Here is a 57,671-nt window from a genome sequence, read left to right as displayed (position 1 = left end):
GTTATGAATGCCACGCGATCCGGAACAGGCCCAACGTCCGCTTCCGGCCCGGATCCTGAAGAAGTATCGTTCGCCGGCATTCAAAAGGCTGCCAAACTGATCCGGGGCGCAGTCCTGGAGACGCCTTGTCTGCCTGCCCCGGCACTGTCGGCGCTCACCGGCGCGGAGGTTTTCGTAAAATACGAAAACATGCAGGTGACCGGCGCCTTCAAGGAGCGCGGCGCCATCGTCAAGCTGGCAAGCCTGACCCCGGAAGAGCGCAGCCGCGGGGTGATCGCCATGTCGGCCGGCAACCATGCCCAAGGGGTCGCCTGCCATGCCCGGCGCCTCGGGATTCCAGCAACCATCATCATGCCGGAATCGACCCCTTTCGTGAAGATCGCTGCGACGAAAAGCTACGGCGCGGACGTGGTGCTCGCCGGAGAAACGGTCCATGAAGCCTCGGAAGAAGCCGACCGGATTGCATCGGAACGCGGCCTTGTCTGGGTGCACCCTTACGACGATCCCCGCGTTATCGAAGGTCAGGGCACGATCGCCCTGGAAATGCTGGAGACCTATCCGGACCTGGACACGCTGGTGATCCCGATCGGCGGCGGCGGGCTGATTGCGGGCAACGGCACGGCCGCCAAGGCGATCCGACCGGACATCGAGGTGATCGGCGTGGAGACCGTGCTTTATCCCGGCATGTGGGGCGACTTCTACGGCAAGGAGGTGCGCTGCGAAGGCGCGACCATCGCCGAAGGCATTGCCGTGCGCGATGTGGGCAAACTGACCCGACAGATCGTCAGGAAGGTCGTCGACGACATCATCCTGGCCAAGGAAAGCACCATCGAACGGGCGATCAACGCCTATCTGACCCGTCTGCGCACGATTGCAGAGGGCGCAGGCGCTGCGGGCCTTGCCGCGCTGATGAGCGAACCGGAGCGGTTTGCCGGCAAGAAGGTCGGCCTGATCCTGTGCGGCGGCAACATCGACCCCCGCCTCCTGTCGTCCATCGTGATCCGGGAACTGGCGCGGGACGGCCGCCTCGTCTCCATCCGCATCGACACGCCCGATCGCCCGGGCGTTCTGGGCGAAATCGCCACGGTCATCGGCAATTTGAAAGGCAATGTGGTCGATGTCGCCCATCACCACCTGTTCCTGAATGTCCCGGCCAAAGGCGCCACGCTTGACGTCACCTTCGAGGCCTTCGACGGCCAACACGGCGAGGAGATCGTCGCCGCCCTGCGCGAACGCGGCTACCTCGTCCGCCACATGGAAGTGGCGGAAACGTTTGAGTGAAATCCACCGGTTTCCGCCGCCGACAGTTTGCGAAACCGCATAATCGTCCCCACATCGGAGGGAGCGGATAAGGAGACCATTCCATGGCTGCAGACATTGAATCCACCGGTCCCCGGCAGGACGCCTACGACCCGGTTGCCATGCCGGACCTGTTCGAGGGCGTCAGGACGAAACGCATCTTCGCCTTTTGTATCGATGCCATCGCCGTTGCCATCCTCACCTGCGTGGCTGCGGTCCTTGTCTTCATCCTCGGGATCTTCACCCTTGGCCTGGCCTGGTTCTTCTACGCCTTCCTGGCACAGGGGGTTGCGATCCTTTACACCGCCTTCACCCTTGGCGGCCCGAATGCGGCCACGCCCGGCATGCGCGCCATGGGCCTGGAAATGCGCCTCTGGTACGGAGGCAGGCCCTATCCGCTGCTGGCGATCATGCACCTGCTCCTGTTCTGGTTCTCCGTCGCCCTGCTGACGCCGTTCGTGTTGCTTGTGTCGCTCTTCACCGACCGCAAGCGCCTGCTGCACGACCTGATCCTTGGAACCGTGGTTATGAATTCGGCCGCCCTGCAGGCACGCGATGGACTTTCGGCCTGACGGCAGAAATCTTTTTCCCTGAAACCGGTTTGCGACGCATGCCGCTTTTCCCTCGAGCTGCTCTTCCTGCAGTCGGGGGACTTCCTATTCCCCCTGCGCGTGTTCTAGACTGGTGACATTCGGCTTCGGCCAGGCGGCGGCAGGCAGGTGAATGGAATCAATTGACGTAGCCATGGCGCTGACCTTCGTGGTGATCGCGTCAACGGTGGTACTCTATGCTCTGGAGCGCTATTCCATCGAGATAATTGCGCTCGGGTCCGTCGTTTCTCTCGCAGCAATATTCACGCTCTTTCCGGTCACGACAGAGCGCGGTCCGGTCACCACCGCCGATTTCCTCGTGGGCTTTGCCAATCCCGCGCTGGTCACCATCATCTGCCTTCTGATTATCGGCCAGGGCCTGTTCCAGACCAATGCGCTGGAAGGTCCGGCCCAGGCCATCGTCCACTGGGTCCGTGGCCGATCCCATCTGGCGACCATTCCGGTTCTCGTCGCTGTCGCGGCCCTGAGTGCCTTTCTCAACAACACCCCCGTCGTGGTGATGTTCCTGCCGATCCTGACCGCGGTGGCGGCGACCATGGGCCAGTCTTCGTCACGGGTTCTGATGCCGCTGTCCTTCATGGCGATCCTCGGCGGCATGACCACGCTGATCGGCTCTTCGACGAACCTGCTGGTCGTCAACTACGCCGCACAGCATTCCGATCTGCGTCTGGGGTTCTTCAGCTTCACCCCCATCGGCCTCCTGCTGGCCGGTGCCGGGTCGATCTACGTGCTGTTTTTCATGCCGCGCCTCCTCAAGACGCGCAAAACCATGGCCGACGAACTCACCGGCGCCTCCGGCAAGCAGTTCATCGCCCAGATCGAAATCACCTACGGCCATCCGCTGGTGGACGTGACATCCGTCGCCGGTATGTTCCCCGCCCTGAAGGACATGACCGTCCGACTGGTGCAAAGAGGCGAACAGCCGATCCTGCCACCGTTCGAAAACGTCACCCTGTCGCCCGGAGATACGGTCATTGTCGCGGCAACCCGCACGGCGCTTGCCAACGCCCTGTCCCGCCGCCAGCCGCTGATGGATCCGGAAAACACCGGTCAGACCGCAGAGAACGGAGACCAGACGTCAACGGCACCGGGCTCCATGACCCTGGCCGAGGTCGTGGTGGCACCAGCCTCGCGGATGATGGGACGCACCCTGCTGCAATCGGGTTTTCACGCGGAAACCGGCTGCGTCGTCATGGGCATCCAGAGGCGCAGCCGCATGCCGCGCATGGCCATGAACAACATCCGCCTGGAGGCCGGCGACGTGCTGCTCGTCGGCGGCAGCGCGGAACAGATCGCGCGGTTGCGCGGCAGCCGCGACGTTCTCCTGCTCGACTGGTCGACGGCGGAAGTGCCGCGCCGGCGCTACGCGCCCCGCGCCCTTGCCATCTTCGCCATCGTCGTCGGCCTGTCCGCCAGCGGTCTGATCCCGATCGTGACCGCGGCGATCGCCGGCACCTTCGCCATGGTCGCTTCCGGATGCCTGAACGTGCGCCAGGCCATGCGCGCCATCGACAGCCGGATCTTCATGCTGGTCGGCGCATCCCTTGCCGGCGCCGTGGCGCTGGAATCATCAGGCGGCGCAACCGCGATTGCTTCCACACTCGTCACCCTGCTCAAAGGCCAGTCCCCGACGGTCATACTGTCGGCGCTCTATCTGATTGTCATGGTGTTGACCAATTTCCTGTCCAACAATGCCGCTGCGGTCCTGTTCACACCGATTGCGATCAACATGTCGGACCAGCTCGGGCAGTCTGCCGAAGCCTTCGTTGTCTGCCTGTTGCTGGCGGCCAACAGTTCCTTTGCGACACCGGTGGGGTACCAGACCAATCTGATTGTCATGGGACCGGGGCACTACAGATTTTCCGATTTCATACGTGCCGGAACGCCGCTATCGCTTATATTATGGGTGACTTTCTCGTTGGTCGCGCCATGGTATTATGGATTTTGACGGGTAAACAAGAACGCATGAAGTCCTACGGAACCGGAAAGTGACAAGGCATCCCACAGAACATCCGCAGTTCTATCTGACCGCGCCGGCGCCCTGCCCTTATCTTGAAGGCCGGCAGGAGCGGAAGGTGTTTACCCACCTGATCGGCCATCACGCGACAGCGCTGAATGACGTTCTGACACAGGGCGGCTTCCGGCGCAGCCAGAACATCGCCTATCGTCCCGCCTGCGAAAGCTGTCGCGCCTGTATCTCCGTACGGGTCAGGGTCGACGATTTTCAGTGGACGAGGTCTCTGAGACGCCAATGGAAGCAGGGCGCGGACATCATCGGCGCGCGCCTGCCTCCCAGCCCGTCAGCCGAGCAATACGATCTGTTCCAGGCCTATCTGCGTGCCCGTCATGAAAACGGCGGCATGACGGAAATGAGCGTGCTCGACTATGCCATGATGGTCGAGGACACCCATGTGGAAACCATGGTCATCGAGTACCGCCGGCGCGGCCCCGACAGCTTCATCACCGGCGCGGGCGAAGGTCCCCTGCTCGGCGTGGCGCTGACCGACCAACTCGCCGACGGCCTGTCCATGGTCTATTCGTTCTTCGACCCGGACGTCCAGGGCGTCGGGCTTGGAACCTACATGATTCTGGACCACATCGAGCGCGCCCGGCGGCTGCGGCTGCCTTACGTCTATCTGGGCTATTGGGTCGAAGGGTCGGAGAAAATGGCCTACAAGGCCCGTTTCAAGCCTCAGGAGCACCTGGGCCCGGAAGGCTGGACGGAGCCCGATCCCCTGCTTGGATGACAGTCCCCGAATTTACGCTGACGGCGTCTATGCGGCATCCAGGAAACGGCGGATATCGGTAAAGACCGAGCGGAACATATCCGTGGTCAACCGGCCGGTATTGGTGTTGTAGCGCGAGCAGTGATAGCTGTCGAACAGGACAAGCTGCCGCGTCCCCAGATCGTGGCGCGCACCGTGACCGAAGGTGAAATCGGCGCGACGCAGATCCAGGGCACTCAGGAAGGTTTCATGGGCGATCCGTCCGAGCGCCAGCACCGCTCTCAGGCCCGGATTAGCCTCGAGCGTTGCGATCAGGTATGGGCGGCAGGTCTTGATTTCCGGCCCTGTCGGCTTGTTCTGCGGCGGCAGACAGCGCACCGCATTGGTGATGATCGCATCGCGCAGTTCCAGTCCGTCATCGGGACGGGCTTCATAGGCTCCGACAGCAAAGCCGAAATCCAGCATGGTTTCGTAAAGAAGGTCACCGGCATAGTCACCGGTAAATGGCCGACCCGTCCTGTTCGCACCGCGCATGCCGGGAGCAAGACCGACGATCAGCAGCTTCGGATCCGGGGCCCCGAAGGAGGGAACCGGCGCGTTGAACCAGTCGGGAAATTGCTGCCGAAGCTCATGGCGCAGGCCGACGAGCCTCGGGCATGCCAGACAATCCAGCGGTGGATCGGCACTGACCATCGCAGTCGGGTTCCTCGTGTTCTTTACGGGTTCGCCGGCTTAGTAGTCGTCGTCTTCGTCGTCGTCGAAATCAGGCCCGGTCTGCGGGCGGGCGGGACGTTCGGACGGATCCCGGCCGATCTTGCTGGCAAGTGTCGCCAGGTCGATGAAGTGATCGGCCTGCCTGCGCAGATCATCGGCGATCATCGGTGGCTGTGTCTTCAGGGTCGACACGACGCTGACCTTCCGCCCCTTTCTCTGCAGGGCTTCCACCAGTGACCGGAAATCGCCGTCACCGGAGAAAAGAACGATATGGTCGACACAGTCGACGAGCCCCATCGCATCGACGGCAAGTTCGATATCCATATTGCCCTTCACCTTTCGTCTGCCGGACGAATCGACGAACTCTTTGACGGGCTTTGTGATGACTTTATAACCATTGTAATCCAGCCAATCGATCAGCGGCCGGATGGAAGAATATTCCTGGTCTTCAATGAGAGCGGTGTAATAGTAGGCGCGAAGCAGATAAGCTTGCCCCTGAAATTCTTTCAAGAGACGTTTGTAATCGATATCGAAGCCTATGGCCTTGGCAGTCGAGTAAAGATTTGCGCCATCAATAAATAAAGCAACTTTTTCTCTGGCATCAAACATTCGCGTGGGAACCTTTCTTATTGTTTCTACCGCTTCCGGGAGTTGCAACTCCGAAGCCGACGGAATCGAGCCGTCCAACCCACATCATGGTGCGTACTTCCATTGTCATTTCGTGCACATGATCGCTTTTACGATTCTTACTTCTGTCGGTTTTTACCATTTGGTTGGTATTTGTGTATTTTTACATAACCGATACCATTGCCCTACACCATAACTGTCGCCGGTCGCAATGACAAAGCGCGCCAACTTCCGCCCGGATGTTCATTTTCCAGCAAAATCGAATTGAGGCAAACAGGCCCGAAACGGGGTTGCTTTCCCTTAACGTGAATATTATACGCTGTCTTTTCAAGTTCCCTAACCCATGGAGACGTCGTATGGCGCGTGTGACCGTCGAGGACTGCATCGACAAGGTCGAAAATCGTTTTGAGCTGGTCCTGCTGGCCGCTCATCGCGCTCGCATGATCTCAAGCGGCTCACCGCTCACCGTAGAGCGCGATAACGACAAAAATCCGGTCGTGGCCCTGCGCGAGATTGCCGAGCAGACCGTAAGTCCCGAAGACATGAAGGAAGACCTTATCCACTCCCTGCAGAAATTTGTGGAAGTGGACGAGCCGGAAGCGGAAGCCGTGCCGATGGTTCCCTCGGGCCAGCAGCAGACGACCCAGGTCAACGCGGTTGACGATTCGGCCGTGGAATTCGACCGCATGTCGGAAGAGGATCTCCTGCGCGGCCTGGAAGGCCTGGTTCCGCCGGAGCGAAGCGACGACGTCTAGAAATTGTTTCAATGCAAGCCGGGCTGACGGGTTCAAAACGTCGCCAGCCCGGCCGGTTTTTCGACAACCTTCCGTTTCTTCCGGCTGTCATATGGGTCGGTTCCGGCCATGATGCGCCAATACGAGCTCGTTGAACGAGTAACCCGATATAATCCGGATGCGGATGAGGCCCTCCTCAACAAGGCCTATGTCTATGCCATGCAGAAGCATGGCCCCCAGACCCGCGCATCCGGCGATCCCTATTTCTCCCATCCGCTCGAAGTTGCCGCGATCCTGACCGACCTGCGTCTCGATGACGCAACCATCGCCGTCGCCCTGCTGCATGACACGATCGAGGATACGGATGCGACTCGCGCCGAAATCGACTCCATGTTCGGCGAGGAAATCGGCAAGCTGGTCGACGGCCTGACCAAGATCAAGCGTCTCGACCTTGTCTCGCAGAAAGCCAAGCAGGCGGAAAACTTCCGCAAGCTTCTGCTGGCGATCGCCGACGATGTCCGGGTTCTCCTCGTCAAGCTGGCAGACCGGCTCCACAACATGCGCACGCTCCACCACATGCCCGAGCACAAGCGCGGCCGGATCGCCGAAGAAACGATGGAGATCTACGCTCCGCTTGCCGGACGTATGGGCATGCAGGACATGCGCGAGGAATTGGAGGATCTTTCCTTCAGGACCCTCAACCCGGAAGCGCATGACACGATCAGCGAGCGCTTGACCGAACTGCGTGAGACCAACGCGGAACTGATTGCCGAAATCGAAAAGACCCTGACCGAACGCCTCGCCGAACGCGGCATGGCGGCAGAGGTCAAGGGCCGCGAGAAGCGCCCCTATTCGATCTTTCGCAAGATGCAGCAGAAATCGCTCGGCTTCGAACAGCTCTCCGACCTCTACGGCTTCCGGGTCACGGTGGGAACGGTGGAGGCCTGCTACCGGGTCCTGGGCGTCATCCACACGACCTGGCCGACGGTCCCTGGCCGGTTCAAGGATTACATCTCCACTCCGAAGCAGAACGACTACCGCTCGATCCATACCACGATCGTCGGCCCGTCCCGCCAGCGCGTGGAACTGCAGATCCGCACGGCGGCAATGGACCGCGTCGCGGAGTTCGGCATCGCGGCCCATGCCCTTTACAAGGACGGGGAGATGGGCGGCCTGAACATCGCCCGCCACACCGAAGATTGCCGCGCCTACGAGTGGCTGAGACGGACCATCGACCTTCTTTCCGAAGGCGACACCCCGGAAGAGTTCCTGGAAAACACCAAGCTGGAGCTTTTCCACGACCAGGTGTTCTGCTTCACGCCCAAGGGCCGGCTGATTGCCCTGCCCCGCGGCGCGACCCCGATCGACTTCGCCTATGCGGTTCATACCGGTATCGGCAACACCTGCGTCGGCTGCAAGATCAACGGCAAGATCATGCCCCTTGTCACCGAACTCAGAAACGGCGACGAGGTGGAAATCATCCGCTCCAAGGCGCAGACGCCGCCACCGGCCTGGGAATCGATTGCCGTGACCGGTAAGGCGCGGGCGGCGATCCGCCGGGCAACCCGCGAATCTGTCCGCAAACAATATGGCGCACTCGGCGAGCACATCCTCAAGCGCGCCTTTGCCCGGGCGGAAAAGATCTATTCCGAAGATCTGCTGCAGTCAGCTCTGACCGATCACAATCAGCCGAACGTCGCCGAACTCCTGGCCGCCGTCGGCCGCGGCGATGTCAGTGCCCAGTCGGTTCTGAAATCAGCCCATCCCGACTATCAGGACGAACGGGTCGTCCATATCCCGGCCACCTCCGAAGACGGCTGGTTCGACCTGGAAAAAGGCGCGGGATTGAAATTCCGTATTCCCGCCGGCGAATTCGATCCGGATTCCGGGGACGAGGCCCAAGACGGATCCGCATTGCCCATTCGCGGACTGTCCGGCGATATCCCGGTCAGCTTCGCCCCGGACGGCGGGGCCGTTCCCGGCGACCGGATCGTCGGTATACTGACCCCGACCGAAGGTCTGACGATCTATCCGATCCAGTCGCCGGCCCTGAAGGAATTCGACGACCAGAGCGAACGCTGGGTCGACGTGCGTTGGGATATCGATGTCGACAATCCCGAGCGGTTTCCCGCCAGGCTCGCCATCTCCGCGATCAACGAACCCGGTTCGCTGGCCACCATCGCCCAGGTGATCGGCGAAAACAGCGGTAATATCGATAATGTAAAAATGGTCCGCCAGGCGACCGACTTTCACAAGATGGTCATCGATCTGGAAGTCTGGGACCTGAAACACCTGAACCGGATCATCAATCAGTTGCGTTCAAAACCGAATGTCTCCAGTGTGACCCGAGTCAACGGCTGATGCCGGCAAACCGAGGAAAGGACAGTCATCCGCATGACCAGCCCCATGAGCCGTGAGGAAGTGCTTCAACAATTCCGCGACGCCGGCGCGATCCTTGAAGGCCATTTCATCCTGTCCTCGGGCCTGCGAAGCCCGGTGTTCATTCAGAAGGCCCGGGTCTTCATGTACCCGGAGCGGACGGAAGTCCTGTGCAAGGCGCTTGCGGAAAAGATTCGCGCCGCGGGCCTCGGTGACATCGACTACGTCGTCTCTCCGGCTCTGGGCGGCCTGATCCCCGGATATGAAACCGCCCGCCATCTGAAAGTGCCGGCCATGTGGGTGGAGCGCGAGGACGGGGAATTCCGTTTGCGCCGGTTCGAAATGTCTGAGGGCGCGCGCGTCGTGATCGTAGAGGACATCGTGACCACCGGCCTCTCCAGCCGAGAAACGGTGGACGCGTTGAAGTCGATCGGAGCCGACGTGCTGGCGGTCGCCTGCCTGATCGACCGTTCGGCCGGTACGGCCGATACGGGCGTACCGCTGATCGCCCTGGCGGACTACAAGGTCCCGGCCTATGAAGCGGACAAGCTTCCGCCGGAATTGGAAGCTATCCCTGCGGTCAAACCGGGAAGCCGGGGCCTCGCCTAAGGCACCGGAACCGAAACCGACAAAACCGTATGCTTTTCCGCCGCCGCACCAAACCCACGAATATCGAGCGCCTGCGCGTGGCCGTCTGGCCACGCCACAGCTGGTCGCGGTCGACCCGCTACTTCGGGAAACGCGTCCTTCGACTCACAGCGACGCCGCATGCGATCGCAATCGGATTTGCGGCCGGCGCGTTTGCGTCCTTCACGCCACTGGTGGGCTTCCACTTCATTCTCGCGTTTCTTATTGCCTACATCGTCCGCGGCAATCTGATCGCTTCCGCCCTTGGAACCTCCGTCGGCAATCCGCTGACGTTCCCGTTCATCTGGGCCTCCACCTTCAAGATCGGCCAGTGGATCCTGCGCAGCGACGCGGCCCCTGCCGCCCACAATATTCACAAGGAATTCGCAAAGCGGCTGCTGGACAGCTCTCTCGACGTCCTGCTGCCGATGTTCAAGCCGATGCTTGTCGGGGCCGTGCCCCTTGGACTGATCACCGGCGTTATCTGCTACGTACTCGTCTACAAGAGCGTCGAAGTCTACCAGACACGACGGAAGGCTTCGCTTGCCCGAAAACGCGCGCTGTTCCCGGCGCCTCATCCCGTGAGACTGGAAGAAATCGAGAAATAAGGCACTGCCTTTTTGCTGCCGGATTCATCCGTGAAAGACATCCGGCGGTCAGTCCCGTCCCCGCCCGTCTGTCATTGCCACGAAAGCCGCGAGCGGCTAAGAGTCGGCAGCAGATTCTGAACAGTCATTTCGCTCCTGGCGTTTCCGCCGGATCCATCAGCCCGGAATTCACATGTCAAAGGACAAGATGAGCGTGACAGAAGACAAGAAGGCCAAGGACGGCGGGCTCTACGAGACCGTGAAGATCATCGTGCAGGCGCTCCTTCTTGCCCTGATCGTGCGCACCTTTCTGTTCCAGCCTTTCAACATTCCGTCCGGATCGATGAAGGACACGCTGTTGATCGGCGATTACCTGTTCGTCTCCAAGTACAGCTACGGCTATTCCCGCTATTCCTTCCCCTTCGGCCTCGCCCCCTTCTCCGGACGAATCTGGGGCGCCGAGCCGAAACGCGGTGATATCGTCGTCTTCAAGCTGCCGAAGGACAATTCGACCGATTACATCAAACGCGTAGTCGGCCTTCCCGGCGACAGGATCCAGGTGAAGGATGGTGTCGTCTACCTCAACGACGAACCGGTCAAGCGGGAACGCATCGACGACTACATCGAGAACACCGGCTTCGGTATCAAGCGCGTTCCGCGCTACCGCGAAACCCTGCCGAACGGCGTCTCCTATGAAACCCTCGACCTGTCAGACCACGGCGCGTTGGACAACACACGCGTCTACGAAGTGCCCGAAGGGCATTATTTCATGATGGGTGACAACCGCGACAACTCCACAGACAGCCGTGTCCTATCGGCAGTGGGTTATGTTCCTTATGAGAACCTGGTCGGCCGCGCGGAAGTGCTGTTCTTCTCCATCAAAGACGGCACGCCGGCCTGGATGGTCTGGAAATGGCCCTGGGACGTGCGTTGGGACCGCCTGTTCAGGGATCTGCATCCCTGAGGCCGGCCCACCCCGAGCGGAAGCGGCGCAAGGAAACAATATGGCGGCAAGCACACAGGCCATGAACGAACTGGCCCGGCGTATTCAGCATGAGTTCAAGGATCCGGAACTGCTGAACGTGGCGCTGACCCATGCCAGCGCGCTCGCACCGACCGACAGCGTGACGAAGAGCTACCAACGCCTGGAATTCCTCGGCGACCGGGTGCTCGGCCTCGTCGTCGCCGGAATGCTGCACAATCATTTCCCGAATGCGGATGAGGGCGAGCTTGCCCGGCGCTTCAACCACATGGTCAAGCGGGAAACCTGCGCGGAAATTGCCAGCGAGCTGCACCTCGGCGATGCCATGCGCATCGGCCAGAGCGAGGCCCAGACCGGCGGACGCAAGAAGGCGGCTCTTCTGGCCGATATTTGCGAAGCGGTGATCGCGGCCATTTATCTGGATGGCGGATTTGAGGCCGCCGAAAATTTCGTCACGCGCCTTTGGGAGCCGCGTATGTTATCCTGGTCCGGACCCTTGCGGGATGCCAAGACCACCCTGCAGGAGTGGGCTCAGTCGCGCGGGCTGCCGACACCGAAATACGATGTGATCAGCCGCGAAGGCCCGGACCACGCCCCCAGTTTCGTGGTCGGCGTGAATGTGAAGGGGATTGCCACCGGCGAAGGCCAGGGCGGCTCGAAGCGCATCGCCGAACAGGCCGCGGCAGAAGCCGTACTCCGCCGTGAAGGCGTCTGGAAAGAACAGGACAGGACTTGAACTCCGACGACGACGACATGCCGCAGGCAAGCCCGCGGTTCGACATACCTCTTCCGGAAGCAACGGGCCCGATGCCCGAGGGCACGCGCGCGGGCTTCATTGCCCTGATCGGCGCGCCGAATGCCGGCAAGTCCACCCTCATCAACCAACTTGTCGGCACCAAGGTCTCCATCGTGACCCACAAGGTGCAGACGACGCGGGCGATCGTGCGCGGGATTGCCATGCACGACAAGGCCCAGCTCGTCTTCGTAGATACGCCCGGCATCTTCCAGCCCAAGCGACGTCTCGACCGCGCCATGGTCGACACCGCCTGGGGCGGCGCCCGGGACGCGGATGTGATCGCCCTCCTGATCGACGCCCGAAAAGGGGTCGACGAGGAAGCTGAAGCCATCATGGAGAGGCTTGCCAACATCAAGACGCCGAAGGTGCTGATCCTGAACAAGATCGACGTCACCAGGCGCGACAAGCTTCTGGAACTGGCAAAGGCCGCCAACGAGATCATGCCGTTCGACGAGACCTTCATGGTGTCCGCGCTGAACGGCGACGGCGTCGACACGATCCTGGATTATTTCGCATCCAAGGTTCCCGAAGGCCCATGGCTCTATCCCGAAGACCAGCCGTCCGATCTGCCTCTGCGCATCCTGGCTGCCGAAATCACCCGGGAGAAGCTGTTCGAGCGCCTGCACCAGGAGCTGCCTTACATTTCCACGGTGGAAACCGAGCAGTGGCAGGAACGCAAGGACGGCTCAGTCCGCATCGAACAGACCATCTACGTGGAGCGTGACAGCCAGAAGAGCATCGTGCTCGGCAAGAAGGGTCAGACCATCAAGGCCATCTCCAAGACCTCTCGCGAAGAACTCGCCGAGATCATCGACGCGCCCGTGCATCTGTTTTTGTTCGTAAAGGTCCGCGAGAACTGGGCCGACGATCCCGAACGCTACCGGGAAATGGGTCTGGAGTTCCCGAGGTAGGGGGCTTGCGAGAGGTGCGCCACCTCCCCTGCTCCGCTGTCACAAGAAGAAGAACTCCGCCCTTTTTCTTCCCCGGAATCGTATAGACTTCCCCCATGGAGTGGACCGGCGAAGCAATTATTCTGGGAACCCGCAAGCACGGTGAGACGGACATCATCCTTGAGGTGATGACGGCCGAGCGCGGCCGGCATCTGGGGCTGGTACGCGGCGGGCGCTCGCGCCGACGGCAACCGACGCTCCAACCAGGCAACGAGGTGCAGGTAACATGGCGGGCACGGTTGGCGGACCATCTGGGCGTGTTTGCCGTCGACCCGATCCGCTCGCGCGCCGCCGAACTGATGACCTCGTCTTTAGGCCTGCACGGCGTCCAGCATCTGGCCGGCCTCATTCGCCTGCTGCCGGAGCGCGATCCCCATGCAAGGCTCTACGAGGCCTTCAAGGTGGTACTCGATCACCTGGACCGGTTCGATGTCGCCGGCCCGCTGATCATCCGCTTCGAGCTGGAAATGTTGAACGAACTCGGCTTCGGTCTGGACCTGACCAGATGCGCGGCAACCGGAACCCGGGACGACCTGGCGTGGGTGTCGCCGAAGTCGGCCCGTGCCGTCAGCCGGGAGGCCGGAGAACCCTACCGCGACAAACTGCTTCCCCTGCCCCCGTTTCTCGTGGAAGGCCAGCGCCAGCCGGGCAGCGAAATCACTTATCAGGATCTGATTGAAGGGTTTCGGCTGACCGACTTTTTCCTTAACCGCAATGTCTACGAGCCCCGGGGTATCAAGACCGGAGACCTGCGACCAAGCCTGATTGCGGCCTTGGAGAAGAAATACCGGGCGGAATTTCCGTGGAATTTCAACCTGCCCCGATAGACCGGAGAAGGATCCGTACCTTGCCGGCATTCAGGCCCGGCTCAACACCGGTTCTTGCGAAATCCCGCCATCACTGCTTGCCAGATAATCAAGAACCGCATCGCCCGACATCGGTCTGGAATAATAGTAGCCCTGGACCATTTCGCCGCCGAGGCTGCGGATAATGGCCAGTTCCTCCTCGGTCTCCACACCTTCGATGATACAGCCGATATTCATGTCCCGGGACAGGTTGAGCAGCGATTTGACGATTCCGTAACCGGCGGAATTTTCGCCGATATTGGTCACGAACGATCGGTCGATCTTTATCTTGTCGAGTGGGAACCGGTGCAGGTGGCTGAGGCTCGAATATCCGGTTCCGAAGTCGTCCAGCGAAATCCGGACCCCGGTCCTCTTGAGTTCCGCAATCGCTTCCTGGGCCTGGAAGACATCGCGAATGATCGCGGTCTCCGTAATCTCGAAATCGATCCGTTCCGGCGCAATGCCGTAGGTGTGAATTTCGTCGACGAGACCGCGAACGTAGTCGGTCTTGGCAATATTCGCCGCCGACAGATTGAACGACAAGCGTATGTTGTCCGGCCAGGAAGCCGCGCAGGCGAGCGCTTGCCTGAACAGCATCAGCGTGAGCTGGTCGATCAAGCCGCTTCGCTCCGCAGCCGGAATGAAATGGCTCGGCGGCACTGCCCCCAGGGTCGGACTGGTCCAGCGCGCAAGCGCCTCGAATGCCACCACCGCACCGCTGCTCACATCCACGACCGGCTGGAAGGCGACTGCCATTTCGTCGGCGACCGAAACGCTTCGAAGAGCCTTTTCAAGCAGTTTGGTGCGCTGGACCCGGGCTTCATGAGCTTTGCCGAAAAGGACCACATGGGTACTGCCGGCGTCCCGGCTGCGTTTCGCCGAATATAGCGCAAAATCCGCATTCTCGTAGAGTTCGTCGCAGTCGACACCGTCCCGCCACCGGGCAAAGCCGACGCTGGCTGAAATCGAAAGGGTCGCTTCCGCCAGATTGAACGGCGCCTCCAGGACGGCGCACAAATTGTGCCCGATCTGCATCAGGTTCTCGTCAGAGAGTTCCAGGGTCATCAGGATGGCGAATTCATCGCCGCCGAGACGCGACAGGAGAAGATCGCCCTGACAGGCGAACTGCAGGCGCTCGGCCACGGAGACCAGCAGCTTGTCGCCAACCGCATGCCCATACATGTCATTGACCGCCTTGAAGCCGTCCAGGTCGATCAGACCGATAATGAGCGCAGCCTCTCCCGCCACTGCGGCCCCATGTTTTTCCTTGAATTCGGAAAAGAAACAACGCCGGTTGGGAAGATCGGTCAGGCTGTCGAGATTGGCGAGGCGATAGTTTTCGTTCGACAGTTCGAGCGTCTCTTTCTGCTTCTGCACCAGCTCATTCTGCTGCTGCATGAGCTGCCTGCGCGATGCGATCAGGGAAACAAACCTGTCATAGTTGATCGACACGATCACCAGCAGGGCAACTGACACAAAGATGAGATTGGCGGCATTTGCCATGAAGACCGGATTGCCGGACAACCCGAAGAAAACGATGAACGCGACATTGACGATCATCGTCACGTAGAATGCCGCCGACAGCATGTGCATGAGACTGAAAATGCAGCCGACGACCGTGATGCCCATAAAGAACGCGATATGCCCCTGCGCATAGGCATCGCCATGGGGGTAAAGCGCCAGCGACCAGGCGGAAAAGCCGATTGCAATGAGCGGAGCAAGCGTGTTGGTCCGCTTCAGGGATTTCAAGGCAGTCGCCGCATCCGGACCTTCCGAGATGGAGCGCCACCATCTCGCCAGCCGCACGACCGTGAGTACGGACAAGGCCACGGGGATATAAAGCGTGAGGCTGCGAGGCGCCAGATTCCAGAATGTCGCCACCAGCGCCCATGTATTGACCAGCAGCAGCGCATACATCATCGGAAGCTGTCTGGTATTGGCGTCGAATTGCGCCAGGGTGAGCTCGGCATCGTCGCTCGGAACCGCAAACAGGTTTTTCAGCTTTTCAAATTTCACCTGGCTGGCCTCAAATACAGTTCGCCGTTCAGCTCTAAATATTCCCCTGCAGCCGCAACTGTGCCTGCAATATCCTGATAAACTTACCGATAAATCTTAAAGAACCGGTTAGCCTCACGTTACGTCTGGACGATCGCTCTGAAAGGCTAAGCGACCAACCCGGCAAAGAATACGGTCCAGTATGACGGCGGAATGTTTCGCTACATGAACCGCCTTGCGGGCACCCCGCGAACGATCCTTGCGACGGGTGGTTCCGGATTTGCCCGCCCCTTGGCCCAAACCGGGGAAAACCAACGCAAAAACCGCAGAAACCTGCGCAAATCGGTTGCTTCGCCCAATCGATACAGCTACTCGTTTTGACATGGGAAACGAGTTGATTCCGCCGAGCGGACCAAGCGGCATTGAAGGCATCGAACTGCGCGCGGCGCTGGAAGAGCGCTACCTTGCCTATGCGTTGTCGACCATCATGCACCGCGCCCTGCCGGATGTGCGCGACGGGCTGAAGCCGGTGCACCGCCGACTGCTTTACGCCATGCGGCTTTTGAAACTCGATCCCGGCGCCGGCTTCAAGAAATGCGCCCGCGTCGTCGGCGATGTCATCGGTAAATACCACCCCCATGGCGACCAGGCCGTCTATGACGCCCTTGTGCGCCTTGCCCAGGATTTCGCGCAGCGCTACCCGCTGATCGACGGCCAGGGCAACTTCGGCAATGTGGACGGCGACAACGCCGCCGCCATGCGTTACACGGAAGCCCGCCTGACCGACACCGCCAAGCGCCTGCTCGACGGCCTTGACGAGGATGCCGTAGACTTCCGCGAAACTTATGACGGCGAGGACAGGGAACCGATCGTTCTACCGGGCGGCTTCCCGAACCTGCTCGGCAACGGCTCCTCGGGGATTGCCGTCGGCATGGCGACCTCGATCCCGCCGCATAATGCCTATGAGCTCTGCGAAGCCTCGCAGCATCTGATCAAGAACCCGAAGTGCGAGCCGGACGAACTGCTGCAGTTCATCAAGGGTCCGGATTTTCCGACCGGAGGCCTTCTCGTCTCCGACGAAACAGCGATCCGCGAAGCCTACACCACGGGACGAGGCAGCTTCAGGGTCCGCGCCAGATGGGAAGTGGAAGACCTCGGTAGAGGCCAGTGGAACGTGGTGGTCACGGAGATCCCCTACCAGGTGCCGAAGTCCCGGCTGATCGAGAAGATCGCCGAACTGCTGACCGCCCGCAAACTGCCGCTGCTGGAAGATATCCGCGATGAATCGGCGGAAGACATCCGCATCGTTCTGGTGCCGCGCTCGCGCAACGTCGACGCAACGCTCCTTATGGAATCCCTGTTCAAGCTGACGGACCTGGAAAACCGCTTTCCCTTGAACATGAACGTGCTTTCCCATGGCAAGGTGCCCATGGTGATGGGCCTGAAGCAGGTGCTGCGCGAATGGCTGGATCACCGCAAGGAAGTCCTTGTCCGCCGGTCCGAACACCGCCTCGCCCAGATCAATCACCGCCTGGAGGTCCTGGAAGGCTACCTGATCGCCTATCTGAACCTCGACGAGGTGATCCGCATCATCCGCGAGGAGGACGATGCCAAGGGCGAACTGATCCGGACATTCGAACTGACCGATGTCCAGGCCGAAGCCATCCTCAACATGCGCCTGCGGTCCTTGCGCAAGCTGGAAGAGCTGGAAATCCGCAAGGAGCACGAAAAGCTCTCCGAGGAAAAGGACGAACTGACCAAGCTGCTCGGCTCCGATCAACGCCAGTGGACCCGGATCAGCAAGGAAATCTCGGAAGTCTCCAAGGTCTACGGCCCGGAAACCGACATCGGCAAACGGCGCACCGGCCTGGCCGAAGCCCCGGATCACGACCTGGACGATATCCAGCAGGCCATGATCGAGAAGGAACCGATCACGGTCATCGTCTCCGAAAAGGGCTGGATCCGTGCGCTCAAGGGCCATCAGGCCGACCTCGGCAATCTCGCCTTCAAACAGGGCGACAAGCTGAAGCTGTCCTTCCATGCGGAAACGACCGACAAGATCCTGATCTTCTCCACCGGTGGCAAATTCTTCACGCTGGGTGCCGACAAGCTGCCGGGCGGACGCGGCCATGGCGAACCGATCCGTCTGATGGTGGAAATGGACGAGGCCCAGGACGTGATCAGTGCCTTTGTCCACAAACCGGGACGGATCCTGCTGATTTCCAACAACGAGGCCCGCGGCTTCCGCGTCCCGGAAGACGACGTCATCGCCAATACGCGCAAGGGCAAGCAGGTCCTGAACCTGGCGGCCCCGGCCGAAGCCTCGATCTGCGTTGCCGCTGCGGGCGACCATGTGGCCGTCATCGGCGAGAACCGGAAGCTTCTGGTCTTCCCGCTGGAGCAGATCCCGCAAATGGGCCGCGGCCGCGGCGTGCGCCTGCAGCGTTACCGCGACGGCCACATCGCCGACATCCGTGTCTTCAAGGGCGAAGACGGCCTGACCTGGACCGACAGTTCCGGCCGCAGCTTCACCCGCACGTTGGACGAATTGGCCGATTGGCGCGGCGAACGCGGACAGGCCGGACGCCTGCCGCCAACCGGCTTCCCGCGCTCCAACAAATTCGGCCCGCGCGAGCTGTAACCGTTCATTTTCGAAACGGCGTACCGTTTTCGTAAAAATCGATCTGGATGGATGCTCCCTGCCCTTGCATTCCAGCGCGAAAGCATGCCGTATCAGGCGGCAGAATATGCGGGAGGACAGGATGATCGGAGCGTTTACCTTCAACACCAGCCACAGGGTGGTCTTCGAGAACGGCTCAGCCGGAGCGCTTTCCCGTCATGCCGGAAATCTCCTGGGTGAGCGACCTTTCATTATCACCGACAAGGGGATCATCAACTGCGGGCTGATCGACGGCTGCCTGAAAGATCTGAAGGCGGCAGGTTGCCAGACGGCCCTTTATGAGGATGTACTGGCCGACCCGCCCCGCCGGCTGGTTGAAGACGCCACCCAAAAGGCAACGGACCATGGCGCGACCTGCATTATCGGTTTCGGCGGCGGCTCGTCCCTCGACATCGCCAAGCTGGTCGCCCTGCTCGCCTCAAGCGGCGAGGATCTGGACGATGCCTGGGGCATCGGCAATGCCAAGGGCCCTCGCCTGCCCCTGGTGCTGATCCCGACCACTGCCGGAACCGGGTCGGAAGTCACGCCGATCTCGATCATCACGCTGGAGGACGACGAAAAGCGCGGTGTCGTCTCACCGATCCTGCTTCCCGATCTCGCCGTTCTCGATCCATTGCTCACCCTCGGTCTGCCGGCCCACGTGACGGCCGCAACCGGTATCGATGCCATGGTTCATGCCATTGAAGGTTATGCCTCCAAGAGTGCGAACAACAACCCGGTCTCAAGGACACTGGCAGTCGAAGCCCTGAAGCTGCTGGGCACCAATATTGAGACCGCCGTCTTCGAACCCAAGAACGAGGACGCTCGCGGCGCCATGCTTCTCGGCTCCATGCTGGCCGGCATAGCCTTCGCCAACTCGCCGGTCGCCGCCGTGCACGCGCTCGCCTATCCGATCGGCGGCACCTTCCATGTACCTCACGGACTGTCGAATGCGCTCGTCCTGCCTCATGTCCTGCGCTTCAACGCCCCGGACGCTGCCGCCGACTATGCAACGCTCGCGCCTCACGTTTTCCCGGAACTGTCAGTCGTCGACGAGCCGGAAGCCCGCGCTCATGCCTTTGCCGACGAGCTTGGTCACCTTTCGAACCGGCTCGGGCTTCAGTCCACCTTGCGCGAAGTCGGCATCACCGCTGCCGACTTGCCCAAAATGGCCAGCGACGCCATGAAGCAGACCCGCCTTCTCGTCAACAACCCGCGCCCCGTCTCCGAGGCGGATGCACTTGCGATTTACGAGGCAGCCCTTTGAGCGAAGCTGACAAACCGGCCAAACCCGTCCCTCTTACCCGAGCCGGTTTCTCGGTTTTCCGGGATATTCCGACGAGGTGGATGGACGTGGACATCTATGGCCACGTGAACAACGTGCAGTATCTGAGCTTCTTCGATACGGCGGTAAATGGCTGGTATGTGGACGAGGGACTGCTCGAACCGGCCAGGTCGGAAGAGATCTTCCTCGTGGTGGAAACCGGCTGCCAGTATTTTGCCGAACTCGTCTTCCCGGAACGGGTGACCGCCGGCATCGGGATCGAAAGGATCGGTTCGTCTTCGGTGGTTTACACGATCGCGCTGTTCAAGGAAGGGCAGCAGAGCGCCGCCGCACAGGGCCGTTTCGTTCACGTCCTTGTCGACCGGGAAAACCGCCGGCCAACGCCGATCAGGGAGGAAATGCGTACCGCGCTGAGCCGGTTACTTATCCGATAACGGCTCCCTTCGGCAGCTTTCCCTCCGCGGTCAATGCTTTCCGGATTACTTCACGGTCGCTTCGACAACGAGTTCCGTACAGTTTTTTCCCTGGAGGTCTTTGCCGCAGATCCGGACCGAGTAGCTGTCCTTGCCCTTGTAGTTCTTGTGCGGCGTGTAGAGAAACTGGAACCTCGAGGTCTTTTTGAACACACCGTGTTTTGGCTTGCGGACAATAGAAGCGGATGTGAACGTCATGCGTCCGCCTGCGCGAAAATAATACTCGCAACCACTCGAAGACATCCAACTGTAGGCTTTCATCGGCTTCTTATGGTGAAGCATGAAACGCGAGCCTTGCGTCTGACAACCGGCCATCGCAGATGTCACCAGGAACTGACCCGAAATCAGGACCAGCACCGTCCAGAACAGTCGTCTGTTCATTTTCCCCCCAAAAACAACATCTTGAATTCTGTCACTGCAGAGGAGGACGATTCGACCTGAAAGTTCAAGTATCGTTCAATGAAATTGGAGATTGCAGGCCTTTGAAATCTCCGGATTGACCACATCATATCCACAACCTGCGCACAAGTTGTTCAAGGCTTATCCATGGGCCTTCAAAAGCCGTGACTTCTCGCGCTGCCAGTCGCGCTTCTTCTCCGTCTCGCGCTTGTCATGCAGCTTCTTGCCCTTCGCCAGGGCAATCTCCAGCTTCGCTCTGCCCTGCTCGTTGAAATAGAGCTTGAGCGGAACGATGGTCTTGCCTTCCTTCTGCACGGCGCCGGCAAGCTTGTGGATCTCGCGCTTGTGCATGAGCAGTTTGCGCGGCCGGCGCGGCTCGTGGTTGAAGCGGTTGCCTTGCGTATATTCGGGAATATAGACGTTGTAGATCCAGATTTCGCCCTTGTGTTCGGCAGCATAGGATTCGGCGATATTCGCCTTGCCGTTACGCAAGGCCTTCACTTCCGTACCCTTCAGCTCGATGCCGGCCTCGAAGGTTTCCTCGATCTCGAAATTGAAACGGGCCTTCCGGTTGTCGGAGATGATCGTCCGACCCGGAGGACCTCCGCGTTTAGGGGCCATTCTTCCTGTTACCTTTTGTGGACCAAAGCCGGCGCCGCCAGCCTTGGCCAAATCATTTCACCGATCAGTTGATCAGCCCCGCATGGGTCATTGCCTCGCGGATTTTCGTCTCCGTCTCCGGCGAAATCGACACCAACGGCAGGCGGACCTCATTGTCCATCCGACCGAGCAGCGACAGGGCGTATTTCGCTCCCGTCGGATTGGGCTCGATGAACAGGGCCTGATGCAGCGGCGCCAGCTTGTCCTGGATCGACAGGGCTTTTGCGTAGTCATTGGCAAGACATGCCGCCTGGAAATCCGCGCACATGCGAGGCGCTACATTGGCCGTGACCGAAATGCATCCCGAGCCACCGTGGGCGTTGAAGCCAAGTGCGGTGATGTCTTCCCCGGACAACTGGATGAAGTCCGGACCACACAGATGGCGTTGCTCGCTCGCTCTTGCAAGGTTCGCGGTGGCGTCCTTGACGCCCTTGATGTTCTTGCAGGTCTTGAACAACTCCGCCATCGTCGCCGAGGTCATGTCGATGACCGACCGGCCGGGGATGTTGTAGATGAAGATCGGAATCCCGACCACATTGTCGATCGCGCGGTAATGTGCCTTCAAACCCGCCTGGTTCGGCTTGTTGTAATACGGCGTCACAACGAGAAGACCGTCGGCTCCGGCCTTTTCGGCAAACTTCGCCAGATCGATCGCTTCTTCCGTGTTGTTGGAACCCGCACCGGCCATGACGGGCACACGCCCCGAGGCGACTTCCACACACAACTCGACAACCCGCTTGTGTTCGTCGTGAGAAAGCGTCGGGCTCTCACCCGTCGTGCCCACCGGCACCAGTCCGGTGCTTCCCTCTTTGATCTGCCAATCGACAAAATCCTGGAACCGTTTCTCGTCAAGCGCCCCGTCCTTGAACGGTGTCACGAGCGCTGGAATCGATCCTGTAAACATCTTCGGTTTCCTCATGGATTTTTCGTTGGAGATCGGGAAGCCCCGATCGGACCGGCACAATAATCGCCTCATCCCCTCGGGGCAATGGTCTTGAACGACAAGCAGCCTGTTCTTTTTGATTGGTCGCCGCCAGGTCTTGGAAGCCTCAATGGTGTCCCAGGACCTGGTTGATACACATCTGATCCGTCTTCTAAAGTTGAACCGCATCTGCCCGTACTTGGCAAACTCCGGCAAAGCCGTTTACCTTCGCAAAAGCAGAGGCCTGACGGCAGACGCGAGGAGCGCCGAACTTATGAAAAATCCCGGGAACGACAATTTCAAATCCTCCGCAAACACCGAAACGGCGCCTCGAACCTTTACCTGGACCAGCCGTGACGGATTGACCCTTTCGGGCCGTCAGTGGGGCGCTCAAGGAAGCGGGACAAGCCAACATCCAACCATTCTCTGCCTAACCGGACTTTCAAGAAATACTCGTGATTTCAGTGATATTGCCGCGTTTCTTCAGAAGAAGGGTTACCACGTTGTCGCGCTTGACTACCGCGGCCGGGGCGCAAGCGCATGGGATCCGGAATGGCATAATTACGCCCTCCCGGTCGAAGGTCATGACATCGACGACGCGATCGAACACCTCGGCCTGAACCGCTTTGCGATCCTCGGCACATCCCGTGGTGGATTGCATGCGATGGCCATGACACATCGATATGACGCCGATCGCATGGTCGGTGTCATTTTGAACGATGTCGGACCTCATCTGGAAATGAAAGCAATCCACCGGATTGCAGCCTCGATCGGCAAGAAGATGGACTATTCGAGCTTCGAAGCTGTCGCAGAGCATATGGAACACACGCTCGGCAACCAGTTTCCAGCCTTTTCCGGTCAGGACTGGCTGAAACTGAGCCGACAGCTTGCAAGTATCCGCGATGGTAAATGCGTAATCGACTATGATCCGGCTTTAGCCCACACGCTTGTCGGCTGGGACGACTCAAGCCCCACTCCCGATATATGGCCCTTGTTCGAAGGCCTCCGAAAAATCCCTCTCCTCATTATCCATGGAGAATTTTCGGATCTGTTAAGCCGTGCAACCTGCGAGAAGATGCTCGCTGCTCACCCCGATGCCAGATTGGTCACCGTCAGAGGCCAGGGTCATGCACCGGTCCTATGGGATCAGGAAACCCAACAGGAAATAGCCGGCTTTTTGGACCAGCTACCGGCCTAACCCCTTCTGATTTAATATAAATTAGACCGCCTTCCGGTCAATCTGGCTCATTTGACCGAGGCGGTTTTGCTTTCCGGAAAGGCGGTTTGCCCACCGTGGTGCCACTCATTTCAGTGGTGAACCAGCGAAGCCGCAGAGTGAGTGCGCCCGACCGATCCCCGTCTGGCTGCTCTCCACAAGGTCCAGCCTCTTTACTCGGCGAAAGCCGAAGAGCGGAGTTTGGCCTAACACGTCCGATCACTTTACCGCCCAGCCTGTATCCAGACAAAAAGAAAGCCCGGCATTTCTGCCGGGCTTTCCAGTCAATCCTAAGAAAGGAGAGACTTAGAACGTGCGCTGAACGCGGAAGGTAGCGGTCAGATCATCGTTGTCGTTGATGAGCGTACCGGAGTAGTCGCGGTTCAGGTATTCGACTTCAACACCGGTCACGAAACCGGAGATCGGAGCCCAAGCAACCTGACCATGTACGGACCAAGCGTCCATGTCGTAGTTGTTGCCGGTAGCGTCCTGGGAAGCGTAGGTACCCGTCAGAGACGTGGAAACCGTCGGCGTCCAGTTGTGCGTGATACCAGCAGCAACGCCCCAACCGGTAGCGGTGTTGACATTGTTCTGTGCGGTAGCAACGGCATCGACCGTCAGGTGCTCGTTGACGTAGCCCAGGGCACCGTCAGAGTAACCAGCCCGGATACCCAGGGTGTCACCAGCGCCGAGCATCGGCAGGTTCAGAGCGACGTCGGCGTTGATTGCCCAACCAAGCGGAGACTCGGTGAGAGCAACGCCACCGGTGGTGCCGGCCAGAACCTGGGTCAGAACACCAGACAGCTGTGCGGAACCCCAACCCTGGCTAACCAGCAGGTTAGCAACGAAGTTCGGTACGCGGTGACCGCCATAGACGTTGGTGGTCGTGTCAGCACCGAGCGAGTTGGCAAGGGTCAGACGACGGGTCAGACCATCTTCCAGAGCGATCGTTGCGGACAGGCCGTTGCCGAAAGCAGCGGTGTAAGCAAGAACGGTTGCGCGGTCATCAAGACCCTGGCCGATCTGCGAACCCCAGTTTTCACCGGTCCAGTGATCAGAGAAGGAACCGGTACGACCGAAGGTGAAGCCACCGAGCTGGACGTATGCGTCCCAGATTTCAACACCAGTGTTGTTGAAGATCGTGGTGTCGGAGGTGAACCACAGGTCGAAGTAGGTCTTCAGGAGACCGTATTCAGTCTGGGTACGAGCGTCCATGCGGACATAAGCACGAGCACGGAAGTTGGTAGAAACGTCTTCGTTGCTGTCCCAGTTGTTACCACCGGTGGAACCGAAGTCGCGGATGCGGTAGTCGGCACGAACACGGCCGCCAACGCGCAGGCAGGTTTCGGTGCCCGGGATGTAGTAGAAACGTGCGCCGTAAGCGTCACAGATGCGGACGTAGTCAACCGGCTCCGGAGCAACCGGAAGATCGGCAGCCTGAACGCCGGTTGCAGATGCAACTGCAGCAGCGCCGAGCAGAAGGCTCTTAAAGTTCATATCTGACCTCCAATCAGTCATGTTAGCGATGACTTCACTTGGCCTTGGCCGTCGCTGTAAAGTCATTTTCCCCGCGAAAATCTCTGTCTTTGCCCCGACCGGAGGTTGGACTTCCGAAGTGAGCAAAACAGGGCGACCCGAAAGCCGCTCGCAGTTGTGACCATACGCATCCCGGTTTTTCGTTCAACACCGAATACCGGTCTGAAGCCGGTTCCGGGTTCCTTTCAAAACCCGTGTTGCTCGAATGTCACAAAATCCGGGTCAAAAGTAAGGATACGGTAAGAAATAGCACCAATTTCGGGGCCTTAGCACGTGTTTTACACACCGTGACTTTTGCTGAATCGGCCCACGATCTCCTCTTTCCGACTCTGGTTCAGTCCGGGATTCGACAATTGAAATGCGCCCGGCCACAGAGATTCGAGCGATTTCAAGAGCGATTCTCCAGTTTCAAACCTGTGTCAGGCTTGCGTCTTCAGAATCGCAACACGGCTTCTTTAAGACGTGCGTCATTTCAGGGTGAGGTCGACTCGGGCCACCTGTCCCTCGGAGTCGATGACCGCCACCTGGGCAAATCCTTCTTCCGTCGGCGTGAACACCAGTTGCCGCCGGTAGGAGGACACTTCCACCGGCTTGTCGTTCACAAGCCAGGTATAGGGCCGCTTGCCGCCTTCGAGCTTTACGACCAGCGGCTGGGCGCCTGTGCCGGTCTTCAGGCCAAGTTCAACGACCGCACCCTTGGGCGGATACGCGATCCGGAACGGCGTACCCTTTCGAGCGAGCGCATCCCGGCCTGCCACGCGGGCGCGCCGCAAAGCGACCGGCAGTTCGGCGGTTGGCCGGCTCAACACCCCGCCGGGTTCTGCCGGCAGCGGCACCCGATCCTTGCCCAGCCGCTGAAAAGCTTCAAACAGGATTGGAACAGCAGCTTTCGCGCCGGTCATTCCCGGAACCGGACTTGCATCCGCCCGCCCGACCCAAACGGCGACCACATACCGGCCGTCGAATCCCACAGCCCAGCTGTCCCGATAGCCGTAGGCGGTGCCGGTTTTATAGGCGACAAAGGACGTGCCTTTAGATTGGGGCTGCGGCAGTCCGGACAGGATATCGGCAACATGCCAAGCGGCAATCGGCTCCAGAACCCCGGCTGTCCCGGCCGGCTGGCGCGACAAATCCCGGTTCAGCACCAAAGAGGTGGGACGTCCCTGCCGGGCAAGGGCCGCATAAAGTCTGGTCAGGTCGGTCAGCGTCAGCCCCAATCCGCCGAGACCGATGGCCAGGCCCGGCGCCTTGTCGCCGGCAAGGACGGGCTCGGCGCCCGCCCGCTTGAGACGAGAGATCAGCCGGGCCGGGCCGACCGCTTCCAGCAATTGCACCGCCGGCGTGTTCAGGGAAAGCTGCAGCGCCTCGCGAACCGTCACCGTCCCCTGATAGGCCTGGTCGAAATTCGTCGGCCTGTAGCCGCCGATATCGATGGGCCGATCCTCGATGAAGCTTTCCGGATGCGCAACGCCTTCCTCAAAGGCCAATCCGTAGATCAGGGGCTTGAGCGTGGAGCCGGGCGAACGCACGGCCTTGGTCATATCTATGTGCCCTTGCCGGGCTTCCGACAGGAGATCGGGCGAGCCGACAGAGGCCAGGATCTCGCTGGTCTGGTGATCGGCGACGAGAACCGCGGACGAAATGTGCGTGCCCAGCGCCCGCACCCGGTCTCGAACCAGGCTTTCAAGGCTTTCCTGGAGGGGCGCGTCGATCGTCAACCGGTGAATCAGCCGGTCCGGATCTTCCAGAGTTGCATCACGGGCGGCGTGGGCCGCGAGAAACGGCATGGCGCGGCGGCGATCCGGGACCCGGTCCTGCCGCGCGGCCACGGCCTCATCCGTTGTAAGGACGCCCGCCTTGACCGCGCGCTCCAGAACCCGGTCTCGCGCGTCCGTCGCCCGTGCGGCGAACCGGTCCGGCCGGCGGGCTTCCGGCGATTGCGGCAGAGCAACCAGAAGCGCAGCCTCGGCCGGTGTCAGACGCGACGGTTCCTTGCCGAACCAGACCAGACTTGCCGCCCTCACCCCTTCAAGATTGCCGCCGAAAGGCGCGCGCAACATATAAAGAGACAGGATCTGATTCTTGCTCAAGCTGTTTTCGATCTGAACGGCGCGCAGGATCTGTTCGTATTTCGCACCGATCGTCCTGGTGGGATGTTCCTCCAGAAGGCGGGCCACCTGCATGGTCAGCGTCGACCCCCCGGAGACGATCCTGCCCGACATAAGCATCTGCCCGACCGCCCGGACCAGCGCACCGGCGTCCACGCCGTGGTGGTCGTAGAAGCGCTTGTCCTCGTAGGCGACCAGCATTTTCACGTAGAGCGGATCGATATCGGCAAGCGTGACGGGCAGCCGCCATTTCTGATCGTCGCTGGTAAAGGCGCGCAGCAAGCGGTCGTCCCGGTCCAGCACGACCGCGGACAATGGCAAGTCCGAGGTCTTCGGAATTTCGGGGAGGTCCCGGTAATCCACACCGACCTTGACGGCAGTCAGAAACACGACCGCGGCGCCGGCAAGACCCATGGCCTTGAGCCGGCGCCGCATGCGCGATTGTCCTTTTCTCCCGTCCTGCATGGCCATGACCTGTCCGTCCGCTAAAGGATCAGCGGGTCGGACCGAGCACGGTAAAGGTGGACGTGTCCGTGATCGCCCGGCGCGCCGGACGGTACATGTCCTCCACCGATGCAGGCGGATGAGCGTAGCTTCCGGGCGTCACCGCCCGGGCCAGATAGGCAAAGGTGAGTTCGTTACCGTCATGGCGTGTCTGGTCGACCGCGACCTCGAACCGGTCTTCATGGAAGGCCGCGTGCTCGGTCTCGTTGATGGTCGAGAGGAAGTCCAGCCCCCCCAGATCGCCGGAACGGACCAGCCTCGGATTGTCAATGGCAAGGCCCGCCGGGATCCGGTCGACGACCATCAACCGGCCGGGCACATCGCTGAGCGCCCGAACGGTCAGGACGACGGCAACCCTCGTATTCACCGGAACCGCGTTCGGATCGACCGGATTGCCGTCCAGATCGTAGATCTGCCGCTCGATCGCATAATCCTGCCCGCCCGCCGGCTCGGGAACCTGAGGCTGGCCGGTCACGGAAACGAGCAGATCCGTCGCATCGCTTCCCCGGTTTTCAAGCCGCACCGGCGTCTGTCCCACAGCCTCGCCGTCGAACGGCCAGACGAGACGGTTCGGCTCGACCACGCCATTCACGGCAATCTTGTCCGCCGATGCGGACTTGTTGAGTTCCCGTGCCGCCATCAGGAGCCATGCCATATCCTGGGTCGAATAGTGGCTGGTCTGATCCTGGTACCGGCGAAGCAGATCCGTGACCTGCGCCTGCTCTCCGGTATCAACGGCAGAAGCCACGATATAGGTCAGAACCCCTGCCCCGTCGCGCAACCGCGAGCCGTAGTCGGACCGGTAACCGGACAAGCCATCGCTTTGCAGCCCCGCGACTGCCGCCTTGAAACCGGTCGCAGCCCGTTCCTGCTCTCCGTAGAGGGCAAGGCTCGCCGCCACCTGAGCCTTGGCAAGCGGCGTGGTGAAGGAAGCAAGCTTTGCATCCAGGTAATACCGCAGGTCGCCCATGGAAGCGCGCCCGTTGCGCGCCAGAACATAAAGCGCATAGGCGATATCCATGCCGCCGTCGGTGACGTCGGAGGCATAGGCCAGCCGGTTTTCCAGATTGTCCAGTGCGTTATCGAAAGCGATTGCCGGCACCAGATAGCCCTGCTCGCGCGCCCTGGTCAGGAAATCGGTCACATAGGCATCGAGCCAGGTATCGCTGCTGCCGTAGCTGCTCCACAGGCCGAAAGACCCGCTCGAGGACTGGTTGGCCAGAACGCGCCTGATCGCACCGACGACGCGCTGCCGGATTTCGGCGCTCTCGCCGAGCCCCGCCGCATGGGCCACTTCATTCAGATAAAGAAGCGGCAGCGCGCGGCTGGTTGTCTGTTCGGTACAGCCGTAGGGATAACGGTCAAGCGCTTCCAGCAGGCCGGCAATATCGATCTGTGCCGCACCGCCGGAAGACACCTTGATCTTCACGGTTTCCGGTTTCAGCCCTTCGAGACTGTTGGCATCGAGCAGGAGGCTGCCGCCGCCGGACAGTGAGAAGACGGACCGGCGCACCACGTCCGGCTGGGTGTCCTTCACGTCGATGCCGACCCGTTTGATCGTCTCCGATCCGTCCGGCGCGGTCAGCGTGGCAAAGATCTGCGCCTTACCGGTACCGGACGCGGCCCGGATCGGCAGGATCACCTGGGCTTTCGCCTTCTCACCGAGGGACACCTGGCGAAGGGCCGCCTCGCCCGCTTCAAGCGCGAGAGGACCTTCGGCGGACACCAGCAAGTCGTAGTTTCCGGCTGCCCCTTCCACATTGTCGATATTCAAAAGCAGCCGCGAGCTGTCTCCGGGCGCAAGGAAGCCCGGCAGGCTTGCGGTCACGACCACAGGGGAGCGAACCGCAACATCCTGTTCGCCGTGGCCGACACCGTCCTGCGACCAGGCAACCGCCATCAGCCGCAAGGTGCCATTGAATTCCGGCACGTCGAAGGAAACGGTTGCCTCGCCGTTGGCATCCACCTTGACAAGCCCTGAGAAAAGCGCGACCGGCTCCTCGTCCGGCGGCGGGGCCTGCAGACGTGTTGCCATGGCATCGCCTCCGGAGCGCACCTTGCCGCGGGTTCCCGCCATGCGGTCGATCAGCTGCCCGTAAAGGTCGCGGATCTCGGTGCCGAGCTTGCGCTGGCCGAAATACCATGTCTCCGGTTCCGGCGTCTTGAATCCGGTCAGGTTGAGAATCCCCAGATCGACGGCGGCAACCGTCAGATAGGCTTCCGTTCCAGGCTTCAGGCTGGCGAGCTTCACCGGCACGTCCAGACGCGTGCCCGGCCGCATCGTGTCCGGCGCGGAAAGCGTCACGCCCAAGTTCCGGTCGCCCGGCTCCATTTGCAGCCAGCTCAAGCCGATCGCACGCGAGGGCATCCGCTTCTGCGCCACGTCCATGGGTCGGTAGAGGCTTGCCGTCACATAGGCGCCGGCACCCCACTCTTCCGTGACCGGAAGGCTGACTTCCGCCTCACCGGCGGTGACGTTTACCACCTGGCTGGAGAGCAGGCCTCCGGAAACCACATTCACCACCGCAAGACCGTCCGATTGCGGCTTCATGCGCAGGATCGCGGTTTCGCCGGGACGGTAGCTCTTCTTGTCGAGCCCCACGTCCAGATAATCCGGGGTTTCCGAGGTCGCATCGGCCGTATACCAGCCCGCGGAGAATTCCACGCTGGTGACCATTTCACCAGCCCCGACCGAAGCGACTTCCAGCCGGTACTGCCCCCACTTCACCGGAAGCGACAAGTTGGCGGGCCTATCCGTTGTAACATCCAGCTTGCCGTTCGCCACCCGTTCCGTCGTGGTGATCGGTTCATAGGACCAGCTTCCGTCCGAGCGATACCATTGATAACGGCGGTTGATCTTTGAGAGCGTCCAGACGAGCCCTTCGGCATTCTCCTGATTGCCGTCCCGATCGATGGCGATAACGGAGAAATCCGCCGGACCGCCTTCATCGACGCCGCCGTCGAACATCGGCTTGATGCCGATATGGCCACTCTCTGCCCGAACGGGCAGCTCCAGACGCCGTTCCACATAGCGCCCGCCGGCTTCCACCAGTCTGGCAACGAGCTGCCCCTTGTAGAGCGCCGTCGTTTCCGGCAAGGCTGGAAGCGAAACGTCAAAGGTCAGATTGCCGTCGATATCCGTCTTCTGGTCGCTCTTCAGATAATCGCGCTGCGGATAGGTTTCGCTATCGGCAAGGCCGAATTGATATCCGGGATACTTGTCCAGGCTGCGGGTCGGCGACACGATGATATCGCCTTCAAGTCCCTGGTCGCTTGCCGGCGAGCCGTAGAGATAGCGGGCGCTCAACTCGATTTCGGTCGGTTTGGCGGGATCGAAGGCTTCGGCCGTCGTCTTCAGTTCGAAATCCACACGCTCCGGCTGATAATCCTCGACGAGGAAGGTATTGGAGGCAAGCGGCGTTCCCTTCGGATCGACATAGATGCGCCACGACCACACGCCTTGCTGAGCGGTCTGGCTCAGATCGATGTCGAGCAGATGACCGCCGAGGCCACTGTCCTCGACCACATGACGGGACTGTTCCACGCCGTCGGGCCGTTCGATGACGAAGGTCAGCGGCAGGCCGTCCTGCGCCACAGCTTTCGCGGTCCGGATCATCGCCTGGGCGTGAACCGTCTCGCCCGCCTTGTAAATCCCGCGATCGGTCCAGGCGAACACGTCAAGCGGCCCCGGTGCCGGGCGTCCTTCCACACCGCGGTCGGACAGGTCGAAGGCGGGTTTCCTCAGATCCAGGAAGGAATAGTCGCCATCATCTGTTTGCGCGACCAGGAGCCCGGGCGCCTTGCCGCCGGCCCCTCGTGTCAGACCCGCCTCGAACCGGGCAAAGCCCTGGTCGTCGCTGACGGCTTCGCCGAGGATCTCGTTGTTCACGGCAAGAAGCTGCACCTTGATGCCCGAAAGCGCCTCGGCACTGGCCAGCGAGCGGATACTGGCGGTCACGCCGTCATCGCCGGAATAGGCCGTCAGCCCAAGGTCGGAGACGATGAACCATTGGGTCGCAAGATCCCCCCAACGGTTCTGATTGTCGAGCTTGGAGCGCGCCGTCATGACATAGACACCGGGCTTCATGTCCAGGCCGATATCATTGAGCGGAATGGCCGTGGTGATGTCTTCGTTAAGACGGTTTTCCGTCTCGACGATGCCCGACCAGACTGCCTCGCCCTGCTCTTCGGAAATCTGGTCGGTCCGATAGGAATTGAGCTGGCGCAGGAAGCGCTCGTCGCGGACGGCCGAGACAAGGCCCCGGTCACCGATGCGGTAGATTTTGGCTTCCACTTCGGACGTGTTGACCGAAACGATCGGAATGGTCGGGTCGCCGCCGGCGGGAAGCACATAGGCCCGGCCGAGGAAATGGACGGTTGGCGAGCGATCGCGCACGTAGACGGACAGGTTTGCCGGGCGCTCGAGCTTTTCGCCGTCGGCCGCCGGAAGTCCGGAGCGCAGGGTCACCGAGTACCGGCTGCCGTGCTGCACCCCGTCAACGCAGATCTGCGACTGTTCGGTTTCGACGGTTGTGGCGCCGTCACCGATCACCGACACATAAGGTGAGAGATCGGCGTCCTTCGGAAGCTTGTCGGACAGGATCACACAGATGCGCGGCGCGGCGCCATCGGCGTCGACCTGATGATCCACGATCCGGAAGCCGTGCTTTGCAACCATGTCGTCATAACGCCGCCGCAGGTTCGGGTTGTTGTCAAGCGCAAGTGCGGCGCGCAGGGACTTGATCGCCGGCTTCCACATATCCCGGCGGCCAAGGGACGTGCTGAGGAGATTGAGCGCCCATGCCCGTTCGTCCGGCGTCACCGCGCGCAAATAGGAATTGATCGCAGCAGAGGTCGCGTTCTCCTGCTTGGTCCGCCGTTCCTGCCAGTCCTTGGGATTCTGCATCAGGAGGGCAAAGGTAAGACGGCTCCAGGCGGAATAATCATCCGGCAGCAAAGCAATGACCCCGGAAAAATCCTGTTCCGCCTGCACACCGTTCTTGGCATTCAGCGCGGTCTGTCCTGCCTGGCGCAGGTTTTCAGCGGTCTGCCCGCGCGGCTTTGCATCCTGCTCGATGCGTTTGCTGTAGGTGGCCGCGCCCTCGATCAGATCCTTGTCGATGAAGGACAGCTCCGCCTTGCGATCGGCCTCGGCGGTCTGCCGCGGCTGGGCAACCTCGACCACGCGGCCGGCAATCGCGCCGCGGAAACTCTGCAGCTGTCCGAAATCGGACTTGAGGAAACACCAGCCGGCGGAGGTATTGAAGGTGAACGCCCGGCACTGGTTGTCCGCCAGGCAGACCGCCTTGCAGCCATCCAGATCGACATCCTTGACCGTGCGGTAATCCGAGCCGAAGAAATCCGCGTCCTCGATGGTCACGATCCGCCGGTCCTGCGAATATGCCGTGCCTGACAACGCCAGGCCGAGACCAACGACCGCCAGTCCGAAAAGGGATCCCCGCGCCCCTGAAATGCGTTTTGCTCCCCTCAAAAGGACATCAGACAACGCCATCTCCCACTCCTCCGGCTGACAAGCTCGTTTATCGCAATATGAGGCCCCGAAATCCGGCCCCGATAAATATCATTAAAATCACATACCCCAATCGGTTCGGGAACGCGGTTCAAGTTCGCAGGAAAGCCAACGGCTTTCAAGAACTTGTAGCGTGTCGCCCGGACACGTCACACTTGACCGGCGCAACGGACCTCACCAAACGGATCAGATAACCGATCACCAGATCATGTCCATGCCAAGGCGGGTGGGCAATTAATGAAAATACGGAGGGACCGAAAACCAGCCGGCATTCAGAACATCGGTCCTAAAGCCGCTTCAGGAGTTCCTTGATCAGGACGGCAACTTCCTCGGCCGCCGTGCTAGACGGGGTGGTTTCCATCACCGTGTATCCTTGGCCCATGGACGAAGCGTAGCCGGTCCGGTTGCCGAGGCGCGCATCGAGCGCCTGATAACCCGCCGAGGCGATGGCGTCGGTCATTTCCTTTGTCAGCGATGCGCGCGGCGGGACCCGGTTCAGAACAAGAAGTGCCGGTGTATCTTCCCGCGCCGCCATCTGGATTGTCTGAGCAGTCGCCCAGAGATCCATAGGGGTCGGCTGGATCGGAACGATCACATAGTCTGCCGCATCAATAGCGGGTTTGGCATCCACGTCCGTCTTGGGCGGCGTATCGATGATGACGTAATCATGAGAGCGGGCGAGCGAACGGGCCTCGCGCCGGGCGCCCCAGCCGGAGGCCGTACGGAACTCCAGCCCCGTCCCCTCCTCTCCAAGCGCATCTTCCCGGGCCTCGAACCAGGTACCGAGGGAGCCTTGCGGATCGACATCCAGAATGGCGACCCGCCCCTTGCTTCTTTGGGACAGCGCGACGGCCAGATGCGCAGCCAGGGTTGTCTTGCCTGAACCGCCTTTTTGCTGCGCCACCGTGAGAATACGTCCAGTCATAGCCCAACCTCGCCGAGACAACCGCCGCCCCATACTGCGCCGCAACAAAGAGATTGACAACCGCTGATTGGACGTCGACCGGCGGATATCGGCCGAAGAGATCCTCTCCAGGCCGAAGGTTTCTCCACTGCCAGGGAAACGGATTACTTGCCGCCCAGTGCCTGATAAATGTTCCAGGCCGGACGGCCGGTCACCGGCATGCCGTATTTGGCTTCCGCTTTCTTGATCCCTTCACGAGTGGCCGGACCGACCTTTCCATCTGCCTTGCCCACGTTAAAGCCGTTCTTGTTCAAGAGGTTCTGCAATTCCAGCCGCTGGGCCCGAGACAACCCCGGATTGTCCGTCGGCCACGGCGTCTTGATCGGCTCGCCGCCGGACAGGATGTCCGACAGGAGTGCGATCGCAAGACCATAGGAATCCGAGGCATTGTAGGATCGGAGCGCCTCGAAGTTACGCGTGACCAGAAACGCCGGCCCGTTGCGGCCGGCCGGAAGGATCAATCCGGCTTCGATCCCGCCCTTGAGAGGCCGGCCATCTATGCGGGTCAGGCCCCGGTTGCCCCAACTGGTCAGAGACGCCTTCTTCTTCCGCCCCACGTGACCGTTGTAGCCCGATGGCAGGCGAACCTCGTAGCCCCACGGGCGGGCGGGATTCCAACCGGCTTTCTTCAGGAAATTCGCGGTCGAAGCGAGCGCATCGGGAATGGATGTGACCAGATCCTTGCGGCCGTCGCCGTCGAAATCGACCGCCAGCCGTTCGTAGGTCGTCGGCATGAACTGGGTTTGTCCGAAGGCGCCTGCCCAGGAGCCCTCGAAATGCTTGGCCGGGACATCGCCTCTGGAGGCGATCTTCATGGTCGTGATCAGTTCGTTCCTGAAGTACTTCGCCCGCCGCCCGCCGGCACAGACCAGATTGGCAAGGGCGTGCGGGGTATAGAAGTCGCCCCGGAACTGGCCATAGTCGCTTTCGATACCCCAGACGGCAACCACCACATGCTTGTCGACCCCGTATCGTTTCTCGACCGCGGTCAGGGTCCGGGCATGTTTTTTCAGCCTGTCCTTGCCGTCGGAAATCCGCTGGGGATCGACCAGGAATGCCATATAGTCCCAGATCGGGGTTTCATATTCCGGCTGCGACGTGGAGAAACGGATGACCTTTTCGTCATACTTCGCGCCCGCCAGCATCCGTTCGGCAACCTGAGGGCTGACACCCGCCTTGACCGCCTGGTTTTTCAAGGTGGCGACACAGGAGCTGAAGGACGCCCCCTGGGCGGCAAGGCTGCCCGCGCCCAGGAACGCCAGGAAAAATGCTACCGGACCCCGAAACCTCTGCACACCGTCAAACCGCATCGCCTGCTCCGCATTTGCGCCTGAATCGGGTTCAGTGTGCCACGGGTCGGTGCCTGAAATGCGGCAAAAGAAAACGCCGCGGCACGAGTGCCGCAGCGTTCCACAGGTCTTTTCCGCTTGGGAGGAAGAGACGCTGTTAATCGGAGATTCTATTTGCCCTCGATCAGCTTCCGACGCAGCCAGCTCGACATCTGGTCCATAACGATGACCACAAGGATCGTCAGGATGATGATGTAGGAGGTGTTTTCCCAGTCGCGCGAGGTACGCATGGTTTCCACCAGCATCAGGCCGATACCGCCCGCCCCCAATGCGCCGATCACCGTCGCCGAACGGGTGTTGGATTCCAGGTAGTAAAGCACCTGGGAGACGAACACCGGCAGGATCTGCGGGATCACGCCGTACCGATACCGCTGGATCTGGCTGGCACCGGTCGCCCGGACGCCTTCCACCTGCTTGTTGTCGATGTTTTCCAGCGCCTCTGAGAAAAGCTTGCCGAGCGAGCCGGTATCGGTAAAGGCAATGGCGAGCGCTCCGGTCAGCGGCCCGAGACCGAAGGCCCGGATGAAAATCAGCGACCAGATCAGCATGTCGATACCGCGCAGGAAATCGAACAGCCGGCGCACTCCGAACCTCATGACGAAGGAAGGCGTGAAGTTCCGCGCCGCCAGGAAGGCCAACGGCAGACCGAATATGGCCGCGGTCAGCGTGCCGAGCACTGCCATCATGATGGTCTCGAACAAGGCAACGAAGACTTCGCCGTGTTGCCAATCCGAGTTGGACAGAAACTCATGGACGATGAACGACAGGTTCGACCGTTCCGGATCGATACGCTCATCGCTCCGCGCAAGGCTGACCAGTTCGCCGAAGGACTTGCCGTGAAGCGGCGAATTGAAGGTAAACCAGAAATTCTCCCAGCCGCCGAAATAGTTGTGAACCTCGATCTTGGTCTTTGTGACCTGGACCCTGCGATCCAGCGTCGGTCGGGCGTCGAATTTACGGGGATCATCCTTGATCCAGTCCGGAACATCTCCGGGCGGCAGTTCCGTCTCTACGCCTTTCCCGGTCGCCGTCGTCGTGATCACACCGTAACCGGGCACCGTGAAGCGCATGGTCTTGCCGGAGATATCGACGATGTAGCCCTCGCCCAGATCGATAACCGCATCGTCGCCATCGATCTTCACCCAGTCGGGCGCTTCGGCATTGTCATAGGTCGCGGTCCGCTCGCCCTCGATGGCAATTTCCAAGCCGCCGCGGCGGATATCCTTGGTGACATGGACCTTGTAGGCAACGGAATCGGTCGCCAGAATCGCGGCCCGTTCCGGCTGGGCACGCTCCAGGATGCCCGGCACATCAAAGGCAAACCAGGTGTAGGTCAGGTAGGCGAGGATCATCAGCGGAACGACGAGTGTATAGGCGGCGCGCCGGCGGATCTTGCGGAACACCTCCGCCGGATCGAAGCCGTGTTCAAGGGTATCGACTGCCATGAACGTGCTCCTCAATGCGCCCGGCCCGACCCGACAAGCTTCCCGCGGAGATAGGAAGACGTCTGGTCGATGATCATGATGGTCAAGAACAACAGCACGAAGATCGCGGCTGTCTCGTCGCCCGCACCCTGGCCCCAGCCGATGGTGCGGCGGAGTTCGGCGCCGATCCCCCCTGCCCCGACGAAACCGAGAATGGCGGAAGCGCGTACATTGATTTCGAAGCGCAGAAGGAAATAGCTCAGATAGTTCGGCGCCACCTGCGGCATGACGGCGAAGCGGATCCGCTGCAGCCAGCTTGCCCCGCAGGCCGCAAGCCCCTCGATCGCCTTGCGGTCGATGTTCTCGTTGACCTCGGAAAAGAGCTTGCCCAGCGCGCCTGCCGTATGGAACGCCACCGCGATCATGGCCGGCACGGGGCTGGAGCCCAGGACGAAGATCAGAAACAGGGCGATGATGAGTTCGGGAAAAGCCCGCATGATATCCATCATCCGTCGGATGACCGGAATAAGCGGTGCGTAGGAATCGACGTTGCGGGTGGAGGCCATGGCAAGCACCACGGCGAGCGCTCCGCCGATCAGCGTCGCAACCGCTGCGATATTCAGTGTCTCCAGCATAAAGGGCATGAAATGGACGATCAGACCGAAAAAGGCAGGCCCGGCGTCCCAGGCTTCCGTCACGATTTCGCTCGGATAGTCAAAGAACTTGGACAGCCCCTGAACGAAGCTTCCGGAGTTCATGGCATTGGACTTTGAATAGCCGGAGACAAGCACGGCGACGACCAGCAGAACCCCGATCAGGGAGTAAAGCTGGCGCCGTTTGCGCATCGACAGGATTTCCTGCTCAAGGGCGGCAACGGCCATTTCAAGGAGCCTTCAGATTGAGTTCTTTTAACAAGAAGAAGCGCGGACCGGGAGCCCCGGTCCGCGCCTGGAATTGAGCCGGCCGTTAGCCTTTGCTCTTGGCCTTGCGAGCGGCAACGATGCTTTCGTAAGCCTTGTGGGTGATCGGCATGAAACCCTTGGCTTCGCCGGACATCACGCCATAGGCGCATTCCGGATCCATGGACACCAGGCTGGCCATCAGGCCGGTCATCTTCAGCTTGACGTCTTCCGGCAACTTCTTGGACAACACGACCGGACCTTCCGGGATCACCGGCGAACGCCAGATTTCCTTGATCTCGGTCATGTCGACGAGGCCGGCATCGGTCGCCTTGCGCAGGGCGCCGGAGTTGAAGCCGTCTTCCCATTCGCCAAGGCCGTCGGCCCAGGTGACGCCGGCGTCGATGTCACCGTTGAACACGGCAACGATGGTCTGCTCGTGACCGCCGGTGAACTTGACGTCAGAGAAATATTCGCCCGGCTTCATGGAATAGCCGAGTTTCGGGATTTCGATGGACGGGATCAGGTAGCCGGACGTGGAGTTCGGATCGCCGAAGCCGAAAACCTTGCCCTTCATGTCGTCGAGCGAGTTGATTTCGCTGTCAACGCGGGCAAAGCCGATCGAGTAGTAGCCGTAGCCACCGTCGTTGTTGACCTTGACCAGAACCGGATCAACGGCTTCCGGGTCGGTCAGGTAGATCTTTGCGTAGCCGGAAGCACCCAGCCAGGCCATGTCGAGGTTGCCGCCGAGCAGGCCTTCGATCACGCCGTTGTAGTCGGCCGGAGCGAACAGCTTGACCGGAACGCCGAGGAGATCGGCGGCCTTTTCTTCAAGGCAGGTAAAGGCGCGCAGGCGGTCGGAAGCGTTTTCGCCGCCAAGGATGCCGATGCGGAATTCGGTGATGTTGTCGGCGGCATAAGCAGCGGTTGCGTTCAGGGCGATCATGCTGACTGCGGCAAGCGCAGCAACTTTGGAGATTACGTTCATGTGAGACACTCCACGAGCTTTCGAGATGTGATGACTTTGATTGTTTTTCCGGCCTCAACAGGCCGTTACAGCCGCCGGCGTCATCGCACCGGTGGGAACTTGTTCTTCCGGACGCACAGATCGGGCGCCCTCGATGGCAGTCGAGGTCGCTGCCTCGTTGAAGCTTTCGTCTGCGCCGTAGATTTCGCGCGCCACGTCGGTGGTAAGCTCTTCAGGCGAGCCGTCGAAAACCATCTTGCCGTCACGCATCCCGATCACCCGGTCGCAATAGGTCCGGGCCGTATCGAGCGTATGCAGATTGCAAAGCACGATCTTGTTGTCCCGTTCATGGATCTCGCGCAGCGCATCCATGACGATCTTGGCGTTCATCGGATCGAGCGAGGCAATCGGTTCGTCGGCCAGCACCATGTAGGGGTCCTGCATCAGCGCCCGGGCAATAGCGACGCGCTGCTGCTGACCGCCGGAAAGCTCCTCCGCGCGCTTTTGCGCTTCCTGAACGATGCCCAGACGATCGAGTGCGGCGAGTGCCGTGTTCACATCACTGGAGCTGAAGATGTTGAACAGGCTCTTGAACGTGCCGTGACCATTCAGACGACCCAGCATCACATTGGTCACCACGTCGAGCCGGGGAACGAGATTGAACTGCTGGAACACCATGGCGCAGTCGCGCTGCCAGCGGCGCATGGTGGCGCCTTTCAGGCAGAGGATGTCCTCGCCCCTGAAAAGGATCCGCCCCGAACTTGCCGGCGTCAGCCGGTTGATCATGCGCAGGAGGGTCGACTTGCCCGCCCCCGAGCGGCCGATCACGCCGATCATTTGCGGCTTGTCGATCGAGAAACTCACCTTGTCGACGGCGGTTCGCGTCCCGAAGGTCTTGGTCACGTGTTCGAATTGAATCACCCGGCAGCCCTGTCCGTGTTGTTTCGTATTTGAGGGACAAGAGCCACGAGAGTATTACAGACAAATGACAGTCATCACGCCATTGCCGGACAACTCAAACGCAATAATGATGAATTAGAAGGCACTCGGATTTCGGGAATGGGTAAAACTTTGACGGCTCGGCCGATTTTTCCTGCCCAGGCAAGGCACTAAGAAATTTAAACAGCCTCTTCTTCTTGATGAATTCTTGAAAAATTCATCAAACTGTCACCGAACTGTCGTAGTTCGGCGCGTCGAAAGTAAGTAAGGGAAGCCCTGAAATGCCGATCGCGGTCGGCATGCCCCCGCAACAGGAAGTCCCCGTCCATGAAATCGCCCACCGAAAAACCAGCTCTCTCCTCGGACCCGTCCATCCACGAACAGGCTGTCGTGATCGATTGCGAACTCGGCGTGTGGACGGAAGTCGGCGCCTACACGGAAATGCGCCAGAGCTCGATGGACGACTATTCCTATATCGTCCAGAACGGCGATGTGGTGTGGACCACCATCGGCAAGTTCTGCTCCATTGCCCGGAGCGTCCGGCTCAATCCGGGCAATCACCCGACCTGGCGCGCCTCGCAGCACCACTTCACCTACCGGGCAGCCGCCTATGATCTGGGCGAAAACGACGACGCGTTCTTCGAGTGGCGCAAGAAGGACTGGGTGACCATCGGCCATGATGTCTGGATCGGGCACGGGGTGACGGTCCTGGCCGGCGTGACCGTTGGAACCGGCGCGATCCTGGCGGCGGGCGCGGTGGTGTCAAAGGACGTGCCGCCCTACACCATCGTCGGCGGTGTCGCGGCAAAACCGATCAAGCGCCGCTTCACCGAACCCCAAGCCGACGCGCTCCAGGAAATCGCGTGGTGGGATTGGGACCACGCGACGCTGAAGGAGCGCCTTCCCGATTTCCGCACCCTTTCCATCGATGCGTTTATCGAGAAGTACCGTTAGGCCGGCTCCCGTTCTCACCCCCGTTGAACGGGTACCGGCTGAAGAGCGGCTTTCGCGATCATTTCCTCTTCCGGCACGATCTTTTCTTCAGGCGTCTTTTTCGGCTGAACTTCGATCAGCCGGTCGGTCACCACTGCCGAGAACCAGATGCACGTCAGCGTGACCCAGGCGGTCAGAGCGACGATCGAGGCCCCGGTCACGCCCGCACCGACGGCGCAGCCGCCGGCCAGCATGCCGCCGAAGCCCATCATGGCCGCTCCGGTCATGTAACGGGCCATGGATTTTCCGCCTTCGAACCCCTGCAGCGCGAGTTCACGGGTCAACAGAGCCGCCAGGAAAGAGCCGAGAAAAACGCCCGGCACCACCCCAACGTCGAAGTCGAGGGTCGATCCCGGCGGAGACAGGAACAGCATGAGCGTGTCGGCGGACGGGCCGGTAAACGTCACCGCTTCGATCTGCACCGGCTCGAAAGCCTGCGACGCCATCGACGATGTGAACCACCACGCGACCGGAATGGTCAGTCCTGTGCCCAGCCCCGCGATCATCTGCCAGAGCGGTGCCCGGCTTCTTACTGCAAAGAACACCCCCGCCGCCAGCCACATCAAGGACAGCAGAATCGTGACCGTGAAGGACATGGACAGGAATGCCATCAGGTCGTTGCCGCCGATATCGGCGGTCGTCCACCACCCGGCGACCCATTCGCGGGCAGGCATCAGAATGCCGCGCAGGCTGGCCTGCGCCATGACGGCAAACACCAGACCGGACAGTAGAGCACGCAGATTCCCCGTCGCCGACAGCACGAGAAGCCGGCTTGCGCAACCGCGGGCGAGGATCATGCCGGAGCCGAACAAAAGCCCGCCGATTGCGGCCCCGCTCAGGCTTTGCGGCGAAGCCAGCTGCCGTGCTTCGGTTGCATGCACCTCCCCAAGGGCGACCAGAACCTGGGTTCCAAGAACCGCGGCCGAGAAGGTCATCAGCCAGACCGAAAGCCGGACGCCGAAGATGCCATGCGCAAAATCGAGCGCGGCGGCCCGCAGACAGAATCGGCTCTGCTGGGCGAAAGCGCCGAAGAGTACTCCCACGGTCAATCCGCCGACCGTCAGGATCCAGGGTTCGGAAAACCGTTCCAGAAAGTAAGTCAAATTCATCGTTCTTCACTGCCCCTACCGGGCGCACTGCCCGTCTGAATGGAATAATCCTGAGTACAATTCGAACTGCCATGCATTGACGTTCCTCAAGGAAAGTCCGATAAATTCGAAAAAATGCATGTGTGGAGGATGAAATGCCCAAATTTCTCAATCCCGGGCTATCGCGCCGGGAAATTCTTGCCGGTGGAGCAGCTTTCCTCACGATGGCCGGCGCAGGCCTGAAGCCGTCCTTCGCGGCCGCCGGCCCGATCATGATCGGCGATATGGAAGTTCAGGTGTTCTCCGACGGACATCTGTCCCTGCCGATGAGCTTCGTCCTGCCGGAACAAACCAAGGAAGAAGTCGCGGACCTTTTGAAGCCGCATGGCATGGCCACCGACGCACTGACACCGGACTGCAATGTCACGATGCTGCGCACCGGTGACCGTCTGGCGCTGTTCGATGTCGGCTCCGGCGCCAATTTCCAGCCGACGGCAGGTGAACTGCTGTCCTCCCTGGAGGCGGCTGGGATCGGCCCGGCCGACGTGACCGACGTGATCTTCACCCACGGCCATCCCGATCATCTTTGGGGCGTCCTCGACGACTTCGACGAACCGCTGTTCTCCGAAGCCCAGTACTGGGTACCGCAGGCCGAATGGGATTACTGGCTCGCCGACGACACGCTCGCCAATACCCCTGAGGAGCGCAAGACCTTCGTTGTCGGCGCCCAGGCCCGGTTCGAAGCGATCGCCGACCAGGTGGCCATGATCACGCCCGGGATGGAAGTGCTGCCCGGCGTTGAGGCCATCGATACCTCCGGCCATACGCCCGGCCACACGTCCTATATGCTGCACGGCGGCGGCGACAGCCTGCTGGTCGTGGGCGACGCCATCTCCAATGCGGTCATTTCCTTCGAAAAGCCGACGTGGCAGTCGGGAACGGACCAGGACCCGGACAAGGGTGTGGTAACCCGCACGGCGCTGCTCGACCGCATTGCCACCGACAAAACGAAGATCATCGGCTATCACCTGCCCCACCCGGGCCAGGGCGTTGCCGAGCGCAACGGCACAGCCTACCGCTTCGTTGCGGCCGGTTGAGGCGGTTCGGTTTTAGAGATTATCTGACGCACGCATCCCCTTGCTTCCGCCGCCTCCCTTAACGGAAGTCGGAAGCAAGGAAGATGGCGTTTTATTCAGCGGCCTGGCGCGACCCGTCGTCGTGTCCGCTCTGATTGCGCTGGAAGGCCGCCAGGAACGAGCCTTCGAACAGCCAGGCCAGACCCAGCCGGGCACCGAAGGCAATTGACAGCAGCACGATCGGCGCCGACAGGGCCATCGTGGAAAAAGCCGAAATCCCCTGCCCCACCGTGCAGCCCATGGCGATGACGCCGCCGACGCCCATCAGAGCCGCCCCCAGAATATGCCGGCTGAGTTCGCGTGCGTCGTCGCAAGCCTCCCATCGGATATCACGCCGCCACAAGGCCGCGGCGATGGCTCCCACAAGGGTGCCGCAAATCAGGCCGACGCCGTAATCCGGAAGGGTATTCGTATAGGTGATGAACTGCATGATCGTGTCGCCGACCGGGACGACGAAAGACCCTGCCTCGACCTGAACCGGATGGAACGCGGATTTGGCGACATGGCTCGTCGCCCACCATCCGAAAGCGATCGCAAGACCGATCAGCAGGCCGGTCAGGACCTGCGCCCCCTGCCTGCGATAACTTTTGAGGGAAAAGACCCACAACAGGCCGATGAAGCCGACCAGAATGACGAACGGCCGGCTTACATCGAAGCCCAGCACATAGGACAGAAGGCTGCCGATCGACTGGTTTCCGGCGAAGCCCAGATCCACGGCAAGATTGTCGACCACGTGGATCCTTGCCTGTCCGAGCAGCCCGCGTTGGGTCGCAAGGGCGGTCAGGCCGATGACGATGAGCACGACAAACGCCCTCAGACTTCCGCCGCCGAGCCTGACCACGGCACCGAAGCCGCACGTTCCGACAAGGGCCATGCCGATGCCGAACATGACGCCGCCGACAATCGCCCCGGTCCAGCCGAAGCGAGGATCAAGATAGAAGGAGTTCTCAAGCGAGGCGAGATCAGCCGCGACCAGCAGTTGCGTGGCGAGCAGCGCCGTCAGCGACGCCAGGGCCCAGGTCCGCACGCCACTGCTGTCGCCGGCGTACCAGAGCCGTTCGAGGGACGACAGCGTGCAGAAATGGTTCCAGCGCGCGACAAATCCGAGAACCACCCCGGCGCCAAGCCCCAATAGAGGAAGTAATACCAGCGGTTCGAATTCACTCATTGGATTGCCCGGCCTGCTGTAAGTGTTTTCCCGTTGCCTTTGCGGCAAATACGCGTCCAAATCCGCCGCCCGGCAAATATCCAGCGGTTAAAATTCTTTTATCAACCGGGAAGAGCCGCCGCAATCATTCGCCATGCTGCAGCGCAATGCGGGAATTCTTGGCAAGGCCGGGATTGGAGCATCGGGCGATAACTTTGAAGCATTTGACCGGCGCGCTTTTGTCTGCTGACAAGGCGGGTTGCGTGCCGTGGTGTTTCCCACCACAAACGCGAGCCCCACAAGCGCAAACGAAGGCGGTCAGCGGGCAAAAGAGCCCGGCCCTTCGGGTGTCAGGCGGGCGCACCTTCGGCTTTCGGGGGGCGTACATCCGTGCAGAAGAGGTCGTAGAGGGCGGAAATGATGCTGCTCACTTCATCGTCCCGGATGCTGTAAAAGATCAGCCGCCCATCGCGCCGGGACGTTACGAGCCCTTCCATCCTGAGCCGGGCCAGCTGCTGCGACACGGCCGCCTGGGGCATGGTCAGGATTTCTTCCAGTTCGGAAACCGACTTCTCCCCTTCCGAAAGCAGGCAAAGAATCAGAAGGCGCACTTCGTGGGACAGCGCCTTCAAAAGGTCGCTGGCTTTGCGCGCCTGCTCGAACAGCTCGTCGAACTCCGCCGGGTCTGCACCCTTTTTCAGGATCGGAAGGTTCATATCCGCTACCGTTTCGATGTTGCCTGCCGCACTCGGGAGCGTCCACTACTTTCATGAACGCTTGAGTACCTCAGAGGAATACAGCCCTTACACCACTTTGCCAACAAACAAAAGTGACGCACAGGGGATTTTCTTGACTAATTCTGCGCGGTATCCAGCTTTTCCAACATCTCATCCAAAAGCGGCCAGAAGAAGTTCTCGCCCGGATATCCACGCAAGCGTGCGACTTCCTTGCCGGCATCCACGAGAATGAAGGTCGGGGTGACCCGCTCCGGACGGATGTCCTTCAGATCCTCCGGCCAGGGCTCGGTCAGGTCCACGCGCCTGAGCGGCGCCCGCTTGCCCTCCTCGGTCTTCGGATAGGCGATGCCGATCTGTTCGTTCCATGCCCGGCACCATGGACACCCCGGCTCCTCGATCATGATCAGTTCCGCCGACCATGCACCGGCCTGCACGCCAACGCCCGCCAGGAGGGTCAAGGCTCCGATCAAAAAAGCTCGCACGTCGCCTCCTCGTGAGTTTCTGCGCATTATTTGAGATTCCCGATTGCTTTATATAGGAAGTTTTGAATACTTTGAAATCAAGGGACGGTGAACAGATAACGTCCGTTGGGAGGAATATAATGCTGGACATATCGGTTGGCGCGGCCTTTCTGGCCGGTCTGCTGTCTTTCGTTTCACCATGTGTTCTGCCGATTGTCCCGCCTTACCTGTGTTATCTCGCCGGCGTCAGCGTGGATGAGCTCAAGGGCGAAACCGCAACCGCGGCAACCAGCCGCAGGATCATTTTTTCTTCCATAGCCTTCGTTCTCGGATTTGCCACCGTCTTCGTGGCCCTTGGGGCAACAGCCAGCGTCATCGGCCAGACCATCGCCCAGTATTTCGACACCCTGGCGATCGTTGCCGGCGCCATCATCATCGTCATGGGCCTGCATTTCCTCGGTGTGTTCCGCATTGGCCTGCTCTTTCGCGAAGCCCGCGTCCAGGTGCAACGCAAACCAGCCGGCCTTGTGGGCGCCTATATCATCGGCCTTGCCTTCGCCTTCGGCTGGACACCTTGCGTCGGCCCGGTGCTGGCGGCAATCCTGTTCATGGCGGGAACGACGAACCCTGCACAGGGCAGCCTGCTTCTGCTCGTTTATGCACTCGGGATCGGTCTCCCGTTCATTCTGGCGGCCGCCTTCGCCAGCCGGTTTCTCGGCTGGGCGAGCCGCTTTCGCAAGCACATGGGAACCGTCGAAAAGATAATGGGCGGTTTTCTCGTCCTGACCGGCATTCTGTTCATCACCGGAAAGATGTCGGACATATCTTACTGGCTACTGGATACCTTTCCCGCCTTCCAGCAAGTGGGATAGCGGGTGCTCAGGTCCATACAAGGAGAGGACATCATGCCTGAATTCATAAGGAATGCCCTGTTCCGGTTTGCACTGCTTGCCCTTGCCTTGACCGGCCCGGCCGCCCTTGGGCCGGCAGGCGCTGTGACCATGGGCGAAGACGGACTGCACAAGGAACCCTGGTTCACCATCACGTTCCGTGACATCGCAGAAGACATACAGGCCGCCAATGCGGAGGGAAAACGTCTGGCGATCATTTTCGAGCAGCGTGGCTGCATCTACTGCAAGGCGATGCATGAAAAACTGCTCAGCGATCCGGAAGTCCGCGACTTCATCAAGGACCATTTCATGGTTGTCCAGTACAACATGTTCGGCGACGAGGAGGTCACCGACCTGGACGGAGACGTGCTGACCGAAAAGAGCGCCGCGCGCAAATGGGGTTATGTTTTCACCCCCACGATCGTGTTTCTGCCCGATTCCATTCCAGACGGAAAAACGGTCCCGGAGGCCGCCGTCGCGACCATGCCAGGGGCCTTCGGCAAGTGGACGTTCCTCAATATGTTCCGCTGGGTCAATGAAAAAGGCTACGAGGGGGACGAGCACTTTCAGAAGTATCATGCCCGTATAATCAATCAGTTACGAGAGGAGGGACGTCTCGGCGCGGAGTAACAACCGCGCGCGAATACCGCGGATATGGCAAATGCGTGAAATCGCCTATTGGCAACACATGCAAAAAATCATATCTTTTGTTGAATGAGGATCGCCGGGGATGTATGAAGCGTCCCGGGCGCACGTTCCGGACTAACCGGACTGCACTGAGGAGGAAAGCCGACTTATGACCAAGGGCTTCATTTATTCGATCGCCGTTGCATCGCTTGCATTGGCAGGAAGCGCAATCGCCGCGCCCGTGGCGCCGGATGACGTGAAATTCAACGACGACTTCGAGGTCAAGGCATCCCTGACGGGGCAAGCGGGCGACCCGGCGGCCGGACGCGCCGCATTTGCCGACCGCAAGAAAGGCAATTGCCTGGCTTGTCATGCGGCTACGGATCTCAAGGACCAGCTGTTCCACGGCGAGGTCGGACCGTCGCTCGACGGAGTTGCCGACCGCTATTCCGCGGATCAGCTGCGCGCCATCATCATCGACAGCAAGCAGGTCTTCGGCGAGCAGACCGTTATGCCTGGCTTCTACTCCATGCACGTCGGCATCAATGTCGACGAGAAATTCGCGGGCAAGACCATCCTGTCCGCCCAGGAAGTCGAAGATGTCGTCGCCTACCTGACGACGCTTAAAGAACAATAACCCAAATACCCAAGGAGAAAGGGATGACCCTAACCAGACGCGAGGCACTCGGCCTGACTGCAGGCGCAGCCGCCTTCCTGACCCTCGCCCCGCGGATCGCTTTTGCCGCGACCGAAGACACGGAAGCAGCGATCAAGGCATTCACCGGTGGCGCGATGCCGGAGAGCGGCAAAATCACGCTCGATACCCCGGAAATCGCAGAGAACGGCAACACCGTTCCCGTCGGCATTTCCGTCGAAAGCCCGATGACCGCAGACGACTATGTCGAATCGGTCCTCATCCTGGCTGACGGCAACCCGTCGCCGGCTGTTGCCACCTTCCACTTCACCGCGATGAGCGGTGCGGCTGATGCCAAGACCCGTATCCGTCTTGCCAAGACCCAGAACGTGATCGCAGTTGCCAAGATGAGCAACGGATCCACCTTCATGGACAAGAAGGAAGTCAAGGTCACCATCGGCGGCTGCGGCGGTTAATCCGGAACCAGCGGCTCTTCTAGAACAAATCGAATAAACAAGGAACGCATCATGGCAGCTCCGAAACCGCGCGTTAAGGTGCCTAAAAAGGCCTCCAAGGGCGAAGTGATCACCATCAAGACGCTGATCAGCCACCCGATGGAATCCGGTCAGCGCAAGGACAAGCAAGGCAACGTCATTCCGCGCCAGATCATCAACAAGTTCACCTGCGAATTTAACGGTCAGGTGGTCTTTTCCTGCGATCTGGAACCGGCCGTCTCGGCCAACCCGTACCTCGAGTTCAGCGCCAAAGTGGAAGACAGCGGCACGTTCAAGTTCAGCTGGCTGGACGACGACGGCAGCACCTATTCCACCGAGAACAAGATCACGGTCGAATAATAATGGCTGATGCGGGCTCCATTCCGATGGCACCGCCCGCATTTCACTCAAATCGGGAGGAGACGATTTGGCCAAGATAATGAAAATAAGCTTAGCTCTTGTAGCAATGCTTTCAGCCGGAACCTGCGGAAGCGCATTTGCCGGCGGTCCAGTCGATGAAAAACTGGTCATCGACGGCGAACTGGAAATGACAACCCGGGCCCCGGCCCCGGAAGGTCATCCTCTGGATGAGGTCATTTCCGGTTGGCATTTCCGGACCGACGAAACGCGCGAAATGGAAGCCGATTCCTTCCAGAACCCGGCCATGCTCTATGTGGAGCGGGGCGGCGAAATCTGGAACACGGTGGACGGTGCCGCAGGCAAATCCTGCGCCTCATGCCACGGGGACGCCGCGGAAAGCATGAAGGGCGTTGGCGCCCAGTATCCCAAGTGGAATGCCAAAGCCAACAAGCCCTTCAACCTGGAACTCCAGGTCAATGAATGCCGCACGGAGAACATGAAGGCCGAGCCCTACAAGTTCGACGCCGGCGATCAGAAGGCCCTGGTCACCTTCATCAAGCATCAATCTCTCGGCGAGCCGGTGAAGATTGACCTTGCCGAGGGCGACATGCAGAGCTGGTGGGACAAGGGCAAGGACGAGTACTACACCCGCACCGGCCAGTTGAACCTCTCCTGCGCAAGTTGCCACGAGGAGAATTGGGGCAACTACATTCGTGCGGACCACCTCAGCCAGGGGCAGGTCAACGGCTTCCCGACCTACCGCCTGAAACAGGCGAACATGGTTTCCCTGCACAATCGCTTCCGGGGCTGTATCCGCGACACGCGGGCAAGTTTCCCGAAGGCGTTTTCCGATGAGCTGATGGCTCTGGAAGTGTATGTGACCTGGCGCGGTACCGGCCTTTCGGTCGAAACCCCTGCGGTTCGCCAGTAATTCAGGAAGTACTCAGGACCCGATAGGTCCCACGGCTTTTCGATAGCCCTCGATGCGGCGGTACGCCGCCGCATCCAGCTCCGGAGAGATCTCCGGCAAAGAACCAACAACAATCGGCAACGGCTTATCCGGTGCACATGCTTTGTGTGCCAACGGGCGAGCCTTGTCCGGATAAACCGAAGGAAACGGCACCCGGGCAACCGGCAGCCAAGACCTGGAGACGTGAATGTTTTCAAGACGTGAGTTCCTAATGGCGGCAACCGCCACAAGCGCCCTTCTCGGCTCAGGCATGGCGGGCAGCTGGTCGAAGCTGATGGCCCAACAGGGTCTGACGGAGGACGCACTCCTGTCGATGGAACCGACCGGCAACGTGACGCTGGTCCACATCACCGACATTCACGCCCAGCTCAAGCCGCTCTATTTCCGCGAGCCGTCCATCAACCTCGGTATCGGCGACGTCCAGGGCAAACCGCCCCATGTGACCGGGGCCGACTTCCTGAAGCTCTACAACATCGATCCGGGCTCGCCGGACGCCTACGCCCTCACCTCCGAGGATTTCGTCTCCCTGGCGAAAACCTACGGCAAGATGGGCGGCATGGACCGGGTCGCGACCATCATCAAGCGGATCCGCTCCGAGCGCGGCGACAACATGCTGCTGCTCGACGGCGGCGACACCTGGCAGGGCAGCTACACCTCCAACAAGACCCTCGGCCAGGACATGATCACGGTCATGAATTCCCTTCAGCCGGACGCCATGACCGGCCACTGGGAATTCACCTACGGAACGGACCGGGTGAAGGAAGCGATCGAAGCCCTCCCCTTCGCGTTCCTCGGCTCCAACATTTACGACAACGAATGGGACGAGCCCGCGTTCGAGGCGTGGAAGATGTTCGAGCGCGGCGGCACGAAGATCGCGGTCATCGGTCAGGCGTTCCCCTACACCCCGATCGCCAACCCGCGGTGGATGATCCCGGGCTGGTCCTTCGGCATCCGTGAGGAAGACATTGCCAAGCACGTCGGCGAAGCGCGCGACGAAGGCGCCGAGCTCGTTGTTCTTCTCTCCCACAACGGCTTCGACGTGGACCGCAAGCTCGCCTCGCGGGTCGACGGCATTGATGTCATCCTCACGGGCCACACCCATGATGCCCTGCCCGAGCCGGTGATCGTCAACGACACCCTCGTGATCGCTTCCGGTTCCAACGGCAAGTTCGTGTCCCGCGTCGACCTGGATGTGAAGGACGGCAAGGTCGCCGGCTACAAGTACCGGCTGATCCCGGTCTTCTCCGACGTGATCACGCCGGACGCGGAAATGGCCGCCCTGATCGACGAGGTGCGCGCCCCCTTCGCCGACGAACTGGTCCGCAAGATCGGCACGACGGAAGACCTGCTCTACCGCCGCGGCAACTTCAACGGCACCTTCGACGACCTGATCTGTCAGGCGCTGCTGGAAGAACGCGACGCCCAGATCGCCCTGTCTCCCGGCTTCCGCTGGGGCACGAGCGTCCTTCCGGGCCAGGACATCACGGTGGAGGACCTCCATAACGCCTGTGCGATGACCTATCCGGCGGCTTACCGCTCCTCCATGAGCGGCCAGACCCTGAAGGACATCCTGGAAGACGTTGGCGACAACCTGTTCAACAAGGACCCCTACTACCAGCAGGGCGGCGACATGGTCCGCGTCGGCGGCATGGGCTACACGATCGACCCGAACAAGGAGATCGGCGAGCGTATCTCCGACATGACCCTGCTCGCGACTGGCGAAGCCATCGATCCGGCCAAGGACTACGTGGTCGCCGGCTGGGCTTCCGTCAACGAAGACACCGAAGGTCCAGCGATCTGGGATGTCGTCGAGAACCACCTTTCCAAGAACCCCGTAGTCAAGCTGCCGGACAACCAGTCCGTCAAGCTTGCCGGCTGAAAGGTGCGCTGTGTCTCTCCCCACAGCGCACCACCACCCCGCTCATTCCAATAACTGGAAACGCCCTTAACCCGAGGAAATAAGATGAGTGACACAAAGGTTACGGGACACCCCTTGCAAGATCCGACCGCGGATCGGGGGCCCGACATGAACCGTCGGTCGCTGCTGAAAGCAGGCCTGACAACCGGTGGCGCCGCCGTTGCGGCTGGCGCACTGACCGTTCCCGCCCAGGCCGCCGGCGATCCGCTGATCACCGAGATACAGGACTGGAACCGCTATCTTGGCGACGGCGTCGACTCGGCGCCCTACGGTTTGCCGTCCGAGTTCGAGGCGAATGTCGTTCGCCGCAACGTCGAGTGGTTGACCGCCGATCCGGTCTCCTCGATCAACTTCACGCCGCTCCATGAACTCGACGGCATCATCACGCCGAACGGGATCTGTTTCGAACGCCACCACGGCGGCACCGCGCAGATCAACCCGGCCGACCACCGGCTGATGATCAATGGTCTGGTGGACACACCGCTCGTCTTCACCATGGAAGACCTGAAGCGCTTCCCGCGCCAGAACCACGTCTACTTCCTGGAATGTGCCGCCAACTCCGGCATGGAATGGCGCGGCTCCCAGCTGAACGGCTGCCAGTACACCCATGGCATGATCCACAACGTCATGTACACCGGCATTCCGCTCAAGACCCTGCTCGAAGAAGCCGGCGTCAAGACCAACGGCAAGTGGGTCCTGCCCGAAGGGGCCGACGCCTCCGCGATGACCCGCTCGGTGCCGATCGAAAAGGCTATGGATGACTGCCTTGTCGCCTTCAAGATGAACGGCGAAGCACTGCGTCCGGAACAGGGTTATCCGCTTCGCCTTGTCGTCCCGGGCTGGGAAGGCAACATGTGGGTCAAGTGGCTCCGTCGCCTCGAAATCGGTGACGAACCCTGGCATCAGCGCGAGGAGACCTCGAAGTACACGGACCTTCTTGCCAACGGCAAGGCCCGCCGCTTCACCTGGGTCATGGACCCGAAATCGGTCATCACTTCGCCGAGCCCGCAGGCGCCGATCACCCACGGCAAGGGCCCGCTGGTGATCTCCGGCGTGGCCTGGTCCGGTAACGGCAGGATCACGCGTGTCGATGTCTCCATAGACGGCGGCCGCAACTGGACGACTGCCCGTATCGACGGTCCGAGCCTGTCCAAGTCGATGCACCGCTTCTATCTCGACATCAACTGGGACGGATCCCCGCTTCTGCTCCAGTCCCGCGCGATGGATGAGCATGGATACTACCAGCCGACCAAGAACGAGCTGCGTGCCGCACGCGGCGAGAACTCGATCTACCATAACAACGGCATCCAGACCTGGCATGTCAAAGCAGACGGGACGGTTGAAAATGTCGAAGTTGCTTAAAACCCTTGCCCTGACGGCGACCCTCCTGTCGCCCCTCGCGCTCACTTCCGCGCACGCGTCCGGTGATGCGGACAAGGGCGAGAAGGTCTTCAAGAAATGCGCCGCCTGCCATGCGGTCGGTGAAGGCGCGAAGCACAAGGTCGGTCCGGAACTGAACGACCTGTTTGGCCGGACCGCCGGCGCGTTGGAAGACTACAAGTATTCCAACGACATGAAGGACGCCGGTGCCGGCGGACTGGTCTGGAACGAGGAAACCCTCACGACCTACCTGACCAAGCCGAAGGACATGATCAAGGGCACCAAGATGGCCTTTGCCGGCCTGAAGAAGGAAAAGGACATCGAAAATGTCCTGGCCTATCTGGCGACCTTCTCGGCTGCCCCGGCCAAGGAATCCGCGGCTCCCGCAGAAGACAAAGGCACGGAAACGGCCGCCGCGGACGCAGCTTCCACGGAAGCGTCGGACGCCACCCCGACTGCCGGCACACACGAGGGCGGTGTCTACGGCATCGGCCGTGTCGCCCTTCCCGAAGAAATCGCAGCCTGGGACATTGACGTCCGTCCGGACGGCACCGGCCTGCCCAAAGGCTCCGGCACGGTTGCTGATGGCGAAGTCCTGTTTTCCGAACAGTGCGCCGTCTGCCACGGCGATTTCGGCGAAGGTGTCGGCCGCTGGCCGGTACTGGCCGGCGGTCAGGGTACTCTGACAGCGGAACGCCCGGTGAAGACCATCGGTTCCTACTGGCCGTACCTGTCGACCGTGTACGACTACGTCCGCCGCGCCATGCCGTTCGGCAACGCCCGTTCGCTGTCCGATGACGACGTCTACGCGATCACGGCCTACCTGCTCTATCTGAACGATATCGTCGACGACGAGGACTTCGAACTGTCGGACAAGAACTTCACCGACATTCACATGCCGAACGAAGAAAACTTCATCGCCGACGACCGCGATGAAGAACCGGTCTATGCCGAGAAGAAGGAACCGTGCATGAAGGATTGCACCGCCGATGCGGTATCGATCACCATGCGCGCCCGGATCCTCGACGTGACCCCGGGTTCGGGTGATGACGATGAAAACGCAGGTGCAGGCTCTGTCGACTGACAACCGAAACTTTCTGCTAGGGGCACGGGCGCAGAACATGCGCCCGTGCCTTTATCGATTCCGGCGTCTTTTTGCAGCCGCCCTTGCCGTTCTGATGTGGTCGTTCCAGCCGGCGGCTGCAGAAGACGGCGATCCCGTGCGGGGAGAAAAAGTCTTTTCCGCCTGCAAGTCCTGCCATCAGGTCGGCGCTGGCGCGCGCAACGGCATCGGGCCTCATCTGGACGGCCTGTTCGGACGCACCGCCGGCTCCGTGCCGGATTTCAAATATTCCAACGCGATGACCGCGAAGGGCCAGAGCGGTTTCGCCTGGAGTGCGCACGCGCTCGACATCTATCTTGAAAAGCCGAATGCCTTCGTTCCGGGAACGCGCATGTCCTTCCGGGGCATGAGAAATGTCAATGACCGCCGCGATGTGATTGCTTACCTGAAGAGTGTAACCGGCGCGGCGCCGGCGGAGGATCCGACGGCAGCTGCCCCCGTCGGAGCGGAAATCGGAGCCGCGGCCATGACCCTTGAAGGCGACATCGCCTATGGCGAATACCTGTCCACGGAATGCGTGACCTGCCATCAGATCTCAGGCCATGCGGACGGCATTCCCTCTATCATCGGCTGGCCGAAAAATGCCTTCATCCGGGCCCTGTTCGACTACAAGACGAACGTACGTACCCACCAGGTCATGCAGAACATGACCACCAATCTGGGCAATGAAGAGATCGCGGCGCTGGCGGCCTATTTCGGCTCCATCGAACCGCAGTAGAGACAGCAACGGGAGGAAGCATGATGACAAGATTGACCCGGCGTTCATTCGGACTTCTGGCCGGAGCGGGCGCAGCACATCTCGCCCTGCCCCATTATGCTCGTGCTGAAGGAAAACCCCGGGTGGTCGTCATCGGCGGCGGCCCCGGTGGAGCAACCGCCGCACGCTACATCGCCAAGGATGCCGGCGAAGATGTGGATGTCACCCTGATCGTCTCCGACCCGAGCTACATCACCTGCTTCTTCTCCAACCTCTATATGGGCGGCTTCCGCACGCTCGAGTCGATTACCCATAACTACGACACCCTGGCCGCCAATTACGGGATCACCATCGTCAACGGCTGGGCCGGGACAATCGACCGGGACGGCAAAACCGTGGTGATGGCCGACGGTTCGAAAGTCCCTTATGACCGGCTGATCGTCTCGCCGGGCATCGATTTCATCTGGGATTCTGTTCCCGGCTTCACAGAGGAAGCTTCCGAGATCATGCCCCATGCCTACAAGGGCGGCCCGCAGACGACGCTTCTGAAAGCGAAACTGGATGCGATCGAAAAGGGCCAGCAGATCGTCATCGTACCGCCGCCCAACCCGTATCGCTGCCCGCCCGCTCCTTACGAACGCGCCTCCATGTTCGCCCATCTCCTCAAGGCGAAGGGTTACACAGACAACAAGATCATCATCCTCGATCCGAAGCCCAAATACTCCAAGCAGGCGCTGTTTCAGGAAGGCTGGGAGAAATATTATCCGGGCATGGTCGAATGGTACGGACCGGACGTGCACGGCGGCATCAAAAGCGTCGATCCGGCAACCGGCGACATCGTGACGGACCTCGACACCTTTCACGGCGATCTGGTGAACCTGATACCGGCCCAGAAAGCCGGCATGATTGCCGCCAAAGCCGGTCTCACCGACGACAGCGGCTTCTGCCCGATAGATCCGGCGACCATGCGCTCTGTCATGGATGACGCCATCTACGTTCTCGGTGACGCCACCATCGCCGGCGACATGCCGAAATCGGCCTTTGCCGCCAACAGCCAGGCCAAGGTCGCGGCCATGACCATCCGGGGTGAACTGACCGGATCCCGGGTCTTCCCGGCGAAATACTCCAATTCCTGTTGGAGCCTGATTGAAACCAACGACGGCGTGAAGGTCGGCGCGCAATATGCGCCCACGGCGGAGAAGATCGCCTCGACCACCAGCTTCATCAGCCAGACCCACGAGGACCCCGCCGTCCGCCAGGCGACCTACGAGGAGTCGCTCGGCTGGTACAAGGGCATCACCACCGACATTTTCGGAAGCTGATGGGACGTGACAGAAAGGCGAAAGGCGGGGCGTCGGGTCGCATAAGACCGCCCCGCTTTTCTTTTGGCGCGCGCGTTCCCATCTAAGGAACAATCACTCCTGAACCAGAACGGACGGCGGAACCGGCTCCGCGTCGGGATTTCCCGGCGGCGGGGCTTTTCATCCCCACGTGAGTGTGAAATATACCGCGTAACCAGTCGTTTCGAACGCCTTGGACCGTTTCTGACGCCAGCCTCCGGGGCTGGCGGTTCCGGCCGCTCCAGAATGAAAGCAACCGATGAAAAGCTACATCACCACTCCGATCTATTACGTCAACGGGTCGCCCCATATCGGACATGCTTTCACCTCCGTGATGGCAGACATCCTGAAGCGCAACCGCCTGGCGATCGGCTACGAGCTTCTGCTTTCCACCGGCGTTGACGAGCATGGCCAGAAGAACCAGGAAGCTGCCGCCGATCTCGGCATGGAGATCAAGGATTATCTGGACATGCGCGGCAAGGAATTCCGCGCCGTGTTCGACAGGCTCGACGTCAGCTACGACTATTTCGTCCGCACCAGCCGCGAGGGCCACAAGACCGCCGTCGCCGGCATGGAACAGACGATTTTCGACAAGGACCTGATCGTCAAGAAGCAGTATACCGGCACCTACTGCAAGGGCTGCGAGGAGTTCAAGCGGGAGTCCGACCTCACCGAGGAAGGCCAGTGCCCGCTGCACCCGACCATGAAGGTAGAGCAGACGGACGAAACCAACTACTTCCTGAAGATGGAGCCGTTCCGCGAACGGCTGCTGCTGCATATTGCCGACAACCCGGACTTCGTTCAGCCGCAGGCGTTCCGCAACGAGTTGAAGCGGATGCTTTCCGAGCCGCTGGAGGATCTTTGCATCTCCCGGCCCAAGACCCGCGTAACTCTCGGCGTAGAGCTGCCGTTCGACCCGGATTTCGTCACCTACGTCTGGTTCGATGCGCTCGCCAACTACCTGACCAACGTCGGCTGGCCGGACGAAGGCTATGCGGACTGGTGGGCGACCTGCGAACACCTGATCGGCAAGGACATTCTGAAGCCCCACGGCGTCTATTGGCCGATCATGCTGATGGCGGCGGGCATTCCCCTGCCGAAGAAGCTGTCGGTGCACAGCCACTGGGTGGGCGCCGGCGGCGTCAAGATGTCGAAGTCGATCGGCAACGTGGTCGATCCGATCGAAATCGTCGATACGCTCGGCGCCGATGCGCTGCGCTGGTATCTCGCCCGCCATATGCGTTCGGACAGCGACAGCCAGATCTCGGTCGACTTCATCAAGCAGACCTACAACAGCGAGCTCGGCAACAAGATCGGCAACCTGTTGTCGCGCGCGGCAAAGTTCTCCAAGAGCCGCTTCGACGGCAAGGTGCCGGCCGCCGGTCCGCTGTCGGCGGAAGACGAGGCGATCCGCGCCGCCGTCGTGGAAGCGGTCAAAGGCTTCAGCACCTGGATCGACCTGCCCGACATTCCGCATAACCTGCAGAAGGTGATCACGGTCTGCGACGACATGAACACCTATTTCGCGGAACAGGCGCCATGGGAGCTGATCAAAAACCCGGAAACGGAAGAACGTTGCCGGACGGTGATCTATGTGACCCTCGACTGCCTCAGGCTGGTATTCGAGGCCCTGCGCCAGGTGATCCCCACCTCCGCAGACAAGGCGCTGGCCATGCTGAATGCACCGGTCAGCGACGGCGAGGTCTGGAAACCGGCCCTCGACGTCCTGGGCCAGGAAACGGACCTCGGCGAGATCGAGAACCTGTTCCCGCGGGCGCAGTGAGACCAAGCTTCAGGCAAAGCTTAGCCCACTCCCCGGTGTCATCCCCGACAAGCGAAGCGCGATCGGGGATCCATATGTGGACGGCCCCGTGGTTACAAGGTTGAAGTTCGCAGGTGTTCCGGATCGCTTGCGGTCATATGTACGGCCTGCTTTGCGGCCGTTTTGCCGCTGGCCAAGATGGGTTCCG

50 protein-coding genes (1 of these 50 running past the window's edge) are annotated in these 57,671 nt (G+C 60.7%); 31 read left to right on the top strand and 19 right to left on the bottom strand.

Annotation, left to right across the window (positions count from 1 at the left end):
* From hemB to ACN0SO_RS24200, 5 genes are all read left to right on the top strand, one after another.
* Positions 1-7, top strand: the end of a protein-coding gene (hemB, locus tag ACN0SO_RS24220; protein WP_417681972.1) for a porphobilinogen synthase. The gene continues 1,031 nt to the left of window position 1, outside the view; the window shows 7 of its 1,038 coding nt (coding positions 1,032-1,038); its start codon lies beyond the left edge, outside the window; the stop codon is at positions 5-7.
* Entirely contained in the window at positions 4-1,281 is a 1,278-nt protein-coding gene (locus ACN0SO_RS24215; RefSeq protein ID WP_417681970.1) for a threonine ammonia-lyase, read from the top strand. Before hemB ends, ACN0SO_RS24215 begins: the two co-directional genes overlap by 4 nt.
* Before the next feature lie 83 nt (positions 1,282-1,364).
* A complete protein-coding gene (locus tag ACN0SO_RS24210; protein WP_417681968.1) occupies positions 1,365-1,871 on the top strand; it encodes an RDD family protein in 507 nt (168 codons plus the stop codon).
* A gap of 151 nt (positions 1,872-2,022) precedes the next feature.
* Positions 2,023-3,858 carry an SLC13 family permease gene (locus tag ACN0SO_RS24205; RefSeq protein ID WP_417681966.1) on the top strand — a complete coding sequence of 612 codons (1,836 nt, stop codon included), beginning with the start codon at positions 2,023-2,025 and terminating at the stop codon, positions 3,856-3,858.
* Positions 3,859-3,898: 40 nt separating this feature from the next.
* Complete coding sequence (locus tag ACN0SO_RS24200) at positions 3,899-4,657, top strand: arginyltransferase (RefSeq protein ID WP_417681964.1); 759 nt, start codon at positions 3,899-3,901, stop codon at positions 4,655-4,657.
* A 27-nt stretch (positions 4,658-4,684) separates the two neighbouring features.
* On the opposite strand, the gene ACN0SO_RS24195 is transcribed toward ACN0SO_RS24200, so the two are convergent.
* Positions 4,685-5,329 (bottom strand): uracil-DNA glycosylase, encoded by a 645-nt coding sequence (locus ACN0SO_RS24195; RefSeq protein WP_417681962.1) that lies wholly within the window; start codon positions 5,327-5,329, stop codon positions 4,685-4,687.
* Between the two features lie 39 nt (positions 5,330-5,368).
* On the bottom strand, positions 5,369-5,959 hold the full coding sequence (locus ACN0SO_RS24190; RefSeq protein ID WP_417681960.1) for an NYN domain-containing protein: 591 nt from the start codon (positions 5,957-5,959) through the stop codon (positions 5,369-5,371).
* Positions 5,960-6,333: 374 nt separating this feature from the next.
* Between ACN0SO_RS24190 and rpoZ the strand changes: the two genes are divergently transcribed.
* The 8 genes from rpoZ (at position 6,334) to recO (ending at position 13,859) form a co-directional block, all read left to right on the top strand.
* Positions 6,334-6,732: a DNA-directed RNA polymerase subunit omega gene (rpoZ, locus tag ACN0SO_RS24185; RefSeq protein ID WP_417681958.1), complete on the top strand. Its 399-nt coding sequence runs from the start codon at positions 6,334-6,336 to the stop codon at positions 6,730-6,732.
* Between the two features lie 108 nt (positions 6,733-6,840).
* Positions 6,841-9,072, top strand: coding sequence for a RelA/SpoT family protein (locus tag ACN0SO_RS24180; RefSeq protein WP_417681956.1), 2,232 nt, complete (start codon positions 6,841-6,843; stop codon positions 9,070-9,072).
* A 45-nt stretch (positions 9,073-9,117) separates the two neighbouring features.
* Positions 9,118-9,699, top strand: a complete 582-nt coding sequence (gene pyrE / locus ACN0SO_RS24175; RefSeq protein ID WP_417682117.1) for an orotate phosphoribosyltransferase — start codon at positions 9,118-9,120, stop codon at positions 9,697-9,699.
* Positions 9,700-9,728: 29 nt separating this feature from the next.
* Complete coding sequence (locus ACN0SO_RS24170; protein WP_417681954.1) at positions 9,729-10,325, top strand: DUF2062 domain-containing protein; 597 nt, start codon at positions 9,729-9,731, stop codon at positions 10,323-10,325.
* Between the two features lie 187 nt (positions 10,326-10,512).
* A complete protein-coding gene (lepB, locus tag ACN0SO_RS24165) occupies positions 10,513-11,268 on the top strand; it encodes a signal peptidase I (protein ID WP_417681952.1) in 756 nt (251 codons plus the stop codon).
* A 40-nt stretch (positions 11,269-11,308) separates the two neighbouring features.
* Positions 11,309-12,022, top strand: coding sequence for a ribonuclease III (rnc, locus tag ACN0SO_RS24160; RefSeq protein WP_417681950.1), 714 nt, complete (start codon positions 11,309-11,311; stop codon positions 12,020-12,022).
* 71 nt (positions 12,023-12,093) lie between these two features.
* Complete coding sequence (era, locus tag ACN0SO_RS24155; RefSeq protein WP_417682115.1) at positions 12,094-12,993, top strand: GTPase Era; 900 nt, start codon at positions 12,094-12,096, stop codon at positions 12,991-12,993.
* Positions 12,994-13,088: 95 nt separating this feature from the next.
* Positions 13,089-13,859 carry a DNA repair protein RecO gene (gene recO / locus ACN0SO_RS24150; RefSeq protein ID WP_417681948.1) on the top strand — a complete coding sequence of 257 codons (771 nt, stop codon included), beginning with the start codon at positions 13,089-13,091 and terminating at the stop codon, positions 13,857-13,859.
* 30 nt (positions 13,860-13,889) lie between these two features.
* Here recO and ACN0SO_RS24145 read toward each other — a convergent pair whose 3' ends face one another.
* On the bottom strand, positions 13,890-15,893 hold the full coding sequence (locus tag ACN0SO_RS24145; RefSeq protein ID WP_417681946.1) for a putative bifunctional diguanylate cyclase/phosphodiesterase: 2,004 nt from the start codon (positions 15,891-15,893) through the stop codon (positions 13,890-13,892).
* A 361-nt stretch (positions 15,894-16,254) separates the two neighbouring features.
* Between ACN0SO_RS24145 and parC the strand changes: the two genes are divergently transcribed.
* The 3 genes from parC to ACN0SO_RS24130 all read left to right on the top strand — a co-directional run bounded on the left by parC (position 16,255) and on the right by ACN0SO_RS24130 (position 20,250).
* Positions 16,255-18,513, top strand: coding sequence for a DNA topoisomerase IV subunit A (parC, locus tag ACN0SO_RS24140; protein WP_417681944.1), 2,259 nt, complete (start codon positions 16,255-16,257; stop codon positions 18,511-18,513).
* Positions 18,514-18,634: 121 nt separating this feature from the next.
* Entirely contained in the window at positions 18,635-19,798 is a 1,164-nt protein-coding gene (locus ACN0SO_RS24135) for an iron-containing alcohol dehydrogenase (protein WP_417681942.1), read from the top strand.
* Positions 19,795-20,250: an acyl-CoA thioesterase gene (locus tag ACN0SO_RS24130; RefSeq protein WP_417681940.1), complete on the top strand. Its 456-nt coding sequence runs from the start codon at positions 19,795-19,797 to the stop codon at positions 20,248-20,250. The genes ACN0SO_RS24135 and ACN0SO_RS24130 overlap by 4 nt, the downstream gene beginning before the upstream one ends.
* Before the next feature lie 45 nt (positions 20,251-20,295).
* On the opposite strand, the gene ACN0SO_RS24125 is transcribed toward ACN0SO_RS24130, so the two are convergent.
* The 3 genes from ACN0SO_RS24125 to dapA form a co-directional block, all read right to left on the bottom strand.
* The gene (locus ACN0SO_RS24125) at positions 20,296-20,670 is read right to left on the bottom strand and encodes a hypothetical protein (protein WP_417681938.1); all 375 of its coding nucleotides are present in this window, start codon (positions 20,668-20,670) and stop codon (positions 20,296-20,298) included.
* A gap of 159 nt (positions 20,671-20,829) precedes the next feature.
* On the bottom strand, positions 20,830-21,309 hold the full coding sequence (gene smpB, locus ACN0SO_RS24120) for an SsrA-binding protein SmpB (RefSeq protein ID WP_190289668.1): 480 nt from the start codon (positions 21,307-21,309) through the stop codon (positions 20,830-20,832).
* 64 nt (positions 21,310-21,373) lie between these two features.
* Positions 21,374-22,252, bottom strand: coding sequence for a 4-hydroxy-tetrahydrodipicolinate synthase (gene dapA / locus ACN0SO_RS24115; protein ID WP_417681935.1), 879 nt, complete (start codon positions 22,250-22,252; stop codon positions 21,374-21,376).
* Between the two features lie 148 nt (positions 22,253-22,400).
* On the opposite strand from dapA, the gene ACN0SO_RS24110 reads away from it, so the two are divergent.
* The gene (locus ACN0SO_RS24110) at positions 22,401-23,468 is read left to right on the top strand and encodes an alpha/beta fold hydrolase (protein WP_417681933.1); all 1,068 of its coding nucleotides are present in this window, start codon (positions 22,401-22,403) and stop codon (positions 23,466-23,468) included.
* 324 nt (positions 23,469-23,792) lie between these two features.
* Here ACN0SO_RS24110 and ACN0SO_RS24105 read toward each other — a convergent pair whose 3' ends face one another.
* The 9 genes from ACN0SO_RS24105 to phnC all read right to left on the bottom strand — a co-directional run bounded on the left by ACN0SO_RS24105 (position 23,793) and on the right by phnC (position 39,688).
* Complete coding sequence (locus tag ACN0SO_RS24105) at positions 23,793-24,983, bottom strand: porin (protein WP_417681931.1); 1,191 nt, start codon at positions 24,981-24,983, stop codon at positions 23,793-23,795.
* A gap of 506 nt (positions 24,984-25,489) precedes the next feature.
* Positions 25,490-27,565, bottom strand: a complete 2,076-nt coding sequence (pbpC, locus tag ACN0SO_RS24100; RefSeq protein ID WP_417681929.1) for a penicillin-binding protein 1C — start codon at positions 27,563-27,565, stop codon at positions 25,490-25,492.
* Positions 27,566-27,623: 58 nt separating this feature from the next.
* Entirely contained in the window at positions 27,624-33,146 is a 5,523-nt protein-coding gene (locus ACN0SO_RS24095) for an MG2 domain-containing protein (protein ID WP_417681927.1), read from the bottom strand.
* A gap of 304 nt (positions 33,147-33,450) precedes the next feature.
* Positions 33,451-34,089, bottom strand: coding sequence for a ParA family partition ATPase (parA, locus tag ACN0SO_RS24090; protein WP_417681925.1), 639 nt, complete (start codon positions 34,087-34,089; stop codon positions 33,451-33,453).
* A 143-nt stretch (positions 34,090-34,232) separates the two neighbouring features.
* The gene (locus tag ACN0SO_RS24085) at positions 34,233-35,438 is read right to left on the bottom strand and encodes a lytic murein transglycosylase (RefSeq protein ID WP_417681923.1); all 1,206 of its coding nucleotides are present in this window, start codon (positions 35,436-35,438) and stop codon (positions 34,233-34,235) included.
* 149 nt (positions 35,439-35,587) lie between these two features.
* Positions 35,588-36,922: a phosphonate ABC transporter, permease protein PhnE gene (phnE, locus tag ACN0SO_RS24080; RefSeq protein WP_417681921.1), complete on the bottom strand. Its 1,335-nt coding sequence runs from the start codon at positions 36,920-36,922 to the stop codon at positions 35,588-35,590.
* An 11-nt stretch (positions 36,923-36,933) separates the two neighbouring features.
* Complete coding sequence (gene phnE, locus ACN0SO_RS24075) at positions 36,934-37,782, bottom strand: phosphonate ABC transporter, permease protein PhnE (RefSeq protein WP_417681919.1); 849 nt, start codon at positions 37,780-37,782, stop codon at positions 36,934-36,936.
* A gap of 85 nt (positions 37,783-37,867) precedes the next feature.
* Complete coding sequence (gene phnD / locus ACN0SO_RS24070; protein WP_417681917.1) at positions 37,868-38,788, bottom strand: phosphonate ABC transporter substrate-binding protein; 921 nt, start codon at positions 38,786-38,788, stop codon at positions 37,868-37,870.
* Positions 38,789-38,842: 54 nt separating this feature from the next.
* Positions 38,843-39,688, bottom strand: a complete 846-nt coding sequence (gene phnC / locus ACN0SO_RS24065) for a phosphonate ABC transporter ATP-binding protein (protein WP_417681915.1) — start codon at positions 39,686-39,688, stop codon at positions 38,843-38,845.
* Positions 39,689-40,033: 345 nt separating this feature from the next.
* Between phnC and ACN0SO_RS24060 the strand changes: the two genes are divergently transcribed.
* On the top strand, positions 40,034-40,660 hold the full coding sequence (locus ACN0SO_RS24060; RefSeq protein ID WP_417681913.1) for a chloramphenicol acetyltransferase: 627 nt from the start codon (positions 40,034-40,036) through the stop codon (positions 40,658-40,660).
* A gap of 14 nt (positions 40,661-40,674) precedes the next feature.
* Here the strand turns inward: ACN0SO_RS24060 and ACN0SO_RS24055 are convergent, their stop codons facing one another.
* The gene (locus ACN0SO_RS24055) at positions 40,675-41,808 is read right to left on the bottom strand and encodes a YeeE/YedE family protein (RefSeq protein ID WP_417681911.1); all 1,134 of its coding nucleotides are present in this window, start codon (positions 41,806-41,808) and stop codon (positions 40,675-40,677) included.
* Between the two features lie 134 nt (positions 41,809-41,942).
* On the opposite strand from ACN0SO_RS24055, the gene ACN0SO_RS24050 reads away from it, so the two are divergent.
* Positions 41,943-42,884, top strand: coding sequence for an MBL fold metallo-hydrolase (locus tag ACN0SO_RS24050; protein ID WP_417681909.1), 942 nt, complete (start codon positions 41,943-41,945; stop codon positions 42,882-42,884).
* 91 nt (positions 42,885-42,975) lie between these two features.
* Here the strand turns inward: ACN0SO_RS24050 and ACN0SO_RS24045 are convergent, their stop codons facing one another.
* The 3 genes from ACN0SO_RS24045 to ACN0SO_RS24035 form a co-directional block, all read right to left on the bottom strand.
* Positions 42,976-44,091: a YeeE/YedE family protein gene (locus tag ACN0SO_RS24045; protein ID WP_417681907.1), complete on the bottom strand. Its 1,116-nt coding sequence runs from the start codon at positions 44,089-44,091 to the stop codon at positions 42,976-42,978.
* 329 nt (positions 44,092-44,420) lie between these two features.
* Complete coding sequence (locus ACN0SO_RS24040; protein ID WP_417681905.1) at positions 44,421-44,786, bottom strand: ArsR/SmtB family transcription factor; 366 nt, start codon at positions 44,784-44,786, stop codon at positions 44,421-44,423.
* A gap of 137 nt (positions 44,787-44,923) precedes the next feature.
* Positions 44,924-45,289, bottom strand: coding sequence for a transcriptional regulator (locus ACN0SO_RS24035; protein ID WP_417681903.1), 366 nt, complete (start codon positions 45,287-45,289; stop codon positions 44,924-44,926).
* A gap of 119 nt (positions 45,290-45,408) precedes the next feature.
* On the opposite strand from ACN0SO_RS24035, the gene ACN0SO_RS24030 reads away from it, so the two are divergent.
* From ACN0SO_RS24030 to metG, 12 genes are all read left to right on the top strand, one after another.
* Entirely contained in the window at positions 45,409-46,140 is a 732-nt protein-coding gene (locus tag ACN0SO_RS24030) for a cytochrome c biogenesis CcdA family protein (RefSeq protein WP_417681901.1), read from the top strand.
* A 33-nt stretch (positions 46,141-46,173) separates the two neighbouring features.
* Positions 46,174-46,788 (top strand): SoxW family protein, encoded by a 615-nt coding sequence (locus ACN0SO_RS24025; protein WP_417681899.1) that lies wholly within the window; start codon positions 46,174-46,176, stop codon positions 46,786-46,788.
* Positions 46,789-46,954: 166 nt separating this feature from the next.
* A complete protein-coding gene (gene soxX, locus ACN0SO_RS24020) occupies positions 46,955-47,422 on the top strand; it encodes a sulfur oxidation c-type cytochrome SoxX (protein ID WP_417681897.1) in 468 nt (155 codons plus the stop codon).
* Positions 47,423-47,445: 23 nt separating this feature from the next.
* Complete coding sequence (soxY, locus tag ACN0SO_RS24015) at positions 47,446-47,895, top strand: thiosulfate oxidation carrier protein SoxY (protein ID WP_417681895.1); 450 nt, start codon at positions 47,446-47,448, stop codon at positions 47,893-47,895.
* A gap of 51 nt (positions 47,896-47,946) precedes the next feature.
* Positions 47,947-48,273, top strand: coding sequence for a thiosulfate oxidation carrier complex protein SoxZ (soxZ, locus tag ACN0SO_RS24010; RefSeq protein ID WP_417681893.1), 327 nt, complete (start codon positions 47,947-47,949; stop codon positions 48,271-48,273).
* 106 nt (positions 48,274-48,379) lie between these two features.
* Positions 48,380-49,204: a sulfur oxidation c-type cytochrome SoxA gene (gene soxA, locus ACN0SO_RS24005; protein ID WP_417681891.1), complete on the top strand. Its 825-nt coding sequence runs from the start codon at positions 48,380-48,382 to the stop codon at positions 49,202-49,204.
* A 226-nt stretch (positions 49,205-49,430) separates the two neighbouring features.
* On the top strand, positions 49,431-51,122 hold the full coding sequence (gene soxB / locus ACN0SO_RS24000) for a thiosulfohydrolase SoxB (protein WP_417681889.1): 1,692 nt from the start codon (positions 49,431-49,433) through the stop codon (positions 51,120-51,122).
* A gap of 147 nt (positions 51,123-51,269) precedes the next feature.
* Positions 51,270-52,523, top strand: a complete 1,254-nt coding sequence (gene soxC, locus ACN0SO_RS23995; RefSeq protein WP_417682113.1) for a sulfite dehydrogenase — start codon at positions 51,270-51,272, stop codon at positions 52,521-52,523.
* Complete coding sequence (locus ACN0SO_RS23990) at positions 52,507-53,625, top strand: c-type cytochrome (protein ID WP_417681887.1); 1,119 nt, start codon at positions 52,507-52,509, stop codon at positions 53,623-53,625. The genes soxC and ACN0SO_RS23990 overlap by 17 nt, the downstream gene beginning before the upstream one ends.
* Positions 53,594-54,382, top strand: a complete 789-nt coding sequence (locus ACN0SO_RS23985) for a c-type cytochrome (protein ID WP_417681885.1) — start codon at positions 53,594-53,596, stop codon at positions 54,380-54,382. Before ACN0SO_RS23990 ends, ACN0SO_RS23985 begins: the two co-directional genes overlap by 32 nt.
* 23 nt (positions 54,383-54,405) lie before the next feature.
* Positions 54,406-55,683, top strand: a complete 1,278-nt coding sequence (locus tag ACN0SO_RS23980; RefSeq protein ID WP_417681883.1) for an FCSD flavin-binding domain-containing protein — start codon at positions 54,406-54,408, stop codon at positions 55,681-55,683.
* A 277-nt stretch (positions 55,684-55,960) separates the two neighbouring features.
* Positions 55,961-57,484, top strand: a complete 1,524-nt coding sequence (gene metG / locus ACN0SO_RS23975) for a methionine--tRNA ligase (RefSeq protein ID WP_417681881.1) — start codon at positions 55,961-55,963, stop codon at positions 57,482-57,484.
* Positions 57,485-57,671: the final 187 nt, after the last annotated feature.

Source organism: Roseibium sp. (genome assembly GCF_048260565.1).
In the GTDB taxonomy this organism is placed as follows: Bacteria; Pseudomonadota; Alphaproteobacteria; order Rhizobiales; family Stappiaceae; genus Roseibium.
This window is presented reverse-complemented; position numbering and strand designations above follow the sequence as displayed.

Coding starts and splice junctions, on each gene's coding strand:
- soxX (WP_417681897.1), top strand. CDS start 46,955: ATGACCAAGGGCTTCATTTATTCGATCGCCGTTGCATCGCTTGCATTG.
- parA (WP_417681925.1), bottom strand. CDS start 34,089: ATGACTGGACGTATTCTCACGGTGGCGCAGCAAAAAGGCGGTTCAGGC.
- ACN0SO_RS24210 (WP_417681968.1), top strand. CDS start 1,365: ATGGCTGCAGACATTGAATCCACCGGTCCCCGGCAGGACGCCTACGAC.
- pyrE (WP_417682117.1), top strand. CDS start 9,118: ATGAGCCGTGAGGAAGTGCTTCAACAATTCCGCGACGCCGGCGCGATC.
- soxY (WP_417681895.1), top strand. CDS start 47,446: ATGACCCTAACCAGACGCGAGGCACTCGGCCTGACTGCAGGCGCAGCC.
- recO (WP_417681948.1), top strand. CDS start 13,089: ATGGAGTGGACCGGCGAAGCAATTATTCTGGGAACCCGCAAGCACGGT.
- ACN0SO_RS24125 (WP_417681938.1), bottom strand. CDS start 20,670: ATGAACAGACGACTGTTCTGGACGGTGCTGGTCCTGATTTCGGGTCAG.
- ACN0SO_RS23980 (WP_417681883.1), top strand. CDS start 54,406: ATGACAAGATTGACCCGGCGTTCATTCGGACTTCTGGCCGGAGCGGGC.
- lepB (WP_417681952.1), top strand. CDS start 10,513: ATGAGCGTGACAGAAGACAAGAAGGCCAAGGACGGCGGGCTCTACGAG.
- metG (WP_417681881.1), top strand. CDS start 55,961: ATGAAAAGCTACATCACCACTCCGATCTATTACGTCAACGGGTCGCCC.
- ACN0SO_RS24110 (WP_417681933.1), top strand. CDS start 22,401: ATGGTGTCCCAGGACCTGGTTGATACACATCTGATCCGTCTTCTAAAG.
- ACN0SO_RS24055 (WP_417681911.1), bottom strand. CDS start 41,808: ATGAATTTGACTTACTTTCTGGAACGGTTTTCCGAACCCTGGATCCTG.
- rnc (WP_417681950.1), top strand. CDS start 11,309: ATGGCGGCAAGCACACAGGCCATGAACGAACTGGCCCGGCGTATTCAG.
- ACN0SO_RS24050 (WP_417681909.1), top strand. CDS start 41,943: ATGCCCAAATTTCTCAATCCCGGGCTATCGCGCCGGGAAATTCTTGCC.
- ACN0SO_RS24195 (WP_417681962.1), bottom strand. CDS start 5,329: ATGGTCAGTGCCGATCCACCGCTGGATTGTCTGGCATGCCCGAGGCTC.
- ACN0SO_RS23990 (WP_417681887.1), top strand. CDS start 52,507: ATGTCGAAGTTGCTTAAAACCCTTGCCCTGACGGCGACCCTCCTGTCG.
- ACN0SO_RS24190 (WP_417681960.1), bottom strand. CDS start 5,959: ATGTTTGATGCCAGAGAAAAAGTTGCTTTATTTATTGATGGCGCAAAT.
- ACN0SO_RS24040 (WP_417681905.1), bottom strand. CDS start 44,786: ATGAACCTTCCGATCCTGAAAAAGGGTGCAGACCCGGCGGAGTTCGAC.
- soxZ (WP_417681893.1), top strand. CDS start 47,947: ATGGCAGCTCCGAAACCGCGCGTTAAGGTGCCTAAAAAGGCCTCCAAG.
- phnE (WP_417681921.1), bottom strand. CDS start 36,922: ATGGCAGTCGATACCCTTGAACACGGCTTCGATCCGGCGGAGGTGTTC.
- era (WP_417682115.1), top strand. CDS start 12,094: ATGCCCGAGGGCACGCGCGCGGGCTTCATTGCCCTGATCGGCGCGCCG.
- phnD (WP_417681917.1), bottom strand. CDS start 38,788: ATGAACGTAATCTCCAAAGTTGCTGCGCTTGCCGCAGTCAGCATGATC.
- parC (WP_417681944.1), top strand. CDS start 16,255: ATGGGAAACGAGTTGATTCCGCCGAGCGGACCAAGCGGCATTGAAGGC.
- ACN0SO_RS24215 (WP_417681970.1), top strand. CDS start 4: ATGAATGCCACGCGATCCGGAACAGGCCCAACGTCCGCTTCCGGCCCG.
- ACN0SO_RS24095 (WP_417681927.1), bottom strand. CDS start 33,146: ATGGCGTTGTCTGATGTCCTTTTGAGGGGAGCAAAACGCATTTCAGGG.
- ACN0SO_RS24030 (WP_417681901.1), top strand. CDS start 45,409: ATGCTGGACATATCGGTTGGCGCGGCCTTTCTGGCCGGTCTGCTGTCT.
- ACN0SO_RS24105 (WP_417681931.1), bottom strand. CDS start 24,983: ATGAACTTTAAGAGCCTTCTGCTCGGCGCTGCTGCAGTTGCATCTGCA.
- rpoZ (WP_417681958.1), top strand. CDS start 6,334: ATGGCGCGTGTGACCGTCGAGGACTGCATCGACAAGGTCGAAAATCGT.
- soxB (WP_417681889.1), top strand. CDS start 49,431: ATGTTTTCAAGACGTGAGTTCCTAATGGCGGCAACCGCCACAAGCGCC.
- dapA (WP_417681935.1), bottom strand. CDS start 22,252: ATGTTTACAGGATCGATTCCAGCGCTCGTGACACCGTTCAAGGACGGG.
- ACN0SO_RS24180 (WP_417681956.1), top strand. CDS start 6,841: ATGATGCGCCAATACGAGCTCGTTGAACGAGTAACCCGATATAATCCG.
- ACN0SO_RS24170 (WP_417681954.1), top strand. CDS start 9,729: ATGCTTTTCCGCCGCCGCACCAAACCCACGAATATCGAGCGCCTGCGC.
- pbpC (WP_417681929.1), bottom strand. CDS start 27,565: ATGCGGCGCCGGCTCAAGGCCATGGGTCTTGCCGGCGCCGCGGTCGTG.
- smpB (WP_190289668.1), bottom strand. CDS start 21,309: ATGGCCCCTAAACGCGGAGGTCCTCCGGGTCGGACGATCATCTCCGAC.
- ACN0SO_RS24135 (WP_417681942.1), top strand. CDS start 18,635: ATGATCGGAGCGTTTACCTTCAACACCAGCCACAGGGTGGTCTTCGAG.
- phnE (WP_417681919.1), bottom strand. CDS start 37,782: ATGGCCGTTGCCGCCCTTGAGCAGGAAATCCTGTCGATGCGCAAACGG.
- soxC (WP_417682113.1), top strand. CDS start 51,270: ATGAACCGTCGGTCGCTGCTGAAAGCAGGCCTGACAACCGGTGGCGCC.
- ACN0SO_RS24060 (WP_417681913.1), top strand. CDS start 40,034: ATGAAATCGCCCACCGAAAAACCAGCTCTCTCCTCGGACCCGTCCATC.
- ACN0SO_RS24045 (WP_417681907.1), bottom strand. CDS start 44,091: ATGAGTGAATTCGAACCGCTGGTATTACTTCCTCTATTGGGGCTTGGC.
- ACN0SO_RS24205 (WP_417681966.1), top strand. CDS start 2,023: ATGGAATCAATTGACGTAGCCATGGCGCTGACCTTCGTGGTGATCGCG.
- soxA (WP_417681891.1), top strand. CDS start 48,380: ATGCTTTCAGCCGGAACCTGCGGAAGCGCATTTGCCGGCGGTCCAGTC.
- ACN0SO_RS24025 (WP_417681899.1), top strand. CDS start 46,174: ATGCCTGAATTCATAAGGAATGCCCTGTTCCGGTTTGCACTGCTTGCC.
- ACN0SO_RS24085 (WP_417681923.1), bottom strand. CDS start 35,438: ATGCGGTTTGACGGTGTGCAGAGGTTTCGGGGTCCGGTAGCATTTTTC.
- ACN0SO_RS23985 (WP_417681885.1), top strand. CDS start 53,594: ATGAAAACGCAGGTGCAGGCTCTGTCGACTGACAACCGAAACTTTCTG.